This window comes from Helicobacter sp. CLO-3 (assembly GCF_001854545.1).
In the GTDB taxonomy this organism is placed as follows: Bacteria; Campylobacterota; Campylobacteria; order Campylobacterales; family Helicobacteraceae; genus Helicobacter_B.
Genome location: NZ_MLQN01000017.1, coordinates 1 through 47,814, shown reverse-complemented (window position 1 = coordinate 47,814; position 47,814 = coordinate 1). Strand labels below are relative to the sequence as shown.

The following is a 47,814-nucleotide window of genomic DNA, read 5'->3' as shown; positions in this document are numbered from 1 at the left end:
AAAAGAGATAAAGGAGGAGGTTGAACGTTTTTTTTTCAAAGAAGAGAACGCAAAAGGAGTTCCCCTACCTCCCGCGGGGTCCGGAGTTTTTTTAAAAGACAATACCTTAAATGGCCTTTACCCAACCCCTTTTCACCCAAAGCAAAAAACCCCTTACAAAAGTATTTTAAATTTTTTGGGAAAAAAACTTTAAATTTGGGTTTTTTATTTACAGGTTTTTTCCCCCCCCCCCCCCCAAAAAACGACAATAGGTTATGGATTTAAGGAGCTAAAAACGCCAGTCCTTTTTTAGATGAAATAGGGCAAAAACAATACGATTAGGCTTAAGTGAATTTTGCTCAAATATCAAGGCCGGTCATGATTGTCAAGCACAAAGTTTGAGCAGAGTGGAAAGTGGCATTTTGCGATGGTGTTGAGCTAGCAAGTGCGAATAAAAGCACGAATGCAATTTGTAATTTAGTAGTAAGTTTTTGTGTTTGAAAAAGACGGAGCGAAGGAGGATGCAAGCAAGGCTAGTTTGATCGGAGCACAAATCGCATAATGGTTTTAAAAATAGTTTTGTTTGATCTGGAATAGGATGCGCCATGGGGCATCGTAGGCTCTGTGTGTGAGGTAGATCCTGCAAAGATGGGGTTGCGGCAGATGCACTAAATGACTTTTTTATTTTATTTTTTTGATTTTGTTTAATGTGCCAAGAAAGCAGAGTCAAAAAGCGCGCCACACTAAAAATTTATTACATCATGCAAGTAAGCCAAGAATCCAGATTTCACATATTATTTACCCCCTACTTTTTCATCACCCTTTTCATATCCGCTAGGCGCTCGAGCGCGGCGTTTAGCGTGCTTTCTTGCTTGGCGAAGTGAAAGCGTATGCATCGATGATTTGGCTCGCTGAAAAAGCTAGAGCCCGGCACCGCGCCCACGCCCACCTTTTCAGCCAGCGCATAGCAAAATGCCACATCATCATCCCAGCCAAACTCGCTAATATCCACCAGCGTAAAATACGCGCCTTGCGGCTTGGTGTGCGCGATTTGCAGGGATTCTAGCCCGTTTATAAATGTATCGCGCATGGAGGTGTATTTCGCGCGCAGATTCTCATAGTAGCTTTGGGGGAATTTTAGCCCCGTTATCGCCGCTTCTTGCAGCGGTGCCGCCGCGCCGATAGTCAAAAAATCATGCACTTTATGCGCGCAAGAAATAATCTCTGGCGAGGCAATAAGATAGCCTATGCGCCAGCCTGTGATGGAGTAGGTTTTGGAAAGCGAGGAGCAAGAGATAGTGCGCTCAAACGCCCCTTTTAGCGACGCCATGTAGGTGTGCGTGTGCGGCGCAAACACGATGTGCTCATACACCTCATCCATGATGATATACGCATCATATTTTTGCGCTAGGAAAAGTATGGATTCTAGCTCCTCGCGCGAAAATACCTTGCCACAGGGGTTTGATGGGTTGCAGACGATGATGGCTTTGGGGCGCTGCTTGAAAGCATCCTCCAGCGCGTTTGCATCAAAGCTAAATTCTGGCGGGATGAGCGGGACATAGATAGCCTCCGCGCCGCTAAGCAGCGCATCTGCGCCATAGTTTTCATAAAAAGGGCTAAACACGATGACTTTATCGCCCTCCGCGCAAATACTCATCATCGCCGCCATCATCGCCTCTGTCCCGCCGCAAGTGACCAAAATATTCTCCTCGCTGACATCTATCCCCATGAAATGCCGCGCTTTGGCGGCTAGGGCTTGGCGGAAGTTTGGCGCGCCAGAGGTTATGGCGTATTGGTGTGGGCCTTTTAGCGCGATGTCGCTTAGCGCCTCGCAAAGCTCGCGCGGCGGGTCAAAATCCGGGAATCCTTGTGAAAGATTTATCGCATCATGCGCTAGGCAAATGCGCGTCATCTTGCGGATGATAGATTCTGTGAAATGCTTGGTTTTGGGGTTTAGTGGTTGCATAAACAGCCTTTGTGTTGGGATTTATCTAAATGATTTGCGCGCCTTCTACAAACTATAATTTGGAAACCATAATCTTGAATCCATTCTCGAATCTCAAATCTTAAATCTCGCGCTTGGCAGAATCTAGATTTTGCCTTTTTGGATTATTTTGGCTAGATTTATTTTGCTAGATTCTTTTGCCTGCGTATTCTAGCGCGGGTTAGATTCTACAAAAATAAAATACAGAAAATAAAGCGCATAAAATAAACAAAAGCGCAAAAAAACAAAACGCAAAATAAAAGCGCGCCAAAATGCTAGAATTTAAAAATCTTGGATTCTAGATTCTGCAAAATATAGAATCCACAAATCCAAAATTTTAGAAGCCGGAATCTCAAAAATCTAAAAGTCTAAAAAATCCAGAATCCAGAATCCAAGTCGTGTCAAATCCGCAAGACTTTTTGCCAGAATCTAAAATCTAAAAATCTAAGCCGCCCTAGAATCTACGCCATATCCGCCGCTCTCTCTTGCGCCATTTTTTCCACCTCGCTTACAAACTCTTCTAAAAGCGCGGATTCTGGCAGTTTCTTTAGCACTTCGCCCTCTTTGATTATCATGCCCGATTTGTGCCCAAAAGCGATAGCGATATCCGCGTGTTTCGCCTCTCCTAGCGCATTTACAGCGCAGCCCATCACACTTACTTGAAGAGGGGTTTTGATATGTTTTAGCCTAGATTCTACTTGTTTTACCATGCTTACAAGGTCTGCTTGTATGCGCCCGCAAGTGGGGCATGAGATGATGGTGATGCCTTGCTTTTGGCGCCCGCTGTATCGCAGTATCGCGCGCGCTAGGGCTATTTCTTGCTCGAGCTCGCCTGTGATAGAGCAGCGCATCGTATCGCCTATGCCCTCCATCAGCAAGCCCCCAAGCGCCATGGATGACTTGATAGTGGAGTGAAACATCGTCCCAGCCTCCGTGACGCCTAGGTGAAAAGGATAAGGCACAAGCGGGCGCAGCGCGCGATAAGCCGCCATAGTGCGCTCGACATCGCTAGCTTTTAGCGAGATTTTCATATTGGTAAAGCCAAAATCCTCCAGCAGCTTGACATTATAAAGCGCGGATTCTATCATGCCTTTTGGCGTGGCGCCATATTTCTCATCAAACTGCTTCTCCAAACTCCCGCCATTTACGCCTATGCGGATGGGGATGCCTCGCGCGTTGCACGCATCAGCGACGGCTTTTATCTTTTCTTTGCTGCCGATATTGCCCGGATTTATGCGGATGCAATCCACCGACTCCGCCGCGATGAGCGCGTATTCATAGCGAAAATGGATGTCAGAGACTAGCGGCAGAGGCGAGACTTTGCGAAGCTCTTTTAGCGCGTGCGCGTCTTTGAGATCGCTCACCGCCACGCGCACGATGTCAGCGCCCGCGAGTGCTAGTCTATCAAGCTGTGCTTTGGTGGCTTCTATGTCGCGCGTTTTGGTAAATGTCATGCTTTGCACCGAGATTGGCGCATCGCCGCCTATTGCCACATTTCCCACGAAAATCTGCTTTGTTTTGTAGCGCGGTTTTAGCGTGGATTCTGGCATGATATTGGTTTGGCTTAGATTCTTATCTGTCGTGTTTTGCGTGTTTGTCGTGTTTTGCATATTTTGCGAATCGCTCATTCGCGCATCCTTTCTATGATTGTGATTTGTGCGATAATCAAGCTTGGCATTATAGCACAGCCAAGCGATTTGCGCGCTAGATTTGGCTAAAATGGCAGAATCTAAAAATGCAAATTGGCGCGAGATGTGCTAAAATGTCAGCCAAACGACTAGAATCTAGCACAAACACAAGGGAATCTCAATGCATGAATACTCTGTCGTGAGCGCGCTTTTGGAGCAGTGCGATTTGTATGCCAAAATAGAAAATGGCAAGCGCCAAGATGATTGGCGTGAAGATGACAAACGCGAAGATGATAAGTGTAAAGATGATGGGCGCGAAAATAGCGCCAGCGCCCAGCCGATGATTTATATCGATGAAGTGATAGTGGGCGTGGGCGAGCGCAGTGGTATAGAGCCAGCACTTTTGCAAAGCGCGTTTGAGGCGTTTAAGGTGGAGAGCGAATACGCCAAAAATGCGCGCCTTACCTTACAAATCGAGCCAATCACGCTAGAATGCCTAAAATGTGGCGCGCAATCTATCCCGGAGAACCAAAACTACGCGCTTTGCCCGCGATGTGGAAGCGAGCGCGTGAGTATCATAAAGGGGCGCGATATGATGCTTTTGCGCCTAGAGATGAGCGAAAAAGGCGTGCCAGATGAAAGCGCGCCAAATGGTGCGAGCGCGGCAGCCAAAACAAGCGAAGCAAGCAAAATAAGCGACAAAAGCGCGCCACAAGCGCAAATAAGCAACAAGGAGGCGCGATGAATACGATAGATTCTAAAGAATTGCTAAAAGATATCATCAAAAAATCAGATTCTATAAGCATCGATGAGATACGCGAATGCTGGGAAATCACAGGCATCATCGATGACAAACGCCAATCGCTCCAAAAAGAGTTTGACAGCTACAAAAAAGAAATCCTCGCCTCGCAAAAAAAGCTAAAAGAGCTCCGCGCGCAAGAATCCGCGCTAAAAGATGAGCTAAAAATACTAGAATCCAAAAAGGGTGAGATAAAAGAAGAAATCGCCAAACTCCGCAACGACCTAAGCGTGCAGCAAGCGATAAACAACAGCAAAAAAGACAGCATCGATGTGCAGCAAGCGCGCAAATCTATACTTCCGGGCGCTTTGAAAAGTGTGGAAATTTATCTAAAAGATGGCTCTATCGCCAAAGCAAAGCCAGCGCAAAAGGTGTTTGGCGAGGATGTGTATAAAAAATATCGCGTCGAGCTGAAAGAAAATCGCACGCTAAAAGCCGAGCTCTCCAAAATCGAGCTAGAAAACAAGCGGCTAAATATCGAGCTGCGCGACTTTTATACAGAGATCGCACTTGAGGGCATGGGCGCGCTAGAATCTGAAAGCAAGGATTCTAGTGATGAGGTCAAAAAGCCGCAGGATATGGTGTTTAGCGATGAGGATTTGAATGATTTCAAAAAGATGCTAAAGGCTAGCAAGGAGGCCAAAGAAGCCAGAGAGGCTAAAGAAAATAAAGAAAAGCGCGATAAAAAGCGCGGTGGGAAATAGTGGGGCTTGGAAAAATAGCGGGCTGTGGTGGTAAGTTATTTGCTGCCAGCCTGCGCGGAATCCGAAGTAGATTCTGGTGCAGAATCCTCCAGCGAAATCCAAAAGCAAAATCCAAAAATAAAATCCAAAGTGGATTCTGGCGCAGAATCTAAAGCAGGATTTGAGGCAGAATCCAGAGCGACATTTTAAGCAGAATCCAAAACAAATCCCACCAAACAAATTTAGTAAATCAGACAAATTTGGCAAATCGGACAAAATTCGCAAACTAAACAAATCCAACAAAAGGGCGCACTTGGCATTTTATAGCTTGATGCTTATATTTTTAACTTCGCTAAGCCTATCACTCGGGCATTGCATCGGCATGTGTGGCGGGATAGTCATCGCATACAGCGGCTTCAAGCGCCCGCGCTGGTGGGGGCATCTGGCGTATAATGTCGGGCGGTGGTGCAGCTATGTGGCTATTGGCGTGGCGTTTGCGCTACTTGGCAAGGCGTTTGCGATTAGCCATTTTTGGCGCAGTGGCGCGTCGCTCATTGTTGGGATTTTGCTTGTTTTGTATGCGATTTGTTTTGCGTTTTTTCCCAAAATCCTGCGCGCTATCGAGCCTAGCAAGATTGGTTCTTTTGGCATGCTTTCAAGGGCTTTTGGCAAGCTTTTGCGCTCGTGCTCTTGGCTTAGTTTTTTTGGCATTGGCGTGATAAATGGCTGGCTGCCTTGTGGATTGGTGTATTTTTTTGCGCTAAATGTGCTAAATGAGCAGATTCCAGAGCAGATTTTGAGCTGGAGTGCGGGATTTTCGCCGATGGTTCTTGGTGCGCTTTGGGCGGTGGCGGTGATGAGTGCGTTTTGGCTTGGCACGCTTGCACCCATGCTTAGCATCGGCGCGCTTGGAAGCGTGCTTAGCAAATACAGAAAAACGCTTTTTGTGATAAGTTTTTTGTTTATGCTAGGACTTGGCTTGCTAAACATCTATGCAGGACTTGCTAAAATCTAGGCTTTGAATCTGGATTTTATATGCCTATGCGTATTTATGTAGAATGATTGGAATTTTAAATCCTCGCAGCAACAGACAAAAAACTGGATTCTAGTCTATTTTGCCTAGCAGATCTTTTATCGCTTGGCGTTTTTGTGGATCTTTTTTGTAGTCTTGTGAGATGTTTTCTAGCGCAGCAAAAATATCTTCGAAATCCTTTGGATTTTCGCGCCTATACTCCAGCACCAAATCCAGCGCCTCCATAGCAGAATCCACTTTTGTCGAATTATCTTTGGCGCTAGATATGATGTCTGCTTTTGCCTTTATCTTGCGCGCGAGATTAGTCAAGCGATAGATTTTGCCTATCTCCCACAATCTTGCAAAATGCCCCAAAAGCTTCACTATATCAAAAATATTTTTTATAAATTTAAACAACTCTTCTTCCTCCATTTTTTGGAATTTTTCTAGGGTCATTTGGAGTCCTTTGGGTTAGTCTATTTGGCCAATGCCTGCGGGCATGCAGGCGCGCCCAGAATCTAATCTAGCGGCATAATAATATAGAATCTAATCCAAGCTAAGCGTAAGACTTGCCAAAGATGCAATAAGTGCTACAATGCTAATAATCATCGGCAGCTTGCTCAAAGCGCCGCGTATTTGCCCTACTTGCTGATAAAGGTCATTTATGGAGTTTGTATTTTGTGAGATTCTCTGCTCTTGCGCATCATCGATTTGGCTTTTTTGCTCTAGGCGTTCTAGGATTTCCTGCTTCCTTGCTTTTAGCTGCTCGATACTCTCGAGATTTATTTGGATTCGCTCGGCATTGGATTGGATTTGTTGTGATTGTCTTTCATCCAAATCATCTTTTTCATCCAATCGACTTTCTATAAATTCCAATTCCTTTTTTGTCTCCATTCTTTGGGTAATCATATTTCCTATGGTAGATTGAAGCTGCAAGGCAAGCTCCTTTTTCTTGCCTTTTAGCTCTATCATCTCACCATCTCTACCCTCAAATCCATTTGCCATAGCTTCTGATAGCAGCATATATGCAGCCATAGACATTTCATAAGAACTTGTAAAAAATTTGATAGTTTCTTGTTGTATTTTTGCTATAAAACTAATTGCTTTGTTGGTCTCCATTATCGCTTCAGTATTCAGTCGAGCTTGCTTTTCTGCTCCAGTTGTTGTGCCGGGTAACATTTCCCATATTTTCGTTCCAATCCCCCTATCCGCATGCGCTGTGGCTTTTCTTGTAAAATTTTCAGACTCTTTTAGCGCATTTTCTGCCTGTTCTAGCATATCACATATTACTAGTCTTGTTTCCTGTATGATTTGCAGTTGCTGGTTTGAGTCAATTTTGCCCAACTCTTTTTGCGCGAAATTTACGATTTCTGTTGTGGTTTTTGTATCCATTGGATTCTCCTTATTTGGTATTGAGATTTTTTAGCAATTCATTATTGCGAGCGAGCACTTCATCAGCATCAGCATGGCTATCCTTTAGATTCTGCAAGCTAGAATCCATGCGCTGCACAGAATAGCTAAAATGCTGCACTGACTTTATCGTCACTGATTGCACATGCTCGATAGCATCATCAAATACTATTAGCGTTTGCGCGATTCGATAATCCCTAATCAAACCGCTTTGCCCCATCATCTTGATTTGCAGATTTGCTATTTTGCCCTCACTTCGCAGTTTATCCATGAAATAAATCGCAATAGTCGTAAGCAACCCGCCAGCAAGAGCCGTAAGTGTAACAGATAGCGGGTCGGCAAAAGGAATAAGCAAAGGCAAAGAAGTTGTGATAAAACCCTTCACTACTTCAGAAAATCCCAAAAATATCGCGCCTATAAGTCCCGCTGTGATTATTTTTAGTGCTTCATAATACGCATCATCTTTTGATAAGCCTTCTGGTGGGTTTATGATGGTTTTTATCGCTTGACATAGTGAAACAAAGCCAGCGCGAATGATCGCTGTCATCTTTTTTAGTGTAGTGGCAAAAATATTTATCGCAAACACCACAATATTTGATAAAAATGCCATGACCCCAGCTTCAATAGACCCAGTAAATATTTCTTTCCATTTTGCCTTTATATCTTTTATGATGGCAGACATTCTTTCTCTGAAGCGATGGAAAATCTCTTTTAGGCTTTCATTCCCTCTATTTTGAAATGTAGCTCTAAGCTCTATAAAAAGCCCTTGTATAAACTTCGTCATCACAATGCCAACAGCAGACCACAAAGCCATCTTTGCTGCATCTTTTGCACCTGTCTTAAGAGCTTCTTTAATATGGTTTGCTGCTTGTATAGTAAGCTTTATCCACTTTAGAATCTATCTCTTTTTTGGATTCATCATACTGCCTTCTAAACTCTTCATCATTGATTTCTTTTTGCTTATCGAGCTTTATCTGCTCTTTTTGCTCGCTTTCTGTGAGATAGCCTCTTTTTTCTTTGACTCTCTTAAGTTCTCTTATGCGCTCATCTCTTCTTGCCAAAAATTCATCAGCAGTTTTTGCTTTTTTAGACATATTGAGTGATGCATCAGTCATTTTGAGGTTTGATTCTTTATTGGCAAGACTTAGACCGTCCGCTTCTGCTAAAACCCTAGCCCTATCATCATGTATTGTTTTTGCGGCTACTATATGGTCTAAATGCGTTTCGGTGTTTGGGTCAAGTGTTTTGCCTGTCATATAATCTTTTAGCCTACCTTCTTCTTTTAACTCTCCTTGCTTTTTATTTATCTCCTTGTATTTTTCATGTGAGTGATATTTTCTAGAAATATATTCTCCTCGATTTTCATAAGCTCGCTTTTCTTTTTCATTGGCATAAATACCTTTTCTGACATTACGCGTAGTATTTACATTTCCGCCATCTTGTGCGTCCAATACCCAGCTCCCCAAGCCAAACTGCCCTAGCACCGTATCAAGCACATTTTTCTCGCAAAGTTCCAAAAGCTTTTTGCCTTGCTCTTTTGGCATTTGAGATTCTAGCTCTTCCATCTCTTTTAGCGCATTTTCCAAGCCTGTATCGATATTTATGCGCAGCGCCTCTTTTTTGGATAGTGCTTCTAGCTCGACTTCCACCTTATCAAAATCATTGTTTGATAAGTCGATGCGTTCAGCATCTTTGGTGTCTATATGTTCTAGGACTTTTTCCATATTTTGCTCCTTTGCAATAATTTACTCTCGTTTTTGTTGCATATTCAAATTTTAGATTCTGCCTTAACTTGCATTTGTGGGTTATCTTGGCTTTTTGTATATCTAAAATTGATGCAAACATAATCAGCGAGATTTTATCTGCCAAACCATAAAAAATCAAAAAAAAAAAAACGATTTTTTTGAAATATTTTTACGTAATTGATACTAAAAGAAACAAAATTTAGTATAAAAAGCAAGCAAAGAAAATATTTAAGATAGGGCGAAAAAATGATAAAATAAGGAAAATGCATTTAGTAAAACGCAGTGAAGTTTTTGCCAAACTATGATAAACAAAATCGCAAAATTAGCTAAAATCTATAATATGGGTTGTTTGGATTCTGCAAAATCGCTAGGATATATCAAAAACATAACCCCAGGAAAGGCATATATGAAAGAAGTCAAAAAGGCTGTGTTTTTTGATAGAGATGGCGTGATAAATAGGGACTTTGGCTATGTTTATAGGCAAGAGGATTTTGTGTTTAATGAGGGCATTTTTGACCTGCTAAAATTTTGCAAAGAAAAGGGCTTTTTGCTTTTTGTCGTCACCAACCAAAGCGGCATCGCGCGCGGATTTTACACCACGCAAGACTTCAAAACGCTAAGCGCATATATGCAAAATGAGCTAAAAAGAAAGCTTGGCTTTGGCTTTGATAGCATTTATTTTTGCCCGCACGATCCCAAAGAGGACTGCACCTGCCGCAAGCCAAAGACAGGCATGATAGAGCAGGCGAAAAAAGATTATGATATAAAGCTTGGCGATTGTTTTATTATCGGCGATAAAATTAGCGATATACAAGCTGGGCAAAAGGCGGATATAAGGTATAAGATTCTCGTGGGCAAGGCGCCAAAAGAGCAGGTCGCTGGCATATCAAACCTGCATATCGTGGCGAATACCAAAGAGATAAAAGAGGTGATGAATGGGATTTTGCAAGCGTGATATGCAAATCTGAAAATTGCGAAGGTAAAAATTGCGAAGGTAAAAATTGCGAGGGTAAAAATTGTGAGGGTGAAAATTGCGAGGATGAAAATTGCAAGATTAGATTCTTGGGATTTAGATTCTAGCGCTAGAATCTAAATTTTGCTAAAATCTCGCAATGCAAAATATCGCGCATCACGCAAAAATCCAAAACAGCAGAATCTAAAACCAAACAAGGAGCACCAAATGAGCGACAAAAACAGCGCGCCAAGCACCCACGCAGGCTATATTCCTTCGCCAAATATCCCAAAAGATAGGCTACCAAAACTGGAAGGCAAAACGATACTAATCACCGGCGGTGCTGGATTTATCGGAAGCTCGCTTGTAGCGTATTTCAGAGCGCATCATCCGGGCGCGCGCATCATCGTGCTAGATAAATTCCGCGATGGCACATTTTTCCCAAGCGGCAATCCCTCATCACTCGGGCATTTCAAAAATCTCATCGGCTTTGATGGCGATATTTTGGCACTTGATATAAATGATGGGCTAGAGATGCTAGAGGCGCTGCATTTTGATTATGTTTTCCATGAGGCAGCCGTCTCTGACACCACGCTAGAAAACCAAAAACTGATGATAAAAACCAATCACCACGCGTTTTTGGAGCTTTTGCATATCACGCTAAAAAAGGGCGCGCGCATGATTTATGCAAGCTCGGCTGGCACCTATGGCAACACGCCAGCGCCCAATCGCATAGGCTTTGGCGAGGAGCCAGAAAATATCTATGGATTCTCAAAGCTTGCGATGGATAATAGCGTGCGAAAAATTCTCGCGAATGAGCCAAGTGCGCCAATCATCGGGCTAAGATATTTCAATGTCTATGGCGCGCGCGAGTATTACAAAGGCAAAACGGCGTCTATGATTTTGCAGCTTGGCTTGCAGGCGCTAGAATCCAAAAAGGTGAAGCTTTTTGAGTTTGGCGAGCAGAGGAGGGATTTTGTGTATATCGATGATGTGGTGGCGGCAAATGTGCTGGCGATGAGCGCGCCAAAGGGCGGAATCTATAATGTCGGATCTGGCGTTAGCAGGAGCTTCAATGACATCATAGCGATTTTACAAAAAGAGCTAAGCGCGCTCGCAAAAGCAAAAAATTTGGCGGATTTGGGCGATTTTGAGCTAGAATATATTAAAAATCCTTATAGCTTTTTTCAGACGCATACGCAGGCGGATTTGTCGCTTAGCAAGGCAGAGCTTGGCTATGAGAGCGCGTTTAGCCTAGAAGAAGGCATAAAAGCGTATATCCCAGAGATTTATAGGATTTATGAGAATCTAAAAGCGCGCGGGAAATAGCACAAACCCAAGCAAAACACAAAGGACAAACATGATAAATCTTCACAACAAAGCCCCAAAGATTCTAGTGATTGGCGATTTGATGGTGGATCATTATATCTGGGGCAAATGCACGCGCATCTCGCCTGAAGCGCCCGTGCAAGTCGTCAATGTCAAGGACGAAAACAACCGCCTAGGTGGTGCTTGCAATGTAGGCGCAAACCTAAGCTGCCTTGGCGCAAAGGTAAGTATGTGTGGCGTGATAGGCGATGATGAGTTTGGCAAATGGCTTATACAAGAGCTAGATAGGCTCCAAATAAATGTCAATCACATAATCCCTGTAAAATCGCGCCCCACCACGCAAAAAAGCAGAATCCTAATCGCAAATCAGCAAGTTTTGCGCGTGGATAGGGAAGAATCCGCCGACATAGACAGCGACATACAAGAAGAGATTTATTCTTCCATAGCGCACAAAATGCGCGAGTTTGACGCAGTGATACTATCTGACTATGCCAAAGGCTTGCTAACCCCAGCGCTCACAAAGCGCATCATCGAGCTAGCAAGAAGTGAAGGCAAAATCGTGCTCGTAGATCCCAAAGGCAACGACTATGCCAAATACAAAGGTGCTACGCTACTCACGCCAAACAAGCTAGAAGCCAGCGTCGCCACGCAAATGCCAATAAATAATGATGAGAATCTAAAAGAGGCTATGAAAAAGCTTCAAAAAACCTGCGATCTAAAAATCTGCCTAGTGACACTTAGCGAAGAAGGCATCGCTATCCTTGATAAAAAAAAGCTTGTCAAATCCCCAACCATCGCCAAAGAAGTCTATGATGTCACAGGTGCAGGTGATACGGTGATAGCGGCACTTGGCTTTGCGCTAAGCAATGGGCTAAGTATCTTTGAGGCATGCGATTTTGCCAACGCTGCCGCGGCGGTGGTGATAGGCAAGATAGGAAGCGCGACTGCAAGCCTAAGCGAGATAATCGAGTTTTTGCATAATGGCACTTATGCGGATTCTAAGGTGATCTCACAAAGTGAGCTTAGCGTGCTGCTGCCTTCTTTTGATGATAAAAAGGTGGTTTTTACCAATGGCTGCTTTGATATTTTGCACCGCGGGCACATCTCATATCTGCAAAAAGCGCGCGAGCTAGGCGATATGCTGATAGTCGGGCTAAATAGCGACGCCTCTATAAAAAGGCTAAAAGGCGCGAGCCGCCCTATAATCGCCCAAGATGATCGCGCCGCCATCCTTGCCGCGCTTGAATGCGTGGATTTTGTCGTGATTTTTGATGAGGATACGCCGATAAATCTCATCAAAAGCATCGTGCCAGATGTGCTTGTCAAAGGCGCTGACTACAAGGACAAAGAAGTGGTAGGCAGTGATGTGGCAAAAGAGGTGGTGCTGATAGATTTCATCGAAGGGAAATCTAGCACTAGCATAATAGAGCGCATCAAAAAGGCGTAGTGGAGCTATTGGCGCGCTATTGAGTATTGGCAAAAACTTGCGCGCGGGATTTGTGCTAGAATCTAGATTCTGGAATCCGCCCCGCGCGCGCAAATCGCATAATCACACAAAGGAGCAAACATGAAAGACATAGAATTTATCACTAGCGAAATGGAAGAAAGCATCAAAACGCTAAGCGCCACCAAAGACGCCTTGAAAGACAAAATACAAGAAGCCGCACTCGTGCTAAACAAAGCGCTAGCAAGCGGTGGCAAAGTCATAATGTTTGGCAATGGCGGAAGCGCGGCAGACGCGCAGCATTTCGCCGCAGAGCTAAGCGGGCGCTACAAAAAAGAGCGCAAAGCACTGCCCGGAATCTCCATCACCACCGACACTTCTGCGATGAGCGCGATAGGCAATGACTATGGGTTTGAGTTTGTATTCTCAAGGCAAGTCGAGGCTATCGCAAACAAAGGCGATGTGCTTTTTGGCATCTCCACCAGCGGCAACTCGCAAAATGTGCTAAAAGCCTTTGAAAGCGGCAAAAACATAGGCTGCTACTGCATGGGGCTAAGCGGGCGCGATGGTGGCGCGATGAATGAAAAATGCGACCTAAACCTTATCATCCCAAGCGCCAACACACCCAGAATCCAAGAAGCGCATATACTAGTCATCCACATCCTCTGCGGACTCATCGAAGCGGGGTATTAGGCTCGCAGGCCAAAAACACGCGCTGGTATCTAGCACTGGCTTTGTGTAGTCTTATTTTGAGCTGATTTGATACGCTTTTATACATCAAAATATCATCGATATGCAGTCTAAAATCAAGATAAATTTTTAAGCTTATTTTGACTACAATTCGGACTTTTTAGCCTAGATTATGGAAGGATTGCCTTGAAAAATATTTTTAATTATTTCAAAGAAAACGCCAATAATATTTATAAGATTCTGGCTATTTTACTTATCGCACTAGGCATCATCGCTAGGCTTTATAATTATATTTGGCATAAAGATTTGTGGCATGATGAAGCGCTGCTTGCTTTGAGTATATATAGCATTCCATTTAGTGAGATTTTTTTCAAACCATTACCAACTACGGTGGATTGGCTTCCACAAGCCGCTCCGCTTGGTTTTCTAGCTTTTACCAAACTGCTTGGCGTGGTGTTTGGATATAGCGAACATGTTTTATATTTTTTACCTCTTATATGTGGTGTAGGCACATTGATTCTAGCTTATATGATTGGCAAGCGGTTGTTTGATGATTTTGGCACACTGGCATTTGTTGCCCTGGTGGTTGGCTCTATGGGGCTACTGCATTACAGCACCGAGTTTAAACAATATGGCATCGAAGCATTTATAGGATTTTTGCTTCTTTACCTCTATATCCGCAATACTAGTTTGCGTGCATTTAGCATTATCGCTAGCATTTGTATATTGTTTTCTAATACAGCGATATTTTTGATTATTCCATTCTTAATCATATATATATATATATATCAAGCAGCGATGCCAAAAGTTCGCCTGATAATCCACAGAATCTACAAAGATTTCGCCTAAAACTCGCCCTCCAATATTGTCTTAAAAACTTTTTCTATCTTGCGCTGCCTGTAGTCATTTTTATAGTTTATTATTTTTTATACATCAAATTTCAGTCTTCAAGTGCATTTTATAGTTTTTGGCAACCATTTTTTTTCCGCATCACATACAAGAATATTCCAAATTTATAAAAGAAGTTTGGCTTGAGGTATATAAAGGATTTATGCCATTTTCCTCAATAAATGCCATTCGTTTTTATGTACTTGCTTTTATTCTTGGATTATTTGCACTTTGCAAACAACGCAAAGATATATTGTATATTTGTATATTGAGCTTTGTTATATATCTATCTTTGAGTTTTTTTGCAATATACCCATTTGGAAGTCAAGGCGTTATTGGAGGCAGATTATCGCTTTTTATGTCGGTGATTTTTTATATTTCTATATGTTATTTTTTATGCGCGCTGCATCTTAGCAAAAAATTTTATATCAGAATCATTGCCAATCTTTTGCTGGCCACGATAACTATCGCCGCATTTGTGGCCTATAAAAAGCCCATTATCAAACATCAATTTTTTATGTATCAACAAACACATAGGCACATAACAAACATAGCAAATAGCGCTACACCAAATGATGCAATATTTGTTGCCCCAACAACGCGAGCTGGTTTTTTATATTATAGCTACATAGATAATGTTGTGTTGCCACATGAAGTGGTAGACCTTAATATGGATATAAAGTTACTTCAAAACAAAATGCAGCAGGCTTTTGGTGGCGGCAAAAATGTATGGTTTATAACAATAAACCATACACCAGAGTGGCAGAAAGATTTTATAGAAATGGTAGGGAGCTCTTTCTCTAATATAGCAGATTTTGAAATAGATACCAGAGATGGAGTTATATTTGCAAGAATCGCGCACAAAAAGTGAGTTAGCTGGAAAGGTTTTTGTATATTATAAAAATGGCGCAGATATTTTGCATGGTTTTTGGATATATAACACCTTATAGACTATTGTTGTGTTGGATTTATGGTCAAACCTCGCCAAAATCCCAGAATCTACACCCGCTCATCTAGCATCATCAGCCCCTCATTATCTAGCCGCATAGGCACCACGCGGAAGCGATAAAACTTCTTTTGAAGCGTCTGCAAAAGATGACTCATATCCTTATCAAAGCAAAGGTTAAAAAAGCTGCTCCCGCTCCCAGATAGCGTGCTCATCAGCGCGCCATTTTCCAGCGCACATTTTTGCACGCTAAAAAGTATGGGATATTGGCGCATCCTGCGGTCTTGGTGCATCCTATCTTGGCTAGCGAGGGCGAGCAGATCCCATTTCTCCTGCATGATAGCCATCGCGAGCATACTCGTGCGCGACATGTTAAACACGACATCATGGCTCGCGTATTTTTTGGGTAGCGTTTGGCGCGAGTATTTGGTAGAGATAGAGCGGTCTGGTATCACCATCACCGCGCGCAAATATGAAGGCATATCATGCCTTAGGTGAAAGACTTTGCCACTATCAGTGCCAGTGCCAAGCATCGCCACATTGAAGCCGCCAAAGGTTGCTGGCGTGATATTATCCGGGTGTGGCTCATGCTTTAGCGCGCGCTCGAGGATGGATTCTCTATCGATTTTTAGCCCAGCGACTTTGTATGCCGCCGCGATAGCGCCCACGATGACTGCCGAGCTGCTACCCATGCCGCGCGAGACGGGGATTTGGTTGCTAAAGACGAAGCGAAAATGCTGCTTGGCATCGCCGCCAAGCTCGCCTAGCGTCTTGCGAAAAATTTTCACAAACATATTATCTATGATGAAGCGCTCCACGCCCTCGCCCTCGCCATATATCTCGATGCTCGTGGCATTTGCTTTGGTGATGCTAAACTCATTGCGAAAATCCAGACTAAGCCCCAGCACATCAAGCCCGGGACCGAGATTTGCGCTAGTGGCAGGCACGCTGATAATCATAATAAAACCTCTGTGTTTTTGGATTTGTGTAGATTCTGGATTCTGGGCTTTGGCTTTAGTTTGTATAAAAGCCACGATTTCAAAACTTTGCGCGGATTATATCAAAATAAGCTTAGGTTTGAGATTTGGCAGAATCTGTTTTGATATTTTGTGCGACAAGTTTTAGGCAAAATGCCGCACGCACCACGCCACGCCACACAAACTTGGACTTTATTTTGCTATGCGTTTTTATGCGCGTTTTGGGTGCTTTTTGCTATAATATAGCATTTTGTGATGCCACAAGCCACAATCTTGGCAGAATCCAGCAGAAAATGAAAAGATTCTAAGGAGCAGACATTGGATAAAAACATCTCTATCACGCACTTTTGGGGACAATTTTTTAAGCGATTTGGGGGGCGATTTTCTGGAGGCTTTTTAAAAACTTTGGCGCGAGGAAAGATTTTGGTGCGAGGAAAAACTCCGCGCGCATTTTTTGCGTTCTCAACGACAATATTCTCCGCGATGACCCAAATAACCTTGGCAGCTTTTACGCTCATATCACTTGTGATGCTATTTATCGGCTGTCGCGGCACTTCATCCAAGCCATTTGACACTGCCAATCACTCCATGAAAGAGCTTGTCATCACCGCTGATGACCCGCTGGGGATTGGCACCAAGCCCGTAGCGCCCACAAAGCAGCAGATTCCATCCTTTATTCACTATGGGGACAAGCCGCTCGCCCCGCTAGTAGGCGACCCTAGGGATTTTGTCGCTATCATCAATCAAGGCGGTGGCGTGATAAGCGCGTATTCTAGCGCGGAGGCTAGCTGGGTGTGGGTGCATTCTGCATCATTTCAGGCAAACTTCGGCGATGCGTTTAACTGGAATATGCAAAATATCGGCGATGGCTTCGTGCGATTTGTCAATAAGCTCACGCGCACCTGCCTAAACGCCTATGGCAGCGGCGCGATACACTGCCCCTGCGATGCGAACAACCCAAACCAGTTTTTCCGCATACTGCCTATGCAAAATGGCGCGGTGCTAATACAAAGCGCGGTAAATCAGCTATGCCTGCAAACCGGCATGCACAAAAGAACAGACTTGCCCCTAAGCCTAGGCAAATGCCTAAACATCGCAAACACCGAGCAGCAATGGAGCATCATCCCGCCATTTATCAAGCCCACGCCAATAGTGCTACAACCATAACACGGAGCAATTGATATGAGAAATTTATGCAAAAATCCGCGCCGCCCTAATGAGAATTCAAGCACCTTGTGCGAGAATCTAACCGCACGCCAGATTCTAACCCATTCGTGCCAGAATCTAGCCGCCAAAATAGCCAAGATGACGCAAATCACAAAAGCCACTAGAACTACCACGCGTCTCAAAGTCTTGTTTATCGCACTTATCGCCTTTACCAGCGCGGTTTGCCACGCAGATATGCGCGCGTATAAAATCGCCTCTTGGAATCTAGGCAGCCCATACAGCGCGCAGTCGCACAGGGGCGCGCAAGTATCCATCGAGCAAAAATGGAACAACACCATCCGCGCACTGCTTATGGGGAATAATGGCGCGGATATCGTGCTGCTGCAAAGGGTCAGCGCGATGCCTGCATTTGCTACTTTTCTAAACACTTTCACTCTGCCCTATGCCAACACCATCCCCATCCACGAATACCAATGGGACTTAGGCAAGGGCATCGGCAGTGTGTTTGTGTATTTTGTCCGCGCGGATGCTAGCGCGCAGGAGCTAAACTTAGCCATTGTCAGCAAAAAGCGCGCGCAAGAGATGTTTATCATCAAGCCATACGACAAGCGCACGCCCCCGCTATTTGGCATAAGGCTTGGCGAGGATGTGTTTTTGAGCGCAGATTTTGCTAGCAAAAAAAGCGCGGATTCTGCCAAAGTTTTGGGCTCGGTGCTGGATTTTTTCGCCGCGATGCCAAATGCTAATGACATCCAATGGCTAGTCGCTGGCAGCTTCAGCACGACGCCCCAAGCCCTGCAAGCCTCCATCGCGCCAAAAATACAAGAGCGCATAAACATCATCGCCACCAGCACCCCCACGCGCAAAAGCGGCGGGAATCTAGACTATGCGATAAGCGGCAACTCCGGCGAGAATCCATACCTCGCCCCACCGCTAAAAGCCTATCTAGGCTATGGCAGCATCCGCGCGCCCTTTGACTCGGATTTTATCCCTATAAATATAAGCAGGTAGCGCGCGTATAGATGAGCGTTTAAGCAGCGCAAACGACAAAAATAAAGGAAATAATATGAAGCAAAGAAATGGTATTTTTGGGCTGGATTTGGCAAAAAGTGGGCTTGTAAAATTTGTACTTGCAAAATTTGTAGAGGTGGGCTTGACAAAAGCGATTTTGGCGAAAGCAATTTTGACAAAAACAATTTTGGCAGCGCTCATCATAGCCTCTGGAATCTCAAGCGCGCAAGCCGCCAAAAAGCAGGCAAGCATCAGCAACGCATCTGTGACCATACGCACGATGACTACCGGCGAGTTTCTCTATGCTGGCGGCAAAAAAGATGATGTCAATTGGAATGTGGTAGAAGTCCCGCTGCCGGGCTATCTTAGCAAAAAGTATCCCTTTGGTGCGGTGCAGTTTCAGCACATCAAGCAGGCGGATAAATGCCTCATAAGCAATGGATTCTGGACGGCGCTTGGCGATTGCGCGGGCGTGGCAAATGGCGATCATCGCACGCTTTTCTCACTCCTGCCAACCTCCAGCGGCGCATTTCAGATACAATCCATCGCAGCGGAGGGCTGCCTAGTAGCAGAATCTAACTTTGACAAAAAAAACACCCAAAGCCTAAAAATCGCGCCCTGCTACAATGACATAAGAGTGCCTATAGATTTGCACTGGCTGTGGATTCTCACACCGCCTATCATCGACGCCAAACCTTCAAGCTTGTAGAATCTAGCATGGCTTTTGACGCTTGATATTTGGCATACTAAACCCAAGCGCGTCAAAGCCGATATTTTAACTATCCATATAAACAAACGCGCTATAATAATCCAAAATCACTACCGCGCGACAAAACCAAAAACGCACCAAACACCAAACCGCGCGCCAAAGGAGCAAATATGAAGCACATGCCAAAAAATACCACTTCGCAAACAATGCTCCGCTTTTTGGATTCTGCCAAAGCGCGAGAATCTAAAACATTGGAATCCAAAATGCAAAAATCCAAAGCGCTAGAATCTAAAATCACAAAATCTAGCGCAAAATACAAAACACCAGAATCCAAAAAACTAGATTCTGTTATACTGGATTCTGCCATATCAGATTCTCGCGCGCTTTTTATGCGCGCAAAAAAGTCGCCATATCTTGCGCGCGCGGTGCGCGGCGCGCTGCTAGCTTGCGCGATACCCCTAGCCACTCACGCGCTAGAGTTTGGCGTGATGGGAAATGTGAGCGCTGGCATGGGCGGTGCTGGCGTCGCGCTCAAAAACTCGCCCTTTGCGCTGTATTACAACCCAGCGCTTTTGAGCGCGGAAAACAGCGTGCGCTTTGGCTATTCAGTAGGCATCGGCATACGCGAGAAAAACCTCGATAGAATCGCAGATATCGATCTCAACAATGTCGCTCAAAGCGCAGAAAAATTCACTAGCCTCCTTAGCACGGCGGCGGGCGGCGGGACAGGCGGCGCGAGTGCAGATACTTTCACCGGAATCTTAGATTCTGCCTTAACTAACTCCAATGCCACAGGTGCGACACTAGCAGACAAACTAGAAGATTTCAAAAATAAAGGCACAAGCTGGGACACACTCATAGGCAATATCAAAACGCAGGCAAATAGCTCAACTAGCCTCGATCAAGCCTCCAAAGATCTCATCTCAAACGCCGCTGGCAGCATAGATTTCGAGAATCTAAAAGTGGATTCTAGTGGCAACATCTCTGGGCTAAACATAAACTTCGGCGGCGATGCTGGCATGGACGCCGCCATCCGCGACCTAAACACACTCCAAGATGTGCTAAAAGAAAACACCTTTAGCATCACTAGTCAAAATGGAGTGGCGATCCAGTTTGCGCCGGGCATCTTGCGCGGCACGCTAGGCACTTTTGGCGTGGGCTTTTTCTCGTCATTTTATGGAAGCACCTCGATAAAAACCGACCCAAACCGCATGCGCCTCATCATACAAGGCGGCAGCAAATACTATGAAGTAGGCATGAGTGGCAGCGGCTTCAGCTACCAAGAATCCGATGAAGCCACCTACCGCGCGCACTCGCTAGAATACGCGCTAAATCAAGGCGACGCGCACTCGCTCTACACCCGCGCATTTTGGGTAAATGAGATCCCTATCGGCTACGCGCACACCTTTTATTTCAAAAATGTAAATCTAAACATCGGCGCTAGCGTGCGGCTGATGAGCGCTAGCAACGCGCTAAGCCAAGTCGCGCTCTCGACTAACACCAACTTCACCCAAGCTGGCAAAAATCTAACCACCGGAAGTGCCTTTGAGACCAAAACAAATGTCGCGGTGGATCTAGGCACGATGCTAGAGATAGATTTGCCCGATTTCCGCTATCTCACCTTTGGCTTTGTGGCAAAAAATGTCAATACGCCCAAATTCGCCTACTCCACTGGCACGCTAGAGATAAAGCCGCAAATGCGCATCGGCATGGCGTATAACCAAAAGCGCTTTGTCGCGGCGTTTGACGCGGATCTCACGCGCAACGAGATGCTAAGTGACAGCAACCAGCGCCCATACAGCCAGATGATAGGCGGGGGCGTGAAGTTTGACCTAACCATCATCGACTTGCGCGCGGGGCTTATGAAAGACATCCGCCAAGATGATGGGCTGATAATCACAGGCGGGATAAATCTGCTAGGATTTTTGGACCTCGCGGTGCAGGCTGGCACGGAGCTAGGGCAGGCGCAAGGCTATAGATTCCCGCGCTATCTAAATGTGCGCCTTGGCGGAAATATTTCGTTTTAGGGCTATGGATTAAAATTCAAGCTTGAAGTTGCTAGGCGCATTATATTGCACGATGGATTTATATATCGCTTGTTGTGTATTTTTTGTGCGTTTATAATAGACAATCAGGTCTTATTTTTGGCCAAAACCAAATTTATTCTGTTCTTGTTGGTGTTGGCAAAAAGTGTTCTAATCACAAATGTCTTATCTGCTTAAAAATAATTTCTTGATTGTGTTCCGGATTGCGTTCTTATCGTGTGAGAATCTACCCCATAAAATATACATCACAAAACTTATTAGTGAAATTTTGCATTACTAGAAATTTTTCCAAGCCGCATCATTCAAAGGCAAAATGGTTAAAAAAATGTTTAATTTCTAAGCACAATCGTTTTTTGTATCGCAACAATACTACTCAAAAAGCAATTTCTGCAAAAAATATGGTAGAGTGTAGGCTATTCCAATCTAATGAAGGAGCATGCAATGCAGTGGATGCAGTCTTACTACCCTTTGGGTAGCGCGTGGCTAAGCGCTCTTGTGGCGGTTTTGCCTATTATTTTGTTTTTTGTGTCGCTTGTCGTTTTCAAGCTAAAAGGTCATACCGCGGGGCTTATCACCGTGCTATCTGCGATTATTATCGCGATTTTTGTGTATGATATGCCAGTGAGCAAGGCGCTTTATAGTTTCTTGTATGGTGCGCTTTATGGGCTTTGGCCAATCGCTTGGATCATCATCGCGGCGATTTTCCTCTATAAGCTCACGGTCAAATCTGGCTATTTTGATATTTTGCGAGAATCAATCATTGCTATCACGCCAGACCAGCGCCTGCAAGTCATCCTTATCGGATTCTGCTTTGGTGCGTTTTTGGAAGGCGCTATCGGATTTGGCGGACCTGTGGCGATTACAGCAGCGTTGCTTGTGGGGCTTGGGCTGCGCCCGCTTTATGCTGCTGGGCTTTGTATGATAGCAAACACCGCTCCTGTGGCGTTTGGCGCGGTGGGGATACCTATCACAGCGATGGCTGGAGCAGTAGGCGTAGAATCTATCAAAATTTCAGCAATGGCAGGGCATATGCTTCCGCCTCTTTCGCTTTTTGTGCCATTTTTCCTAGTGTTTTTGATGAATGGATTTAAGGGCGTGAAAGAAACATGGCCTGCGTGTTTGGTGGCAGGCGGTAGCTTTGCTATCGTGCAGTTTATCACTGCGACAAAGCTTGGGCCAGAGCTGCCAGATATTGCATCGGCTGTTGTTTCTATCGCTTGTGTGGCGATATTTTTGCGCGTTTGGCAGCCCAAAAATGTGTTTAAGTTTGATGAAGAAGTGGGCGGCAGCTCGCAGCTAGAAGTCAAAAAACACTCTGCTAAAGAAATCGTTTTGGCGTGGATGCCTTTTGTCATCCTCATCGCTGTGATTGTCATCTGGACGCAGCCTTGGTTTAAAGATCTTTTTGTCGGGGCTGGAGGCAAGCTATCTGATGGCACGCGCGCCGCAGAGGCTGGAATCTTAAGCGCGCTGGTGTTGAAGTTTAGCTTCAGCGAGCTGGCTGGTATCATCCAAACAGCACCGGTTGTAGTCAAGGATACTGCGGTAAAATCAGTCTTTGAAATCCCGCTTATAAACACTGTGGGGACATCAATCCTCATCGTCGCGCTTATCACAATGGTAATGCTAAAGGTAAAAGTCTCTACTGCTATCCAAACTTTTGGCGAGACGCTAAATGAGATGAAATTTGCGATTCTAACCATCGCGCTTGTTGTGGGGTTTGCCTTCGTGTCAAACTACAGCGGAATCTCGGCTACCATAGCGCTAGCGCTCGCAGAGACTGGCAATGCGTTTGCGTTCTTCTCGCCTATAGTTGGCTGGATTGGCGTATTCTTGACTGGAAGCGATACGAGCTCAAACCTACTTTTTGGCTCTTTGCAGCAGCTTACAGCGCGTCAGCTTGGCATACCAGAAGTGCTATTCCTCGCAGCAAACTCTGTAGGTGGAGTGGTTGGCAAAATGATAAGCCCGCAAAGTATTGCTATCGCGTGCGCGGCGGTTGGCTTGGTAGGCAAGGAATCTGAACTCTTTAGATTCACGGTGAAATACTCTATCATCCTAGTCATTGGTATAGGTATATTTACTTATGCGATAGCATTTGTGCCATGGCTTAGCTGGATCATCCCTGCAAACTAGTTTTGCTACTTTTGGCTAAAAGGGCGGCGCGCTTGCGTGGCGCGTGCTCTTGCGCGTTTGCGGCGCTTATTTTGCATCGCTTATTTTTGCGTGGCGCGCCCTTTTAAGCCTCTACTTTTTATCTTTTTGCTATTTTTTTCACTTTATTTTGACATTTTGCATTTTTAGCATTTTAAGGAGAATTTATGGCTTTTATTAGCAGGCTTACGGATATGAAATCCATGTTTGACACGCCTATCATGATGCCTATTTATGACTATCTGTCAAAGGCATGCGACCCGCTTTCAGATGTGTATAAGCGCATCCTTGCCACCCAGCAAGAGAGTAAAACCGAGCTAGATTCTGGTGTGTTTGCCATAGAGCAGTCTTATTCGCTGAAATCCTCTGCTTATGCGTTTTATGAGACGCACAAAAAATATGTCGATTTTCAGCTGGTGGTGAAGGGCGCGGAGTTTTTCTCTATCGCAAGTGCGAGTGAATGCACTATCGCAAAGCCCTATGATGAGGCGCGGGATCTCATAGTCTATGATGCGCCTAAAACTAGCTCGATGCTGTATCTGCAAGGCGGGACACTGGCGGTGTTTTTCCCGCAGGATGTGCATTCTGGTGGGCTTGGGGTGGAGGAGCTGGGTGATATCAGAGTGTATAAAAGCGTGCTAAAAGTGCCTTTTAGTCTATTGTCGCCAAAATGGATTTAGCGTTTTTTGGGGCTTTGTGGTTGAAAAGATTTGGCATTTGTGGATTTTGGCGCACAAAGGGGCTTGGCGTGTTAGAATAATATGCTATAATCGCGCGTTTTATTTCTGGGTTTTGAGGATTTGATGCGATTATATATGATGAAAAATTTTTGTCAAATGCTTTGGCGCGCGCGGTTTCGTCGCGTTTGTTTGGATGCGTTTGGGAGTAGGTTTTTGGATTTGCTTGGGAGTAGGGCGGCGGGCGCGTTTTGCGCTAGTGTTTTTGTATCGGGCATTTTGCTATCAAGCCTGCCAGCAGAATCCAAAAAACTAGCAAACATCGATACGCAAAGCATAGGCGCGCTAAACACAAACACGCGGGATTTGGGCGTGCAGGATTTGGGCGCGCAACGCATGCAAGGCGATGTCAAATCCTGCCTAAGCACACAGCCAAGCGCGACAGGCTGCCTAAGTGGATTCTACAAAGTGCCAAATTTTTTGATATTCAAAGGCGGGTATGTGTATGTGCTGGTGCATGAGGGGAGGATTTTCGCCTATGGCGTGGAGAATCTCGACAAAAGCCCCGCTGGCAAAGATCCGCACAACCCCATAAAATCCCTGCGCGAGCGCTCTGACAAAGGCACGATATTTCTCAAAGATCTAAAAATCCTTGGCATGAATCTGCGCGATGGATTCTCTTACAATTTCCAAAATGGCTCGACTTACTACACCAAGGGCAAGATTTTGGATAGCGGGGATTTGGAGCTAAGCTTTGCGCTGGATTCTATGCATATACTTGGCAAGAGCTTCGTGTGGGAGCGGCTAAGCGATGAGCAAGCAAGCGCTCTAGGACTGCAAAAACTCGATAATGAAACAGCGCTAAAAACGCTTGTGAGATAAAATAGCGCTAGACTTTGGGCGCTTTTGCTGGCTTTGCTTGTCACTTTTTGCTGGTGATTTTTGGCTGATTTTTGTTATTTTCTTTTTTGTCCTCTTTTTTCTCGCCCTCCCCTTTTTTTCATCCCCCTTTTTCTTTTTGCCACTTTTTTGCCCCTTCGTTTTTTGTTCTCCTCTTCTTTTGTTTTTTTACCCTTTTCTTTTGGCTTGTCTTCTTTGGATTTTTCTTTTTTGGGATTTTTGGATTCTGGCTTTTTGGGATTTGCTTTCTCTAGATTTTTGCGCGCGCAAGATTCTAGCGCGGTTTTGTAGATTCTAGTCAGAATCTAGCGCTTCATCTAATCCTAATTTGTCTTAATTTATCCTATTTTAATCTTGGCATTTTAGCGCATAGACAAATTTTACAAACAAGACATAATAATATCCATTTAGCTTGGTATGATTTGCGCCATATTTTACTTGCAAGGAGCAAAAATGAAAAGCACAGGCAAAAACGCGCACAAAAACACCAAGAAAACCACAGCAAAAGGAGCAAACAAAAACACGACAAAACCCCACAAATACACGCCAAAGACAAAAGACGAGCTTGAAAAGCTAGTGAAAGATGAGAGCATTTATCTAGGCGATATTGACACGAGCGCTATCACTGATATGAGCTGGCTTTTTCTTGCTAGCACGCGCAAGGATTTCAGCGGGATAGAGCGCTGGGATGTGAGTAATGTCAAAAGTATGTGGCGGATGTTTTGGGCTGCGAAATTTTTCAACCACAATATAGAATCATGGGATGTAAGCAAGGTCAAATATATGGGCGGGATGTTTAAAAATGCGAAATCCTTCAACCAGCCGCTAAACTCGTGGGATGTGAGTAGCGTGGAGGGTATGGATGGGATGTTTTTGCGCGCGCTATCTTTTAACCAGCCGCTAGATAAATGGAATGTGCGTAAAGTAAAAGGAATGGAAAAGATGTTTTTGAGCGCGAAAACTTTTGACCAAAATCTCGACTCTTGGCGCGTATCAAAAAAATGCCGACAAGAAAAAATGTTTGTTGGAAGTGGCATGAGCGAATATCCCAAATGGTTTGGAATCCGCAAAGCAAAAGGCGGAGGTAAATATACCACACACGCAAAATACACCTCGCGCACAAAATACACTCCGCGCACCAATGATGAGCTTTGCCACCTAGCAAATGATGAGAGCGTATATCTAGGCGATATCGACACGAGCGCTATTACTGATATGAGCGAGGTTTTTATGGATAGTGTGCGTGAGGATTTTAGCGGGATAGAGTGCTGGGATGTGAGTAATGTCAAAAATATGGATTCTCTATTTTCAAACGCGAGGTATTTCAACCATCCCATTGAGACTTGGGATGTGGGAAATGTGAAAAATATGCGCGGTGTGTTTGAAGAGGCAGTCTCTTTCAACCAGCCACTAAACTCTTGGAATGTGAGTAAGGTGCGCGATATGAGCGAGATGTTTTATGCGGCAAAGGCGTTTAATCAACCGCTAGATTCTTGGAATGTGGGTAAGGTGAAATATATGCAGCATATGTTTTTGTATGCGGTTTCTTTCGACCAGCCACTAAACTCTTGGGATGTCAGTAGTGTAAAAAGTATGCATTCTATGCTTTCTGCGGATTCTTTTAATCAGCCGCTAGATTCTTGGGATGTGAGTAATGTGGAGGATTTTAGCTGTATGTTTGCAGGTGCGAAAACTTTTAACCAGAATCTAGAATCTTGGGATGTGGGGAGGGCGAGCTATTTTTGGGGTATGTTTTCTAACGCAAAAGCCTTTAACCAAAATCTAGATTCTTGGCAGGTCAAAGAGGGTGCGAATATGGAGAAAATGTTTGAAAATAGCGGTATGACGCGACTGCCTAAATGGCTAGAATCTGAAAATAAATAAAGGAGCAAAAATGAAAAATACACATAAAAACACAACAAAACCCCACAAATACACGCCAAAGACAAATGAGGATCTTGCAAAGCTTGCGCAGGATGAAAGCATCTATCTAGGCGATATCGACACGAGCGCTATCACTGATATGAGCTGGCTTTTTCAGGGTAGCGAGCGCAAGGACTTTAGCGGGATAGAGACTTGGGATACTAGCAGTGTCACGAACATGAGCGGGATGTTTGCTAGCGCGGAGTTTTTCAACCATCCGATAGGTTCTTGGGATACGAGCAGCGTCAAGGATATGAGCTGGATGTTTAAAGATGCGATTTCTTTCAACCAGCCGCTGGATTCTTGGGATGTGAGTAGCGCGGAAAGCATTGTTGGGATGTTTTGGGGCGCGACAGCATTTAGCCAGCCACTGCATTCTTGGGATATTAGGAAAGATGCGAGCAGGCATTCTGTGTTTGTCAGAAGCGGCGTGAGCGAGTATCCCAAATGGATTGAAGCCTAAAACACAAAGGAGCAGATGATGAAAAATGCAAATGAAAACACAAAGGAGCGGATGATGAAAAGTGCGAGCAAAAATGCAAGTGAAAATGCGGTAAAAATCACAGCGCAAAACGCAAAAACCTACAAATACACACCAAAGACAACAGGCGAGCTTAAAAATCTCGTAGATGATGAAAATGTATATTTGGGCGACATCGACACGAGCCGCATTACAGATATGAGCTGGCTATTTCTTGCTAGCACGCGTAAGGACTTTAGTGGGATAGAGACTTGGGATACTAGTAATGTCGAAACTATGAGCGAGATGTTTTCTGGCGCGGAGTTTTTCAACCACAATATAGAATCATGGGATGTGAGCAATGTCACAAATATGGGCGGGATGTTTGAAGATGCGACTTCTTTCAACCAGCCACTAGATTCTTGGGATGTAAGTAATGTTAGGTATATGACTGATATGTTTTGTGGCGCGACCTCCTTCAACCAGCCGCTAGAATCTTGGGATGTGAGTAATGCCAAAAATATGACTAAAATGTTTTATGGCGCGAAATCTTTCAACCAAAATCTAGAATCTTGGAGTGTGGCAAAAAATACCAATAAGAAAAAAATGTTTGTAGGAAGTGCTTTGCGTCAGCATCCTAGCTGGCTTGGATTTTCCAAACCACAAAAGGGCGCAAATGGTAAATACACGCCAAAGGCAAATGAGGAGCTTTGCTATCTAGCAAATGATGAAAGTGTGTATCTAGGCGATATCGACACGAGCCACATTACTGATATGAGCTCGCTTTTTAGCGGGAGCAGGCGCGAGGATTTTGGCGGGATTGAGACTTGGGATGTAAGCAGGGTCAAAACTATGGATTCTCTATTTTTCAATGCTAGATATTTCAACCACCCCATTAACTCTTGGGATGTGAGCCATGTGCGTGATATGAGGAGGATGTTTTACAGGGCAAAATCTTTCAACCAGCCCTTAGATTCTTGGAATGTGAGCAGGGTTAAAGATATGAGCTATATGTTTTCTGGTGCGAAATCTTTTAACCAACCGCTGGATTCTTGGGATGTGAGTAAAGTGGAAAATATGAGTAATATGTTTCAAGGCACAAAATCTTTCAATGAGCCGCTAGAATCATGGGATGTGAGCAATGTGCGCGATATGAGCTATATGTTTTCTTACACAGTATCTTTCGACCAGCCGCTAAATTCTTGGGATGTGAGTAATGTGAAAAACATGCGCGAAATGTTTGCTGGCGCAAAAGCCTTCAATCAACCTTTAGGCAAATGGGATGTGAGTAGTGTCGAAACTATGAGCGAGATGTTTGCAAATACAACTTCTTTCAACCAACCGCTAGAATCTTGGGATGTGGGTAATGTAAAAGATATGAGCGGGATGTTTGCGCGTGCAAAGTCTTTTGACCAAAGCCTAGAATCTTGGCGCGTGGCAAAAGATGTCAAAAAAGAAAGAATGTTTATCGAAAGTGGCATGAGCGAGTATCCCAAATGGCTTGGATTCTCCAAACCGCGCAGGGGTGCAGATGGCAGATACAAGCCGACTTCGCGAGATGAGCTTGCGTATCTGGTGTATGATGATGTCTCTCTAGGCGATATTGATACGAGCGCTATCGCTGATATGAGCGCGCTTTTTCAGTTTAGCAAGCGCGCGGATTTTGATGGGATAGAGTGCTGGGATGTGAGTAAAGTGGAAAATATGAGTAATATGTTTCAAGGTGCGAAATCTTTCAATGAGCCGCTAAACTCATGGGATGTGGGTAATGTCAAAGATATGAACAATATGTTTTCTGGTGCAAAATCCTTCAATCAACTGCTAGATTCTTGGAATGTGAGTAATGTGGAAAGTATGGAGTATATGTTTTGGGGTGCGAAGTCGTTTAGCCAAAATCTTGACTCTTGGCAAGTCAAAGAGGATGTAAATACGGACGAAATGTTTGAAAATAGCGGGATGAGTGCACTTCCCAAATGGCTAGAATCTAAAAATGGCGAGCAAATGAAAAAATATATACCAAAGACAATAGAGAAGCTTGACAAACTTGTGAAAGATAAAAGTATCTATCTAGGCGATATCGACACAAGCCACATCACTGATATGAGCTATCTTTTTAGTGGGAGTAGGCGCAAGGATTTTAGCGGGATAGAAAGCTGGGATGTTAGCAATGTTACAAACATGAGTGAGATGTTTTGTGGTGCGGAGTTTTTCAACCATCCGATAGATTCTTGGGATGTGAGTAATGTTAGGTATATGGATTCTATATTTTCTGATGCAAAATCTTTCAATCAGCCGCTAGATTCTTGGGATGTAAGCAATGTGGAGGATATGAGCGGTATGTTTAATGGCGCAAAAGCTTTTAATCAAAATCTTGATTCTTGGCGTGTAGCAAAAGATATAAAAAAGAACTGCATATTTCTCGAAATGAATCGCGGTTTGGCAACATCGGGGAAAAAACAAATGTTTATCGGAAGTGGCATGAGCGAGTATCCATCATGGCTTGGATTCCCCAAACCGCGCAAGGGTGCAAATGGCAAATATACGCCACTTTCTAGAGAGGAGCTTGCTGATATGGTGTGTGATGAGAGCATTTATCTAGGCGATATCGACACGAGCCACATTACTGATATGAGCGGGCTTTTTATGGATAGTTGGCGCAAGGACTTTAGCGGGATTGAGAGCTGGGATGTGAGTAATGTAGAAATTATGTATATGATGTTTATAAACGCAAGCTCTTTCAATGAGCCGCTAAACTCATGGGATGTAAGCAAGGTTAAGGATATGTGTGGGATGTTTTCTGGCGCAAGCTCTTTCAACCAGCCGCTAGATAAATGGGATGTGAGTAATGTTAGGGATATGGATTCTATGTTTTTTGAAGCAAAAGCTTTCAGCCAGCCACTTGATAAATGGAATGTAAGCAATGTCGAGAATATGCGGAGGATGTTTGAAGACGCAAGCTCTTTCAACCAGAATCTTGATGCTTGGCAAGTGCAAAAAGATGCGGATATGCGCGAAATGTTTGAAAATAGTGGGATGAAGCAGCTGCCTAGGTGGTTTAAGCCCGATTCTGATGATGGCGAGTAGTAGCAAGAAAGAAGTGGTAGCAAAAGCCTAGAAACGCGGCATAAGTGAAAGTATGGCAATCAGTGATAGATTTGCTAATGCGCGCAAATTGGCAGCTGAATCGCTAGCAGATTGGCGCTGAATCGCTAGCAAATTGCCAGTAGAATCCGCTGGCAATTTGGCAATTGTGCTTTTGCGCGGGGTTTTGCTGTTGTGGTGCAAATTTGTAATTTGTGTAGGCTGGTTGTGTTTTGCGCGCTTGCATTTGTGCGCTGGGTGTTTTTTGCGTCTGTGTGTCACTGGGTGCTGTGGTAATTTGTGTCGCGTGGATTTTGCGATTAAAGCTAGAATCCAAAGCGGACGCTAACTCAGAATCCAAATCATCAGCTCGCTAGACTTGCCAAAATCCAAACGAGAATCCAGCGTGCTAAATCCAAACGAGAATCTAATCTGCTCTAAGTTTTAATCTATCAAAAAAGCTAGAATCTATCTAGATTCTAGCGCGATTGATACAAATGCAAAATCTGCTTTAGATTCTAGGCTCAAGCGAGAATCCAGCGCATGAGAATCTAAATCCGCCTTGCTAGAATCCAAACTAGAATCCAGTGCGCCAAAACTCAAACTAGAGCTAGAATCCAACTCGCTAGATTTGCCAGAATCCAAACCAGAGCCAGCATCAAAACTAGCATCCAAACCAGATTCTAGCCTAGAATCCAAATCCGTGCAGATGCACTTGCGCTTTGGCACGATGCTGCAAAGCTCATCAAAAACATCGCCCGGCAGATAGAAGCCCTCCGCCTTAGCAAGCACGCCATTTTTGACATCTCTGGCATCGCGCACCTCGACAAACGCCATCAGCCCCAAGCTAAACGCGCGCGCCACGCACTCCTTAAGCCCCGCACCCCTAGAATCCAAAATCACGCCATCCGCGCCATACGCCACCGCCTGCAGCACCTGATACGCATCCACAAAACAATCGCGCAGCACGATGAGCGCGCCGGTGTAGTGGCGCAGATATCCCACGCACTCAAGCCCCTCGCCACTAGGCGCGCCATCCGCCCCGCGCGCCAAATCAAGCACGATGATATCCGCTTCCTGCGCGACTATCTGCTCTAGCTTGGCAAAATCAAAGCCCTTCACGCATATCGCGCGCGCGGATTCTAATGCTGGGAAAAGCTCTTTGAAGCGCGGCGGGTAGGGGTTGTAAGAAAGGCTGCGCCCTAGCATTTCATAGGGGAATAGCGATTTTTCGCGCTCGATTCTGGATTTTATCGCTTGGATGAAGTGTTCATTGCTGGTGTGGTTTGGCGCAATGTTTGGCGCAGAATCTTGCGCGAGTTTTGGTGCTGGCGCTTGGGTGGAATCTAGCTTGGATTCTGCTTTAGATTCTGCTTCAAATTCTAGTTCGGATTTTGGCGTTTGGGTTTTAGCGGATTCTAGTTTAGAATCTTGCACCGCGTGTTGCGCGGGATTTTGCTCTAGATTTTGCTTTGGATTCTGTGCCAAATTTTGTATTTCATTTTGCGCGCGCGACTTTTTTGATTTGGCAAAAGGAGCAAAAAACCTTTTCACAAAAGCCCATTTTTTAGCAAGCCACATTAGCCCCGCTCCGCGCACAAAAATATCAGCAAGGCTTTTTTGCCAAAAAACCCATTGATTCTAGCGCCACCATTCCCGCTTTTATTTTTGCCTTTTCCCACACACGCCGCCTATTTGTCGCGCATGCGCGCGCAGCTCATCATCATTGATTTTGTTTTGTGGGATGAGCGCAAACACCTTCAGCGCGCTCTCACAATCCCCAAGTTTATAATACCCCCACGCCAGCGAGTCCAGATACGCCAGCGAGTCAGGCTCGATGTCTAGCGCCTCTTTGACATACTCCACGCCCTTTTTCAGCCCCAAATCATAATCAATCATCAAATATCCGCAAAAATTATAAAAAAACGCATCCTGCGTGTTTGGCTTCTGCCCGCTGGCACTTAGCTCGCTTTTGCGCTCTTTTATCGCTTTTTCTAGCTTGGTGGCGATTTTTTGCGCGCGCTCGCGCGGGATCTGCTTGCTATTGCCAAACTCATACACCGCTTCAAGCGCCAAAAATCGCGGATCTTTGCTCTCTTTGTAGATTTGCGCGGCTTGCGTGCGCGCTTTTTCATAATCGCCCTGCATCACATACAAATCAAGCACCAGCCCCTTATCAAAAGGAAACGACTGCGCCACGCCTTGCGCTTCTTGGAAGTTTTTGAGCGCGACTAGCACGCGGATGAAATTCGTGGCATTGGGGATGGTTGGGTTTTTGACATAGATTTTTTCAAACACCGCCTTTGCCTTATCTAAGCCCTGCAAATCCGCATACACCTTCAAACTCTCTTGGCAAAACGGCTCCTCGCAGCCATATTCTAGCAAATGCTTGGAGAGTAGATCGAGTGCTTTTTGGTTGGCATCTTGCATCGCGTAGGCAAACACCAGCTTTTTTAGGATCTCGACATTTTTCGTCTCATCATAGATTTCTTGGTAGATTTCTTGCGCTTTTTTGGGCGATTTTTGCAGCATATACATATTGCCGAGCACCTCGCCAACTTGCGGCGTATGCTCTAGCTTATACACTTTTTGCAGCGCTTTTATCGCATTGGCAAGGTTGCCATTTTGCGCGTAGGCATCCGCTAGAATCTTATTTATCACGACATCATCATTTTCGCCACTTAGCTCTACATATAGCAGTGCTAGGCGAAATGCACTTTCCAAATCGCCTTTGCCAATAGCGGCTTGCGCGGCAAGCTTGGCGTAATAAGGCTCTTTGGTCTCATCAAAAAGTAGTAAAAAATGATCGAATGACTCATTAAAATCATTGTGATAAAGGCTATCTGCGCCCATAAGCAGCGCAGAATCCTCGCTACTATCAGCATGCAAAATCGTGGCGAAAAAAAGCGCGAAAAGTGCGCTAAAAAAAAGCGCAAAAAAAGCGCGCGAGATTCTAGGGTTTGGGTGTTTTGTCGCTGGTTGTAGTGTTTGTTTGGTAGTCATTTGATATTCCAATTGATAATGCTCGCTTTAGTATTTTGGCGCAGAACTGCTTTTTGATAAATCGCCAAAATTTTGGATTTTGGAATCTAAATTTGCAGAATCTGCATTTTTGGGGCGCGATTTTTTAGATTCTGGCTTTTTAGATTCTGGCTTTTTGGATTCCGCGCTTTTAGATTCTGTATTTTGAAAATTTACGCTGTTAGATTCTATTATTTTAGATTTCGCGTTTTGTGATTTTTGGCATTTTGCGCCGGCATCTGCACCCATTTTTACACGCGTGCCAGCATCTGCGCCCACGCTTACACCCATGCACTCTACACAAAGGCTTTGCAAATCGCTTTGTGAGCGCACCTCATCGCGCATAGAATCCCAAAAGGGAAACTCGCGACACTGCTTTGGGCGCTTCTCATAAATAGCGCAGTTTTTCTGCCTGGTATCAAAAAACACGCAAGCCATGCCGCTTTCATAGGGCTTTTCGATAAGCGAGAAGCGATAGCCTACTTTTTTGAGGAAGCGCAGCGCGAAGGCGTCAAAAGGCATCTGCAAAAGCGCGGCTATTTCTTTGGCTTCATTGATGCTTACAAAAATATAGCCGCTCTCGCCCACGCAGCATTTACCGCCGCACGACTCGCACGCGCTTGGATCAAAGCCAAAGCTAAAGCCGCTTTTGTAAATCATCGCGCTGGCATTTGCAGAATCCGCAGAATCTAAAGAGGCAGAATCCAAAGCCAAAGAATCGCCAGAATCAGAATCCAAAGAATCGCCAGAATCCAAAGCCACATCACAAACAGCGCGCAAATCTTGCATAAATTATTGCCCTTTTTTAGATTCTACTAAATCGCTAGATTTTGCAGAAATGCTATGCCTATCAAGCAGCGAGATGATGCGCTTTAGCAGCCCTTGCGTATCTAGCCCCATAGCGCGCTCGATGCTCGCCACATCGCCATGTGGCACAAACGCATCCTCTATCTCTAGGCTATAGCTAGGCTTGGCGATCCCCCGCTCACTCATGAGACCCAAAATCGCATGCCCCACGCCGCCTTCTTTGTAGCTATCGCTAAACACAAAGCTAATGCTATGCGCGCGAAGAGCGGATTCTAGCGCGTTTGGCAAAGGCTTGCAAAAGCGCAAATCTAAAAGTGTCGGCGCAAAGCCCAGTCTTTTTAGCTCTGCATTTACCAAATGCGCGCGCCCCACGCCATTGCCATAGCCGATGAGTAGTATCTCGCGCCCAGATTCTAGCACCTCGCACTCTCCTAGCGCAAACTCGCTCGCCTCATACACGCCCTCATCCAGGCAAAATAGCCCACGCGGGTAGCGATACGCACAAGGCGCGCTATCAAATTTATGCGCGAAGCGTATCGCCTTTTCTAGCGTGGCATTATCACGCGGAGCAAACAGCACAAATCCCGGGATCATCTGCAAATACGCGATGTCAAAAAGCCCTTGATGCGTCTCGCCATCTTCGCCCACGATCCCCGCTCTATCGATGCTAAAGCGCACCGGTAGGCGCATAATAGCCACATCATGGATGATCTGATCAAATGCGCGCTGCAAAAATGTCGAGTAAATGCTGACAAATGGGATGAAGCCCTCTTTTGCCATCGCTGCCATAGAAGTCACGCAATGCTGCTCGGCAATCCCAACATCCCAGAATCTATCTGGATACAAATCAATAAGCTTGCCAAGCCCCACGCCACCGGGCATCGCAGCGGTGATACCAACGATTTTGGGATCATTTTCAGCAAGATTTTGCAAAGTGTCAGCATATATTTGCGTGGGGGCTGGCGTGGTGCTGGGCGCTTTTAGCGCGATGCCGGTTTCTAGGTCAAATGGACTCACGCCATGCCATTTTTCATAAGGACCTTCGGCGATTTTGTAGCCTTTGCCCTTGGTGGTTTGCGTATGCACGATGATGGGGCGCTCCATCTCGCGCGCGCGCTTGAAGCAAAAAATAAGCTCCTCTAGACTATGCCCATCCACAGGACCCATATAGTCGATACCCATTTCTTCAAACAAGATTCCGGGTGTGATAAGCTTTAGCGATTCTTCAAAGCGTTTGGCGATATAAGTCGCAGAATCTGGCATTTTCCCAAGCCAGCGCTTAGTGAAGTTGCGGATGGATTGATACATGGGGTGAGAGATGATTTGTGAGAGATGCTTGCTTATCGCGCCGATTGGCTTTGCGATACTCATTTCATTATCATTCAAAATTATAAGCATTGGATATTTGCGATCGCCTAGCTCATTTAGCGCCTCATACACAAGCCCCGCACTCATACTGCCATCGCCGATAAGCACGATAGGCATACCATTTTCACCCCTTAGCTTGATAGCTTTTGCAGCACCCACGCCAAGCGATATAGAAGTGGAGCTATGCCCCGCGATGAAATAATCCGCATCCGACTCGCTAGGCTTGCAGAATCCGCTTATCCCGCCAAACTTTCGCAAACTCGCAAAATCATCATAGCGCCCGGTTAGGAGTTTGTGCGCGTAGGCTTGGTGCGAGACATCAAAGATAAAGGGATTTGTATGATAATCAAACACATAATGCATCGCAACGATTAGCTCTACTGCGCCAAGCGTGGAGCTAAGATGCCCGCCATTGCTGCTTACCACCTCTAGAATCCGCGCGCGAATCTGCGCGCATAGCGATTCTAGCTCGGCAATATCCATTTCAGCGATAGGCTTTTGCGGGAACATCTAGCACCTTAGTCCAAAAGATTGTCTAAAACGCTTTGCTTTAGGGTTTTGTAGCGGTTTGATATGCTGCCATCGATGATCCCCCCACCATTGGCGATGATGACGCCACCCTTTGTCACTGCGCTATCGGCTTCTATTTTGATTTTGGGATAGTCTTTGAGCGCTTCTTGCACGCTTGGATAGTCTAGGTTATTTACGCGCAAATGCACATCGGTGTGATCAGCGATAGAGCCTAGTAGTTCTTTAGCAAGTGCGGTAGCGATAGCAGCGCTGTCTTTTTCGACTTCTTTGGCGATGACTTCGCGCGCGATATCTACAGCAATAGCGCTTAGCTCTTTTTCTAGCTCGCGCAGATGTGTTTCAGAATCTTTCATCACTTTGCCTAGATTTATCGCAGAATCTATGAGCGCGGTTTTTTCTTTTTGCACATCAGATTCTAGCGCGGCGCGCGTTTTCTCCTCGCCCTCTCGCAAGCCATCTTTATATGCGTCATTGCGCGCGGTGTTTATGCGCTCTTCCATTTCTAGCTGCTGCTTTTCAAACTGGATTTGTAGCTTTGCTAGCGAGCTAGAGAGTTCGTCTGTTTTTTGCAAAAGCTTTTCGATAAGCTCTTTTTCTATGGTGTCATTTGCGCTGATGCCAGCATTTAGCGTGCCAGCGCCTAGCGCGCTATTATCGCTTATTGGCATATCGATTTTGGATTCTGCGGGCGCAGAATCTTTGGGCGCGCCTTTTGCATCGCTGCTATCAGCGACTATGGGGCGGAATTCATATTTGCTGATTCTGTGTTTTTCTATGCTGCTTCTGGCGATTAGATTATCTTCATCAAAATTACTCAACGACATCCTCCTCTTCGCCAACTTGGATTAGTCCTTGTTCTGAAAGCGTTTGCACGGCTTCTACGATTTTGCGCTGGGCGGCTTCGACATCGCGCATACGCACAGCGCCCAAAAACTGCATTTCCTCGATAAACTGCTCGCTAGCACGAGTAGACATCTGGTCTAGGAATTTTTGCTTCAATGAGTCATTTGCCGCTTTTAGCGCCATAGTGAGATCTTTTTTGTCAGCGACTTTGAGAATCTCGCGAATCGCGTTTTTATCAAGATTGACAATATCTTCAAAGGTAAACATCATCTCTTTGATTTCATTAGCCAGCTGCTCATCGATTTGCTCGATATAAGAAAGCGTGGATTTGGCAGCCTTTTGTCCCAAGCGGTTAAACATTTCAGCAACTGCGCGCGGTCCGCCCACCTCGACTTTGTAGCTGGTGAGTGATTCTAGTTTGTTTTCTAGCACGGTTGAGACGCGTTTTACCACATTTGGCGAGATGTCGCCCAAGTTTGCCATACGAATCGCTATCTCTGCGCGCATATTATCATCGCTAAAATGCCCCAGCGTCTCTGCCGCGCTGCTCGCATCCATATGCGCTAGAATCAAAGCGATAGTTTGTGGGTGCTCATTGACGATAAAGTCTGCAAGCTGCTGTGGGCGGATTTTGGAAAGATAGGCAAAGTTTTTGGCAGATTGCATAGTTTTCGCAAGCTTATCCAGAATCCGCTTCGCCTCTTCTGGTCCAAGTGCTTTGGTAAGCAAATCTCTCGCATAATCAAGACCGCCGCTATTGATGTATTGGTTTGATTGCAGTATGGCGTAGAATTCCTCTAGCACTGCCCCACCGATAGCCTTGTCTGTGCCTTTTAGCTGCATGATTTGTTTGGATATTTCTGTGATGCCTTCTATATCTAGATTTTTGAAAATCTCGCTAGTTAGCTCCTCGCCCACTTGGATAAGCAAAATAGCGATTTTCTCTGACATAGAGAGTTCATCATATTGTGCGCGCTGGCGTTGATTTAGTTGTAAGCTCATGCTCTCTCCTAGCTAGATTTTTCTATACCGATTTCATCATGGATGAGTTTTTGGAAAAGCGAGGCGATTTCTTCTGGTTTTTCTTGCATTACTGCTTTGATTTTTTCTAGCAACACTTCGTATTTAACCTCATCCTCGCTAAATCCACCGCCACTGATGCCAAGCTGCTCTTCCACGCGCTTACGCAACTCGCCAAATCTAGAATTCGCCCCATCATCTTCATCATCGATTTCAAAGAGTGACTCGACTTTGTCTTCATCTGCATCTTGCACTTCAAGCATACGCTCTGCAAATGGTGCGATGATTTTTTTGTAAAAGATAAATATGACTAGCGCGATTAGCACATATTTCAGCAATGGCACATATTGCATCATAAAATGCGTGGCTTTTTCGACAAAAGTCTGCGGTGCTTTGACTTGCTCGGATTTTGAAAAATCCCAGTCTGATACCGTCACAGAATCCCCGCGCGACTCATCAAATCCTATCGCATTTTTTACTAGATTCTCTAGCTTTGTTATCTCTTCTGGCGTGAAAGGCACATATTCTAGCACCTCTTGCCCATCATCTCTAGTGACTACTCTATGCTCGCCATTTACTAGCACAGAAGCGGTTAGGCGCATAGGCTTGCCTACATCAAAGATGGTTTTGGTGGTTTCATTGCCTATTTCATTATTTACGACACTTTCTGTTTCACGCTCATGTATCATATTGCCTTCAGAATCTAGATTCTGCGTAGGTCCTACATTGCTAATCGCGCCCGGGATTCCGCCCACTCGCTGATCTGGTGGCCCATTTTTTTCTTTTTCATAGTCTCGTTGTGATCTAGGTAGCACTTGTGAAGGGTCAAAAGTTTGCTTTACTGATTCTTTTTTGCTGAAGTCATATTGCATATTTACGATAGCTACGACTTTGTTTGACCCACCAGCGCGAGGGGTCAGCAAGCGCACGATAGCATCGGCTTTTTTCTGCTCTTCTTTATGCACGAATGCTTGGCGCTGCTTTAGCACTTCATTTGCGCCCACAAGATCATTTTCTTCGCCCAAAGGCATACCATTGCCATCGACTATTTTTACATTATCTGGAGTGAGGCGCGGGATAGCGGCAGAGACTAGGTTTTTTATCCCAGTGATTTGAAATGATGAGAGCACACTGCCGGGCTTTAGCTGCACCATCACCGCTGCGGTAGGTGGCACGCTAGTAGAGACAAAAAGGCTTTCTTTTGGGTTTGCGATTTGTATGTTTGCTTTATAGATTGGCTCTAGCGCTTCTATCGTGCGCGTGAGCTCGCCCTCTGTCGCGCGCAAAAACTTCACTTGCTGGGTGAAATCCGTCTCTGCGATATTATTCACATCAAAAAGCTCAAAGCCTACTTTTGAGGTTTTGGGGATGCCTTGTGCGGCAAGGGCGATGCGCTCTTCTGGCACTCTATCAGCGGGGATTTCGATGACATTGTCGCGCTGGATTCTATAAGGGATTTGGTTGGCTTTGAGATATTCTACTACGAGCGCGCTATCGCTAGAATCCATGCCATCAAAGAGCACGCCATAAGAGCTTTGCACTTGTTTATTAGAAAATGCCAGCAAAAACACAAAAAACGCAATGATAATGACAACAGTCGCCGTGATGACAATCTTTTGCTTGCCTGTTAGCTTGTTGTAGATTTTGGTGATATGCTCAAAAATCGTTTTGGTATCCACTAATTTTATCCCCTAGTTTTTATGTTTGGCTTTGGCATGATGCTTAAACTTGCTTGTAATCTCTTTGTCATTGCCGCTTAAATCTCGCTTCCAAAAATAGATTCTAGCAAGCCCAAAACCCTCGTATTTTGCGCCTCTGTGCCGATAGTGATACGCATCGCATTCATTTTGTATGAAGCAAGATTGCGGATGATGACGCCTTGTCGCAAAAGCTTATCACAAACCGCGCTAGAATCCAACAATTCTGCCACTTTTTTTGATGTATTTTTGGCGTCTTGTATATTTTTTGGCGTATTTTCTGTGCTCTCATCCAGCACCAAAGTGATGAAATTGGTAAAAGAAGGGATGTAGGCTATATTTTTAGATTCTGCAAATTGCTCGTATCGGCGCATTTGGATGAAGTTTTGCTCTATCGTGTGGCGGACAAACTCCATATCTTCAAGTGCTGCGCACGCCGCAGCTAGGCTTAGTGTCGTGATATTAAAAGGTGCGCGGAGTTTATAAAGCGCGCTTATGATTTCCTCGCTCCCAAACCCATAGCCCACGCGCATACCGCCTAGCCCATACGCCTTAGAAAAAGTGCCAAGATAGGCGACATTTTTAAACCTAGTGATGACATCTTTTGGCTCTATGTATCTAGCGCTATCTTTAAACGCGGCAAACTCCTGATACGTGCCATCTATCACCACTAGCGTCTCTCCGCCGCTTTCTTTCTCCACATATTCCAAAAAGCTATACACCTCATCGCGTTTTAGGCATTCGCCTAGCGGGTTGTTTGGCACGCAGAGAAAAATAATGCTTGGCTTGTGCTCTTTAAAGCATGCCAAAAATTCCTCGATTTTGTGGTCGTTGCTAGGCGTGCGGATGATTTTCGCGCCCACTTGTTTAGCATAAATCTCATACATCGCAAATGTCACGCCCGCCATCAAAACAGCGCTAGACGCATTTGCTTTGGCATGGATGCAAAGCTCGATAATCTGATCGCTCCCAGAGCCGATGATACACTGCTTTTGTGGCACGCCAAAATGCTTCTCTAGCCCAGCTTTCAAAGCAAACATAGAATCATCTGGATAAAGCGCTGCTTTGTGCGCGTTTGCCTTGATAGATTCTACCACGCGCGGCGAGGTGCCATAGGGATTTTCATTGCTAGCTAGCTTAATAACATCGCTTTCTTTTAGCCCAAACTTTCGCACCACTTCTTCTATAGGCTTGCCCGCCTCATAAGTTGCGATATTTTGAAGCTCTTTGTTAAACTGCATTTTGCCTTTCCTTTAAAATATGTGTTTGAAAATATGTGTTTGAAATTTTTGGCTTTTGGATTCTGTCAAAATTTTGAAAAACTCAAAAGCTTGAAAAATCAAAAGCCCAAAAATTAAAATCTAAAAAACCAAAAGTTTGGCAGAATCTAGATTCTGCTTTGTTTTGGGTTTGTTTGCGCTTGTTTGTGCTTGTTTGGATTCTCCACAAAATTATTTACACACTATCGATATGCGCGCGCTATGGCTTATCCTCGTGCTCGTGTTTGGCGGTAGCTGGACTTTGGTATAAGAGCTATTGAAAAGCCTAGAGTTTGGTATGATATTTGTCGGATTTGTCTGCATCGCATCCTCGCGTATAAAGCTATCTAGGCTATTTTCCGCCATGGTGTTGAGCCAGCATTTTTTGTTGGAGCGTTTTTTATACTGCTCCACCGCAGAATCCGCTTGAGAGAAAAGCGCATCGCGCATGCTTTGCAGCGCCTCTTGCTTTTGTTCAAAAGAGATGATTGGCTGCAAAGATGAAAGGGCAAGCTTTGCTATATCGCTTTTTAGCGCGATATAGTCGAGATCTTTTAGCAGCTCATTATACTGCTCGATATTTGCCTCATTTATCGTGCATCGAAAAGCGCCTTTGATGACGATGATGCCCTCATTTGCTAGACTTCCATTTGATAGATTCCTGCTTGCTAGATTTTCATTTGCCAGATTCCCATTTGATAGATTCCCATTTGGCAAATTTGCGCCATTCTTTGGCATCTCTATCAGCGACAGCCCGCCATCAGCGCAGAGTAGCCCGCTTTTTTCATCTTTGTCACTCGCCTTTGCCACGCGCTCGGCGATGCTAGCTATCATAGATTCTAGGATTTTTTTGTCATTGACGCTTTGCGCGGAGATGTCTTTTTCTAGCATCACTGATACGAGGCTAGAATACTGCTTATAAGGCACAATCGTGCTTGTATCAACCGCCAGCTCATAATATGAGGGATTTTTGCCAAGCAAATCATGCACATCCGCAGCAAAGCGCATAAACACCGCGCCTCCCGCAAACACAAGAAGTGTCACCACGCATACAGCCAAATATTTAAGCGATCGCATATTTCATCCTTACCTAATTTTGCGCGCATTATAGCATTACTCAAACTTAATCAAAGCTAAACCCTAACAATTTTTGCAATTTTGCCGATATGGCGCGCGTGATTTTGGCGCGGATTTTGCTATTTTGGCGCTGATTGTGAGATTTGCGCTTTTGGATTCTGTGGATTCTGTGGATTCTGTGGATTCTGTGGATTCTGTGGATTCTGTGGATTCTGTGGATTCTGGCGCGGATTTTGCGATATGTTCTTATGATGCAAGCAAGATGCAAAATTTTCAAAATATTATCTTTTTTTGTTATAATGCTACGCTTATTCTAGCGCGATTTATCGGAGACAAGCGGGCATCGACGCTTCGCACGACGCATCACGCAAACGCACGCACAAAGGAAGATAATGAAAAGCTCACGCAAACATGCCAAGCACAAAAAGCATAGCGGCATCCCCAAAAAACAGCTAAAACAGCTGCTAAAAACACTGCCAAACATCAGCGAAACGCAGCTGCAAAAAATCCGCCCCCATGTCGCCCCGCAGACATACAAGCGGCTAAAAAAGCTCTCTGGCTTTATCAGCCAAGACATCATCAATGATTTGCGTAAAGAAGCCGGCTCGCTGGTGCAGATGGCAAGCGAGCTTACGAGTGAAATCAGCAATGAAATCAGCCAAGATGTCATCGATGATCTCAAAAAAGACATGGGCTCATTCGCGCAAATGGCGGGCGAGCTGGCGATGGATAGCGATATAAGGTTTAGCGATCTAGAAGAGGATAAAGGCGGCAAATCTTAGGCGTTTTTTAGCGTTTTTAGCCTCATTTGGCTTTGGCCTCGCTTTGATTTGGTTTTTACTTATTTTGAGGTTGTTTTTGTTTTTGGTTATTTTGTGTAGTTTTGGTTATTTTGATTTTTGGCGCGCCCAAAGATTTAAAGATTTATGCGCCAAGATTTAAAGGCAGGCGCTAGATTCTAGCAAATCCCGCGCTAGAATCTAAAGCTGGCGCGGGGCAAAGCTGACGCTGGGCAAATTAGAATCTAGCGGCAAATCTAGCGGATTTGGCGCATAAATCCCGCGCTAGATTTTAGGATTTGCGCGGCTTTGGTATTCTAGCATTTTGCTATCAGGCGCAAAGCTAGCGCGGATTAGCCAAAGGATTTTGCGATTTGGATTCCGCGATTTTTGGATTTTTGTGATTGTTTAGATTTTGCGATTTAGATTCTGCGATTTGCAAAAATAGAGAATCCAAAATCCGCATTTTTAGGGCATTTATATTTCTTAGATTCTAGGCATTGTTATGAATAAACTTCCCAATATTCTAACCATCAGCAGGATAATCCTAGCGATTTTGCTGCTTGTGTTTTTGCTGCATAGCGAGCTGTTTTTGCCTGCGTGGGTGCATCCTAGCTGGGTGAATTATTTTGCTTGTCTGATTTTTTGTATCGCGTCTTTGACGGATTTTTTCGATGGCTACATCGCGCGCAATTTTGGCGTAGAATCCGTGTTTGGCGAGGTGTTTGACCCGCTGGCGGACAAAATGCTAATCCTTAGCGCATTTATCGGGCTTTTGCTTGTGGGTAGGGCGAATGCGTGGGCGGTGTTTATCATCCTTAGCCGCGAGTTTTTTATCACCGGGCTTCGCGTCGTCGTGGCTAGCTCTGGCAAATCGATCGCCGCAAGCTATCTTGGCAAATACAAAACCGGCGTGCAAATCGCTGCTATCGCGTTTTTGCTGGCGGATTTTTTCCCGGGCGGGACATTTTTGCTATGGGCGGCGACTTTTATCACGCTTTATTCTGGCGTGGATTACAGCTTGAAATATTATAAAAGTCTGCGCTAATGGGAATTTTTGAAGCATTTTTGGCGCTTTGCTTTTTGATATTTTTTCATGAGCTGGGGCATTTTTGCGCGGCGCGGGCGTTTGGCGTGCGCGTGGAAGTTTTTAGCATCGGCTTTGGCTACAAGATTTTCAAAAAAACTATCGGCGACACGCAATACGCCATCTCGCTAATCCCCCTTGGCGGCTATGTTAAGCTAAAAGGGCAGAGCGACATAAACCCGCTAGAATCCGACAACGCGCCCGATAGCTACACCTCCAAAAGCCCGCTTGCAAAAATCATCATTTTGCTAGCTGGCGTGGCGTTTAACTTTTTGCTCGCGTTTTTGCTGTATTTTGTCGTGGGGCTTGCTGGGGCAAAGACGCTTTTGCCAGTTATCGGCGAAGTCGCGCCAAACAGCCCCGCACAAAAAGCTGGCGTGCTCGCGGGCGATGTTGTTTTGGCGGTGGATAATGCGCCGATAAAAACATGGGATAAGCTAAGCCAAATCATCGCGGATTCTGCGCCACAAACCACCGCGCCAAAAAGCAAGGCTAGCGATAATGATATCGCGGGCGCGCGAGAATCTGGCATGCCAGAATTTAAAGCGATAGATTCTGCTTTGCTAGATTCTGCTACTCAAGCGCCAAAAACCATAACGCTAACCATAAAGCGCGCAAATAGCGCAAACCACGCAAGCACTACAAACCCAGATTCTGCAAACTCCACAAGCCACGCAGAATCTAAAATTGCAGAATCTAGTTTGGCAGAATCCAGCAATTTAGATTCTGCTAAAACCACAAATCCCGCCACCGCGCGCACAACCCAAACCACCCAAGCCCAAACCACCCCCACCACACAGGCCACACAAACCCCAGCCGCCCCCGCCGATTACACCATTTTGCACCTCACTATCACGCCCGAGATTTCCACCTCGCAAAACATTTTTGGCGAGCAGATTTATCGCGCGATGATTGGTATCAAGGCAAAAGGCGAGGTAGGCACGCTAGAGCTTGGCGCGCTAGAGTCGCTAAAATGGGCGCTTGATGAGTCGCTAGATTCTGCGAAACTCATCTATCAAGGCGTGGAACAACTCATCCTTGGCATCGTGCCGCTCGATCAGATAGGTGGCGTGGTGGGGATTGTCGATGTGATGTCAGACATTGCGCCAAACAGCGACAAAAGCTCAAGTGATCTCATCTCATTTCTCATGCTTCTAGCACTAATCTCTGTAAATCTAGGCGTGCTAAACCTCCTGCCTATCCCAGCGCTTGATGGTGGGCAGATACTTTTCGTGCTGTATGAAGCGGTGTTTAGGAGACCCATAAATGAGCGCGTGGCGTATGGGCTAAGCCTTTTTGGATTCTCGCTTTTGATAGCGCTCATGCTGCTTGGCATCCACAATGACATCCTGCGTATCATCGCTAGGAGCGCGCCATGAAGCCACCAAATGCGAGTGCGCTAAACACTAGGAGCATGCTATGAAACCACTAAGCGTAAGCGCGCTAAACACGCAGATAAAAGCGCTCATGGAGGCGAGCTTTGTCGAGGTGTGCGTGGAGGGCGAGATAAGCAATTTTACGCATCATCAAGCCAGCGGGCATTTGTATTTTAGTCTCAAAGATGCCGATAGCACGATTCGCTGCGTGATGTTTAAGGGCAATGCGCGGCGGCTGGATTTTGCGCCCAAAAATGGCATGCAAGTGCAAGTGAGCGGCGCGCTTAGCGTGTATGCGCCGCGCGGCGAGTATCAGATAATGTGCCAGAGCATGAGTCAAGGCGGGCAGGGCGCGCTTATGGAGCGCTTTGATGAGCTAAAAAAGCGCCTAGATTCCAAAGGCTATTTTTCACAAGAGCGCAAAAAGCCACTTCCCAAATTCCCGCGCAAAATCGCACTTCTCACTTCACTCACAGGCGCTGCGCTGCAAGATATGCGCCGCGTGGCTGGTGCGCGTTGGAATCTAACTAAGCTTATAGCGATTGATACGCTCGTGCAGGGCGAGCAGGCAAAGCATGCCATCGCGCGCAATATCGCGTATGCGGATAGCTTTTTTGGCAGTGATGAGGCGTTTGACATCATCGTCATCGGCAGGGGCGGGGGGAGCATGGAGGATCTCTGGGCGTTTAATGAAGAGTGCGTGGCGGATGCGATATTTCACGCGCGCACGCCTATCATCTCGGCAGTAGGGCATGAGGTGGATTTTGTGATAAGCGATTTTGTCGCGGATATGCGCGCGCCCACGCCTTCGGCTTGCATGGAGATGATTTTGCCAGATTCTAAAGAGTGGCTTTTGAAAATCGATGAGTCGCTGGTCGAGTTTGACAGGGCTTTTGCGCGCGTGATGAGTAGGGCGAGTGCGGAGGTGGAGAATCTATCGAGGCTTTATCAAAGCATCAGCTATAGTGCGAGGCTAAAGACTTCTAGCGAGCAAATCGCGCAGTATAGGGAGCTGCTGGATTCTAGCTTTTATAATGCGTGGGCGCGCAAAAAAGAGGCGTGCGATATGATGCGCGCGCGCTTGAGTTTAGATGCGAGTCTGCGCGCTAGAGCGCTCACGCTGCACGCACTTAGCCAAGAGCTAGCCGCGCTAAATCCCTCGCGCAATATCCAAAATGGCTACGCGCAGATTCTCTATAATGGTAAGCCCACGCCGCTAAATGCGCTGCCAAAAGACGCGGAGTTTGAGCTATGCGATGGCAAAAGCGAGGCGAGGGCGAAGTTGTTGTAGTTTGTGGAATTTTCTAAGATTCTAAGATTCTAAGATTCTAAGATTCTAAGATTCTAAGATTCTAAGATTCTAAGATTCTAAGATTCTAAGATTCTAAGATTCTAAGATTCTGGCGCGCTTGGCGGGCTTTGGTTATATGTTTGGTGGTTTTTGGCAGAATCTAAACGCGCATATTTTTCTTTCTTCTTATCTTTTCTCTCGCCCTTTTTTTATTTTCTTGCCTACCCTTTTTTCTTTGTCATTTTTCTTGCCCTTGCCCTCTTTTTCTTGTTTTTCCCCCTTTTCTCCCCATTTTTTCTTGCGCCCTCTTTTTTATCTTTCGCGCAAATCATAATCCTATGATAATTTTGCGTGCGTAAATTGGGCTATAATGCGCGCGAGTTTTGGAGCATTTGCCTCGTGCAAAATATGCCAAATTTTGCTAAATCTAAAGCGCAAAAGCAAATAGCCAAAATTACGCTAAATTTACACCAAATCATAAAGGATTCTTAATGCAATACACCGCGCACAAGCCTTTGGAGGTGATCTCTTGGAATGCAAGCAGTGAGGCGTTTGCCAGCCAAAAGGTGCAGATACAAGAGCTCGCGCAAAACGCCGCGTCCAAAGAGATACAAATCATCATGCCAAAAGATGCGCTTATGAAAGAGCACAAGGCGCCATTTGCGATAAGCGTGCAGGTGCTTAGCGGGCGGATATGGTTTGAAGTGGGCGGGGAGCGCGTGGAGATGGGCGCGCTTGATATGGTGTGCTTGGATGCTAATGTGGCGCATTCTTTGGGAGGGCTGGCGGATTCTATCCTGCGCCTAAGCCTCGCCAAAGCCGATGACACCAAGCGCATAAACGCAGTGCTTGGGAAATAACACATTTGGCAGATATTTTAGACTGGTATTTGGCGCTATGAGATAAAAAAGCGAAGCGTGGATTCTGGCGATTAAAACCTAAGCAAAAATAAAAAAATATGCTAAAATCCCAAGCTAAATCCAAAAAAGAGGTGAAAAATGCAGCAAGCACAAATACATGAGCTTTATGATGATGAGTTTTATAAAGGGCAGGCAAGCAGTTCTT

The 47,814-nt window shown here is 45.2% G+C and carries 43 protein-coding genes; 27 read left to right on the top strand and 16 right to left on the bottom strand.

From position 1 onward, the window contains the following. Nucleotides 1–193: hypothetical protein (locus BKN38_RS11485; RefSeq protein ID WP_218117790.1), on the top strand; the 193-nt coding region annotated here is incomplete at its 5' end. Nucleotides 194–784: 591 nt separating this feature from the next. Here BKN38_RS11485 and BKN38_RS05810 read toward each other — a convergent pair. Continuing rightward, nucleotides 785–1,945 carry a pyridoxal phosphate-dependent aminotransferase gene (locus BKN38_RS05810; protein ID WP_066456563.1) on the bottom strand — a complete coding sequence of 387 codons (1,161 nt, stop codon included), beginning with the start codon at nucleotides 1,943–1,945 and terminating at the stop codon, nucleotides 785–787. A gap of 479 nt (nucleotides 1,946–2,424) precedes the next feature. Then, complete coding sequence (ispG, locus tag BKN38_RS05805) at nucleotides 2,425–3,513, bottom strand: flavodoxin-dependent (E)-4-hydroxy-3-methylbut-2-enyl-diphosphate synthase (RefSeq protein ID WP_066455179.1); 1,089 nt, start codon at nucleotides 3,511–3,513, stop codon at nucleotides 2,425–2,427. A gap of 259 nt (nucleotides 3,514–3,772) precedes the next feature. Between ispG and BKN38_RS05800 the strand changes: the two genes are divergently transcribed. From BKN38_RS05800 to BKN38_RS05790, 4 genes are all read left to right on the top strand, one after another. Then, complete coding sequence (locus BKN38_RS05800) at nucleotides 3,773–4,336, top strand: hydrogenase/urease maturation nickel metallochaperone HypA (RefSeq protein WP_066455169.1); 564 nt, start codon at nucleotides 3,773–3,775, stop codon at nucleotides 4,334–4,336. Further along, nucleotides 4,333–5,094, top strand: a complete 762-nt coding sequence (gene mua, locus BKN38_RS05795) for a nickel-binding protein Mua (protein ID WP_066455171.1) — start codon at nucleotides 4,333–4,335, stop codon at nucleotides 5,092–5,094. Before BKN38_RS05800 ends, mua begins: the two co-directional genes overlap by 4 nt. Before the next feature lie 27 nt (nucleotides 5,095–5,121). Beyond that, nucleotides 5,122–5,283, top strand: a complete 162-nt coding sequence (locus BKN38_RS11090) for a hypothetical protein (RefSeq protein ID WP_156528180.1) — start codon at nucleotides 5,122–5,124, stop codon at nucleotides 5,281–5,283. A 103-nt stretch (nucleotides 5,284–5,386) separates the two neighbouring features. Continuing rightward, entirely contained in the window at nucleotides 5,387–6,088 is a 702-nt protein-coding gene (locus tag BKN38_RS05790) for a sulfite exporter TauE/SafE family protein (protein WP_143000220.1), read from the top strand. A 90-nt stretch (nucleotides 6,089–6,178) separates the two neighbouring features. Here BKN38_RS05790 and BKN38_RS05785 read toward each other — a convergent pair whose 3' ends face one another. The 4 genes from BKN38_RS05785 to BKN38_RS10640 all read right to left on the bottom strand — a co-directional run bounded on the left by BKN38_RS05785 (nucleotide 6,179) and on the right by BKN38_RS10640 (nucleotide 9,219). After that, a complete protein-coding gene (locus BKN38_RS05785) occupies nucleotides 6,179–6,541 on the bottom strand; it encodes a hypothetical protein (protein WP_070957733.1) in 363 nt (120 codons plus the stop codon). 90 nt (nucleotides 6,542–6,631) lie between these two features. Then, nucleotides 6,632–7,477 carry a hypothetical protein gene (locus tag BKN38_RS05780; protein ID WP_066453606.1) on the bottom strand — a complete coding sequence of 282 codons (846 nt, stop codon included), beginning with the start codon at nucleotides 7,475–7,477 and terminating at the stop codon, nucleotides 6,632–6,634. 10 nt (nucleotides 7,478–7,487) lie between these two features. Next, nucleotides 7,488–8,303 (bottom strand): hypothetical protein, encoded by an 816-nt coding sequence (locus BKN38_RS11905; protein WP_233712841.1) that lies wholly within the window; start codon nucleotides 8,301–8,303, stop codon nucleotides 7,488–7,490. A gap of 43 nt (nucleotides 8,304–8,346) precedes the next feature. After that, nucleotides 8,347–9,219: a hypothetical protein gene (locus BKN38_RS10640; RefSeq protein ID WP_233712840.1), complete on the bottom strand. Its 873-nt coding sequence runs from the start codon at nucleotides 9,217–9,219 to the stop codon at nucleotides 8,347–8,349. A 322-nt stretch (nucleotides 9,220–9,541) separates the two neighbouring features. Between BKN38_RS10640 and BKN38_RS05770 the strand changes: the two genes are divergently transcribed. The 6 genes from BKN38_RS05770 (at nucleotide 9,542) to BKN38_RS05745 (ending at nucleotide 15,414) form a co-directional block, all read left to right on the top strand. Next, on the top strand, nucleotides 9,542–10,195 hold the full coding sequence (locus tag BKN38_RS05770) for a D-glycero-beta-D-manno-heptose 1,7-bisphosphate 7-phosphatase (RefSeq protein WP_233712839.1): 654 nt from the start codon (nucleotides 9,542–9,544) through the stop codon (nucleotides 10,193–10,195). Between the two features lie 225 nt (nucleotides 10,196–10,420). Further along, the gene (gene rfaD, locus BKN38_RS05765; RefSeq protein WP_082942415.1) at nucleotides 10,421–11,521 is read left to right on the top strand and encodes an ADP-glyceromanno-heptose 6-epimerase; all 1,101 of its coding nucleotides are present in this window, start codon (nucleotides 10,421–10,423) and stop codon (nucleotides 11,519–11,521) included. Nucleotides 11,522–11,552: 31 nt separating this feature from the next. Beyond that, complete coding sequence (gene rfaE1 / locus BKN38_RS05760; RefSeq protein WP_066453609.1) at nucleotides 11,553–12,968, top strand: D-glycero-beta-D-manno-heptose-7-phosphate kinase; 1,416 nt, start codon at nucleotides 11,553–11,555, stop codon at nucleotides 12,966–12,968. A 120-nt stretch (nucleotides 12,969–13,088) separates the two neighbouring features. Further along, entirely contained in the window at nucleotides 13,089–13,658 is a 570-nt protein-coding gene (gene gmhA / locus BKN38_RS05755) for a D-sedoheptulose 7-phosphate isomerase (RefSeq protein ID WP_066453612.1), read from the top strand. Nucleotides 13,659–13,841: 183 nt separating this feature from the next. Further along, a complete protein-coding gene (locus tag BKN38_RS05750; protein ID WP_070957732.1) occupies nucleotides 13,842–14,504 on the top strand; it encodes a glycosyltransferase family 39 protein in 663 nt (220 codons plus the stop codon). 202 nt (nucleotides 14,505–14,706) lie between these two features. Next, the gene (locus BKN38_RS05745; protein ID WP_143000218.1) at nucleotides 14,707–15,414 is read left to right on the top strand and encodes a hypothetical protein; all 708 of its coding nucleotides are present in this window, start codon (nucleotides 14,707–14,709) and stop codon (nucleotides 15,412–15,414) included. Between the two features lie 128 nt (nucleotides 15,415–15,542). On the opposite strand, the gene thrB is transcribed toward BKN38_RS05745, so the two are convergent. Beyond that, complete coding sequence (gene thrB, locus BKN38_RS05740) at nucleotides 15,543–16,448, bottom strand: homoserine kinase (RefSeq protein ID WP_066453620.1); 906 nt, start codon at nucleotides 16,446–16,448, stop codon at nucleotides 15,543–15,545. Between the two features lie 501 nt (nucleotides 16,449–16,949). Here thrB and BKN38_RS05730 point away from each other — a divergent pair. The 10 genes from BKN38_RS05730 (at nucleotide 16,950) to BKN38_RS11900 (ending at nucleotide 30,596) form a co-directional block, all read left to right on the top strand. Further along, the gene (locus BKN38_RS05730; protein ID WP_143000217.1) at nucleotides 16,950–17,633 is read left to right on the top strand and encodes an RICIN domain-containing protein; all 684 of its coding nucleotides are present in this window, start codon (nucleotides 16,950–16,952) and stop codon (nucleotides 17,631–17,633) included. Between the two features lie 15 nt (nucleotides 17,634–17,648). Continuing rightward, nucleotides 17,649–18,644 (top strand): cytolethal distending toxin subunit B family protein, encoded by a 996-nt coding sequence (locus BKN38_RS05725; RefSeq protein ID WP_066453634.1) that lies wholly within the window; start codon nucleotides 17,649–17,651, stop codon nucleotides 18,642–18,644. Nucleotides 18,645–18,699: 55 nt separating this feature from the next. After that, nucleotides 18,700–19,353: a hypothetical protein gene (locus BKN38_RS05720; RefSeq protein WP_066453637.1), complete on the top strand. Its 654-nt coding sequence runs from the start codon at nucleotides 18,700–18,702 to the stop codon at nucleotides 19,351–19,353. A 170-nt stretch (nucleotides 19,354–19,523) separates the two neighbouring features. After that, entirely contained in the window at nucleotides 19,524–21,380 is a 1,857-nt protein-coding gene (gene traF, locus BKN38_RS05715) for a conjugal transfer protein TraF (RefSeq protein ID WP_082942417.1), read from the top strand. 459 nt (nucleotides 21,381–21,839) lie between these two features. Beyond that, nucleotides 21,840–23,534: a lactate permease LctP family transporter gene (locus BKN38_RS05710; protein ID WP_070957730.1), complete on the top strand. Its 1,695-nt coding sequence runs from the start codon at nucleotides 21,840–21,842 to the stop codon at nucleotides 23,532–23,534. Nucleotides 23,535–23,719: 185 nt separating this feature from the next. Then, nucleotides 23,720–24,232 carry a YhcH/YjgK/YiaL family protein gene (locus BKN38_RS05705; protein WP_066453650.1) on the top strand — a complete coding sequence of 171 codons (513 nt, stop codon included), beginning with the start codon at nucleotides 23,720–23,722 and terminating at the stop codon, nucleotides 24,230–24,232. Nucleotides 24,233–24,367: 135 nt separating this feature from the next. Continuing rightward, complete coding sequence (locus BKN38_RS10315) at nucleotides 24,368–25,111, top strand: DUF2147 domain-containing protein (protein ID WP_158655919.1); 744 nt, start codon at nucleotides 24,368–24,370, stop codon at nucleotides 25,109–25,111. A 471-nt stretch (nucleotides 25,112–25,582) separates the two neighbouring features. Then, on the top strand, nucleotides 25,583–27,013 hold the full coding sequence (locus BKN38_RS05690) for a BspA family leucine-rich repeat surface protein (protein ID WP_066453653.1): 1,431 nt from the start codon (nucleotides 25,583–25,585) through the stop codon (nucleotides 27,011–27,013). A 10-nt stretch (nucleotides 27,014–27,023) separates the two neighbouring features. Continuing rightward, nucleotides 27,024–27,515, top strand: a complete 492-nt coding sequence (locus BKN38_RS05685; RefSeq protein WP_066453654.1) for a BspA family leucine-rich repeat surface protein — start codon at nucleotides 27,024–27,026, stop codon at nucleotides 27,513–27,515. A gap of 18 nt (nucleotides 27,516–27,533) precedes the next feature. Continuing rightward, nucleotides 27,534–30,596: a BspA family leucine-rich repeat surface protein gene (locus BKN38_RS11900; RefSeq protein ID WP_066453656.1), complete on the top strand. Its 3,063-nt coding sequence runs from the start codon at nucleotides 27,534–27,536 to the stop codon at nucleotides 30,594–30,596. A 465-nt stretch (nucleotides 30,597–31,061) separates the two neighbouring features. On the opposite strand, the gene BKN38_RS05670 is transcribed toward BKN38_RS11900, so the two are convergent. The 9 genes from BKN38_RS05670 to BKN38_RS05630 form a co-directional block, all read right to left on the bottom strand. Next, nucleotides 31,062–32,147 (bottom strand): hypothetical protein, encoded by a 1,086-nt coding sequence (locus tag BKN38_RS05670; protein WP_143000215.1) that lies wholly within the window; start codon nucleotides 32,145–32,147, stop codon nucleotides 31,062–31,064. A 108-nt stretch (nucleotides 32,148–32,255) separates the two neighbouring features. Continuing rightward, complete coding sequence (locus tag BKN38_RS05665) at nucleotides 32,256–33,596, bottom strand: lipopolysaccharide assembly protein LapB (RefSeq protein ID WP_066453666.1); 1,341 nt, start codon at nucleotides 33,594–33,596, stop codon at nucleotides 32,256–32,258. 27 nt (nucleotides 33,597–33,623) lie between these two features. Next, nucleotides 33,624–34,403, bottom strand: coding sequence for a YkgJ family cysteine cluster protein (locus BKN38_RS12290; protein ID WP_066453667.1), 780 nt, complete (start codon nucleotides 34,401–34,403; stop codon nucleotides 33,624–33,626). 3 nt (nucleotides 34,404–34,406) lie between these two features. Then, nucleotides 34,407–36,299, bottom strand: a complete 1,893-nt coding sequence (gene dxs, locus BKN38_RS05655) for a 1-deoxy-D-xylulose-5-phosphate synthase (RefSeq protein ID WP_066453669.1) — start codon at nucleotides 36,297–36,299, stop codon at nucleotides 34,407–34,409. Between the two features lie 8 nt (nucleotides 36,300–36,307). After that, complete coding sequence (gene fliH / locus BKN38_RS05650; protein WP_082942420.1) at nucleotides 36,308–37,144, bottom strand: flagellar assembly protein FliH; 837 nt, start codon at nucleotides 37,142–37,144, stop codon at nucleotides 36,308–36,310. Beyond that, the gene (gene fliG / locus BKN38_RS05645) at nucleotides 37,131–38,165 is read right to left on the bottom strand and encodes a flagellar motor switch protein FliG (protein WP_066453671.1); all 1,035 of its coding nucleotides are present in this window, start codon (nucleotides 38,163–38,165) and stop codon (nucleotides 37,131–37,133) included. Before fliG ends, fliH begins: the two co-directional genes overlap by 14 nt. 8 nt (nucleotides 38,166–38,173) lie before the next feature. Continuing rightward, a complete protein-coding gene (gene fliF / locus BKN38_RS05640) occupies nucleotides 38,174–39,862 on the bottom strand; it encodes a flagellar basal-body MS-ring/collar protein FliF (RefSeq protein WP_066453674.1) in 1,689 nt (562 codons plus the stop codon). Nucleotides 39,863–39,939: 77 nt separating this feature from the next. After that, nucleotides 39,940–41,121, bottom strand: coding sequence for a histidinol-phosphate transaminase (gene hisC, locus BKN38_RS05635; protein WP_066453677.1), 1,182 nt, complete (start codon nucleotides 41,119–41,121; stop codon nucleotides 39,940–39,942). A 210-nt stretch (nucleotides 41,122–41,331) separates the two neighbouring features. After that, a complete protein-coding gene (locus tag BKN38_RS05630) occupies nucleotides 41,332–42,216 on the bottom strand; it encodes a hypothetical protein (RefSeq protein WP_066453680.1) in 885 nt (294 codons plus the stop codon). A 73-nt stretch (nucleotides 42,217–42,289) separates the two neighbouring features. On the opposite strand from BKN38_RS05630, the gene BKN38_RS11085 reads away from it, so the two are divergent. The 6 genes from BKN38_RS11085 to BKN38_RS05600 all read left to right on the top strand — a co-directional run bounded on the left by BKN38_RS11085 (nucleotide 42,290) and on the right by BKN38_RS05600 (nucleotide 47,609). Continuing rightward, complete coding sequence (locus BKN38_RS11085) at nucleotides 42,290–42,649, top strand: hypothetical protein (RefSeq protein ID WP_070957728.1); 360 nt, start codon at nucleotides 42,290–42,292, stop codon at nucleotides 42,647–42,649. Beyond that, entirely contained in the window at nucleotides 42,609–42,998 is a 390-nt protein-coding gene (locus BKN38_RS05620; protein WP_066453691.1) for a hypothetical protein, read from the top strand. The genes BKN38_RS11085 and BKN38_RS05620 overlap by 41 nt, the downstream gene beginning before the upstream one ends. Nucleotides 42,999–43,500: 502 nt before the next feature. Beyond that, complete coding sequence (gene pgsA, locus BKN38_RS05615; RefSeq protein WP_066453693.1) at nucleotides 43,501–44,043, top strand: CDP-diacylglycerol--glycerol-3-phosphate 3-phosphatidyltransferase; 543 nt, start codon at nucleotides 43,501–43,503, stop codon at nucleotides 44,041–44,043. After that, complete coding sequence (gene rseP / locus BKN38_RS05610) at nucleotides 44,043–45,461, top strand: RIP metalloprotease RseP (RefSeq protein ID WP_066453695.1); 1,419 nt, start codon at nucleotides 44,043–44,045, stop codon at nucleotides 45,459–45,461. The genes pgsA and rseP overlap by 1 nt, the downstream gene beginning before the upstream one ends. Nucleotides 45,462–45,501: 40 nt before the next feature. Next, nucleotides 45,502–46,749 carry an exodeoxyribonuclease VII large subunit gene (gene xseA, locus BKN38_RS05605; protein WP_066453703.1) on the top strand — a complete coding sequence of 416 codons (1,248 nt, stop codon included), beginning with the start codon at nucleotides 45,502–45,504 and terminating at the stop codon, nucleotides 46,747–46,749. A 515-nt stretch (nucleotides 46,750–47,264) separates the two neighbouring features. After that, a complete protein-coding gene (locus BKN38_RS05600) occupies nucleotides 47,265–47,609 on the top strand; it encodes a cupin domain-containing protein (RefSeq protein WP_066453804.1) in 345 nt (114 codons plus the stop codon). The last annotated feature ends 205 nt before the right edge of the window (nucleotides 47,610–47,814 follow it).

Bases quoted from the DNA above. Each gene is read 5' to 3' on its own strand.
- BKN38_RS05810 (WP_066456563.1), bottom strand. From the start codon at position 1,945: ATGCAACCACTAAACCCCAAAACCAAGCATTTCACAGAATCTATCATC.
- ispG (WP_066455179.1), bottom strand. From the start codon at position 3,513: ATGCCAGAATCCACGCTAAAACCGCGCTACAAAACAAAGCAGATTTTC.
- BKN38_RS05800 (WP_066455169.1), top strand. From the start codon at position 3,773: ATGCATGAATACTCTGTCGTGAGCGCGCTTTTGGAGCAGTGCGATTTG.
- mua (WP_066455171.1), top strand. From the start codon at position 4,333: ATGAATACGATAGATTCTAAAGAATTGCTAAAAGATATCATCAAAAAA.
- BKN38_RS05785 (WP_070957733.1), bottom strand. From the start codon at position 6,541: ATGACCCTAGAAAAATTCCAAAAAATGGAGGAAGAAGAGTTGTTTAAA.
- BKN38_RS05780 (WP_066453606.1), bottom strand. From the start codon at position 7,477: ATGGATACAAAAACCACAACAGAAATCGTAAATTTCGCGCAAAAAGAG.
- BKN38_RS10640 (WP_233712840.1), bottom strand. From the start codon at position 9,219: ATGGAAAAAGTCCTAGAACATATAGACACCAAAGATGCTGAACGCATC.
- BKN38_RS05770 (WP_233712839.1), top strand. From the start codon at position 9,542: ATGATAAACAAAATCGCAAAATTAGCTAAAATCTATAATATGGGTTGT.
- rfaD (WP_082942415.1), top strand. From the start codon at position 10,421: ATGAGCGACAAAAACAGCGCGCCAAGCACCCACGCAGGCTATATTCCT.
- rfaE1 (WP_066453609.1), top strand. From the start codon at position 11,553: ATGATAAATCTTCACAACAAAGCCCCAAAGATTCTAGTGATTGGCGAT.
- gmhA (WP_066453612.1), top strand. From the start codon at position 13,089: ATGAAAGACATAGAATTTATCACTAGCGAAATGGAAGAAAGCATCAAA.
- BKN38_RS05745 (WP_143000218.1), top strand. From the start codon at position 14,707: ATGCCATTTTCCTCAATAAATGCCATTCGTTTTTATGTACTTGCTTTT.
- thrB (WP_066453620.1), bottom strand. From the start codon at position 16,448: ATGATTATCAGCGTGCCTGCCACTAGCGCAAATCTCGGTCCCGGGCTT.
- BKN38_RS05730 (WP_143000217.1), top strand. From the start codon at position 16,950: ATGACCCAAATAACCTTGGCAGCTTTTACGCTCATATCACTTGTGATG.
- BKN38_RS05725 (WP_066453634.1), top strand. From the start codon at position 17,649: ATGAGAAATTTATGCAAAAATCCGCGCCGCCCTAATGAGAATTCAAGC.
- BKN38_RS05720 (WP_066453637.1), top strand. From the start codon at position 18,700: ATGAAGCAAAGAAATGGTATTTTTGGGCTGGATTTGGCAAAAAGTGGG.
- traF (WP_082942417.1), top strand. From the start codon at position 19,524: ATGAAGCACATGCCAAAAAATACCACTTCGCAAACAATGCTCCGCTTT.
- BKN38_RS05710 (WP_070957730.1), top strand. From the start codon at position 21,840: ATGCAGTGGATGCAGTCTTACTACCCTTTGGGTAGCGCGTGGCTAAGC.
- BKN38_RS05705 (WP_066453650.1), top strand. From the start codon at position 23,720: ATGGCTTTTATTAGCAGGCTTACGGATATGAAATCCATGTTTGACACG.
- BKN38_RS10315 (WP_158655919.1), top strand. From the start codon at position 24,368: ATGATGAAAAATTTTTGTCAAATGCTTTGGCGCGCGCGGTTTCGTCGC.
- BKN38_RS05690 (WP_066453653.1), top strand. From the start codon at position 25,583: ATGAAAAGCACAGGCAAAAACGCGCACAAAAACACCAAGAAAACCACA.
- BKN38_RS05685 (WP_066453654.1), top strand. From the start codon at position 27,024: ATGAAAAATACACATAAAAACACAACAAAACCCCACAAATACACGCCA.
- BKN38_RS11900 (WP_066453656.1), top strand. From the start codon at position 27,534: ATGAAAAATGCAAATGAAAACACAAAGGAGCGGATGATGAAAAGTGCG.
- BKN38_RS05665 (WP_066453666.1), bottom strand. From the start codon at position 33,596: ATGACTACCAAACAAACACTACAACCAGCGACAAAACACCCAAACCCT.
- BKN38_RS12290 (WP_066453667.1), bottom strand. From the start codon at position 34,403: ATGCAAGATTTGCGCGCTGTTTGTGATGTGGCTTTGGATTCTGGCGAT.
- dxs (WP_066453669.1), bottom strand. From the start codon at position 36,299: ATGTTCCCGCAAAAGCCTATCGCTGAAATGGATATTGCCGAGCTAGAA.
- fliH (WP_082942420.1), bottom strand. From the start codon at position 37,144: ATGTCGTTGAGTAATTTTGATGAAGATAATCTAATCGCCAGAAGCAGC.
- fliG (WP_066453671.1), bottom strand. From the start codon at position 38,165: ATGAGCTTACAACTAAATCAACGCCAGCGCGCACAATATGATGAACTC.
- hisC (WP_066453677.1), bottom strand. From the start codon at position 41,121: ATGCAGTTTAACAAAGAGCTTCAAAATATCGCAACTTATGAGGCGGGC.
- BKN38_RS05630 (WP_066453680.1), bottom strand. From the start codon at position 42,216: ATGCGATCGCTTAAATATTTGGCTGTATGCGTGGTGACACTTCTTGTG.
- BKN38_RS05620 (WP_066453691.1), top strand. From the start codon at position 42,609: ATGAAAAGCTCACGCAAACATGCCAAGCACAAAAAGCATAGCGGCATC.
- pgsA (WP_066453693.1), top strand. From the start codon at position 43,501: ATGAATAAACTTCCCAATATTCTAACCATCAGCAGGATAATCCTAGCG.
- rseP (WP_066453695.1), top strand. From the start codon at position 44,043: ATGGGAATTTTTGAAGCATTTTTGGCGCTTTGCTTTTTGATATTTTTT.
- xseA (WP_066453703.1), top strand. From the start codon at position 45,502: ATGAAACCACTAAGCGTAAGCGCGCTAAACACGCAGATAAAAGCGCTC.